Raw genomic sequence first — 57,671 nt, 5'->3', positions numbered from 1 at the left:
ACCGGTCGTACCGGACCTCACACCGGGCGAGCGGTCTGTTTGATGGTCGAGGGCTGTTGCCACCCAATGGTTTACCGCCCACGGGTGGCCGGCACATATGTGCCTGACGAAGGGACTCCATGCGCAAGTTGGCGGCGCGTCGCGCCACGGTCGGACGCGCCTCGGTGGCACGCGCGTCGGTGAAAACTGCTGCTGTCGCCCTCGCTTCGGCTCTCCTTCTCGGCCCGTGGATCGCCACATCGCCCGCGCTCGCCGATCCGGCGCCGGTCCAGTCGGCGGCCGACAAGCTACCCCCCGAACTGGTGCAGGCCATCGGCCGCGATCTGAAGATGTCGCCCTCGGAGTATCTGGACCGCGCCGCCCGTGCTCAGCAGTTGCGCGACTACGCCCGCGAATTCCGCTCCTCACACCCGGAGGCCTTCGCCGGGGCGTGGCTCGGCGCCGACGGCAAGCCGGTGATGGCGGTGACCTCGATCGACGCCGCGCGCATCGCCAACTCCGCCGGCTATCAGACGCGCCTGGCGCCGATTTCGGCGGACAACTTGGAGAGCTCGCTGGACCAGCTGGTCAAGTGGATCGGCGGGCTGCCGCGGGAACTGTCGGCCGGAATCAATTCGGTCGCCATCGATTTCCTGAACAGCCAGCTGGTGCTGAGCGTCGCGAACACCCCGGCCGGTCACCTGCTGAACCTTCCGACGCTGATCGCCAACATCAAGGTCGTGCTCTCACCCGACGGCGGCGGCCCGGTCGAGCACCGCCCGATGGCCGGTGACACCTACATCAGCGCTCCCACCTCCCTCGACGATTCCGCGCTGAAGTCGGTCGACGTCTGCTCCTTCGGCTTCAACAGCATCGACGCCGCCGGCAACGCGCTGAATATCAGTGCCGGACACTGTGATCCGAATGTGGGCAAGGACAACTCCGAGGCCGGGGTCTACCTGCCGAACGTGCGCAACCTGAAGGCCAGCCCGCAGTTCGGCACCTTCGTGAAGGCGCAGCTGGGCGGCAGCACCGGACTGGACTACTCGGTGATCAAGCTCAACGAGCGGGCGATCACCGCCGGCATGGATCAGCCCCTGGTGCGCGGCGCCAACGGCACCACCCTCACGCTGACCGGAATCGCCGAGCCGATCACCGGCGCCCCGATCTGTAAGTCGGGGCAGTCGTCCACCTTCACCTGCGGATTCGTGGTGGCCGACCGGGTCGAGACGGCGCTGTTCACCGCCGCGGGCGAATCCAAGACCGTGCGCGGCTTCGCCAGCTCGGCGTGCACCCTCGGTGGCGACAGCGGCGGGGCGATCGTCTCGGGCACCCTGGCCCTGGGTATCACCAGCGGCTCCAACGCCGCCGACGCACCCGATTGCAAGGCCGCCAACATGGATCTGGCGCAGTACGGCGGCACCGCCACGCTGGGCATCCCGATCCGGCAGATCCTCAGCGATATCGACGCCAATTCGGGTGGCGGCCTGGGCGCTGGCATCACCGTGCGTACCCGCCCGAACGTGGGCTGACGATCCTTCCACTGCGCCGAGGGGCACGTTCGCCGGAGCGAACGTGCCCCTCGGCGCGATACGGACCGGGTGAACAGCGGGTATCGATTTCCGGTATGCCGGGTGTGAGTTCGGCCAAAGTCCGCGACAAGTAGGCATAGTCGCGCAAACCCCATATAGTCGCCTCATGCTCCTGCCACGCATCCGACTTTCGTCCGCCGCGGGACGTGCCCCGCGCACCCGTCTCCGCAGCGCGGCCGTCGCCGCCTCGGCGGCGGTTCTGGTTCTCGGGCCGCTCGCGGCGACCTCGTCCGCGGACCCCGCGCCCGCCCCGGCCCCGAACCTGCCTGCCGATCTGGTCGCGGCCGTGCAGCGCGATCTGAAGATCTCGCCGGAGGAGTACCTGCACCGCGCCGATGTGGCGCAGCACGTGGCGGCCTTCACGGCCACCGCGCAGCGTCAGTTCCCGCAGGCGTTCGCGGGCGCGTGGCTCGACGACGCCGGCAAGGCCGTGGTGGCGCTGGCTCCGGGCCAGGGCCTCGACGAGGCGAAGAAGGCCGCTCAGGACGCCGGATTCGGCGTGAAGGACGTGGCCAAGAGCCAGACCGTCCTGCGCAGCGAGAAGAACGCCTTCCAGCAGTGGCTCTCGGGCCAGCCCGAGGCCGTCGTGCAGGCCGTGCGCGGCGTCGTGATCGATACCGTCAACAACAGCATCGCGGTGCGCGTGGACAAGGCCGGCGTGCCGATGCCGGGCTTCGTCGACCCGGCGCACGTGATCGTGATGGCCGCTCCGCCGGTCGGCCCGCCGGAGTCGGACCCGCAGGTGAAGCCGGTTGCCGCCGAGCAGCCGAACGCGCCCCGCGCGGGCGGCGATTCCTACGCCTCGGTGGCGGGCAAGATGCAGCTGGTCTGCTCCACCGGGTTCAACGGTGAGGACCGCAACGGCAACCCGGTGAACATCACTGCCGGACACTGCGATCCGAACATTCCGGCCGCCGGTACCGCGAACGCGCCGGGCATGTTCGAACTGCTGCCGGGCAACCACATCGGCGCCCAGCTGGGCTCGTTCCAGAAGTCGATTCTGGGCAACCAGGACTACTCGATCGTCTCGATCGATGCCGGCAGCCGGGATCGCTTCGCCAACAACCTGGTCCGGGTCCCCGGTGCCGCGCCGATCGCGATCACCGGTGTGGCCGATCCCGTCGTCGGCGCCCCGGTCTGCAAGTCGGGTTCGCGCACCGGCTTCAGCTGCGGCGTGGTCAACGCGGTGGATCAGACCGTGCAGGTCGGTGACCGCGACCTGACCCAGGCCTTCTCGGCGAACATCTGTGCGCTGCCGGGTGATTCGGGCGGCCCGATCGTCACCGGCACCATGGCCCTGGGCATCTCCAGCGCCTCCTCGGTGGCCGACTATCCGATCTGCGAGATCCCGAACCTGATCGGCGCCCTGACCGGTGACGCGCCCCAGCTGTTCGCGCAGCCGGTGAACCAGGTGCTCTCCGACAACCCGGGGCTGCGGGTTCGCACCAACTGAGCACTTCGAGCATCGTCGAAGGCCCGGCAGCGATGCCGGGCCTTCGTCGTCTCCGCGCCGGGAACCGGTGTGCCCCGAGCGCGCGGGGCAGCGCAATTGGGGGATCCTTCTCCGAACTGCCTGCTGGAAGGATCGCACGCATGTTCACCACGAAGCCCTTCACCGCCGGTTTGCTCTGCGCCAGTTCACTTCTCGTCGCCGTCCCCATCGCATCGGCGACGACCGCCCCGGCAGCCGATACAGTGGCCGCGTCCGATACCGCGGGTCTTTCCTCCGGCAGCAGTCAGATCAACCTGGGCTGCATTCTCCAGTCGCTGTCGGGCGGCCCGAAGACCGCGGATTGCTACCCGCCCAGCATTCCGGCCTGATCCGCGAGCGGCCGCCGCACGCGACGCCGCCTCCGATGTCGCCTGGGGCATGCTGGAGTCATGTGTCTGGTGTTGATCGGGTGGCGCGCGCATCCGGAGTATCGGCTGATCGTCGCGGCCAATCGGGACGAGTTCTACACGCGCCCAACCGAATCGATGCGCTGGTGGCCGGAGCGGCCGAACCTGCTGGCCGGGCGTGATCTCGGAGCGCCGAACGGCGTGCCGGGCACCTGGCTGGGGATCGTCCCCGAGGCCGCTCGATTCGCGACCGTCACCAACGTGCGGGGCCCGGCCGAGAAGCGCACCGACGCCCGCTCCCGTGGCGCCCTGCTGATGGACTATCTGACCGGCTCCGCTGCCCCGGAGAAGTTCGTTCGCACCACCGCGGCCGATCCGGACGACTACAACGGCTACAACCTGATCGTCTCCGACCTGGAGACGCTGTGGTGGCACAGCAATCGCAGCGGCGCCACTCCGCTGGCTCTTGCGCCCGGAGTGCACGGGCTGTCCAATGCCGCCCTGCTCGGCTCGGCCACACCCGGCTCCGAACGACCTACCGGCATCACGGATCGTCGCACGGCCGGCGCCGAGGGCGCCGCAGACGGCGGCGTGCACACCGACACCGGTGCCACAGCGTGGCCGAAGGTGCGCGACGGCGTGCGCGCGCTGGGCGCGGTGGTCGGATCACCGGCGGTGGCCGACTACTTCGACGTTCTGGCCGACCGCACCATCGCGCCCGATGCCGAACTCCCGCACACCGGATTGTCGCCGGATCAGGAACGCTCGGTATCGGCCCGCTTCGTCGCCAACGACTGGCACGGAACCCGCTGCAGCACAGTGCTTCTGGTCCGCGAGGACGGACGTTTCGAGATCGCCGAACGGTCCTTCGCCGAATTCGGAACACCGCTCGGCGAGGTGAGCTACACCGGGCAGCTACGCATGCACACGAACTGACCCCGCAACGACAACGGCCCGCCTTCCGTGAGGAAGGCGGGCCGTACGCGTCTCGGAGCCGGCCGATCACCGGCTCCGCGCCGCGAACTACTTCGGCTGGTTGGCCTGCTGCGCCTGGCCGCTGGCCGCCGCCATGGCCGCATCCGACCACTGGGTGGTGCCGTCGGCAGCCTGCATGGTGTTGACGAGCTCGACGCCCGCAGCGACCAGAGCAGGGCCGCCCACCGCGACGGTGCCCACGATGCCGCCGACGCCGGCGCCGGTGACCAGACCCGGGATGCAGCCGGCGACGATCGTCACGACGCAACCGATCGCGGCGCCGATGGCGGTGCCGACGAAGCCACCGATCGCGGTCGCCAGACCGAACTTGGTGGCGAAGTCGCTCATCGCGCGCTGGTTCTCGATCGGCGAGGCGACATCCTTGGCGACCAGCACCGGCTTATCGGCCTGGATCGGCGCCTGCTGGTCGACCTTGGTGTCGGCGACCGCGGCCACGGGGGCGGCGGCAACCGGCTTGGTCAGGTCGACGTCGGCGGGCTTGTCCGGCGTCAGCTCGAGTACCGTGCCGTTGTCCTTGAGCACCGGCTTGATCGGAATCTGAACGCCCGCGATCCGGTAGTCGATCGGCATCTCCAGGGCGACATTGCCGGCCTGGTCCTTGATGTCGACGACCTGCTGCTTCTGGTCGGGAGTCGCGCCGTGCTTCTCCACGAGCTCGAACGTGCCGTTCTTGAGCTTGGTGACGACCGTCTTGTCGACCAGTTTGGTGGAGTAGTCGATCCCCGGCTTGGCGTCGGCGGCCGGAGCCGGGGCTGGTGCAGGGTCGGCGTTGGCAGTTCCCAACGCCACGGTCATCGCGCCGATGACCATAGCGGCGACCGCAGTACCTCTGCGGAGCTTCATTCGGTTTTCCAATCCGTCATCAGGGTTTGCCGCACGCAACTTCTCCGCGAGAGCCCACGCATCCGTCAGGTCATCAACCCCGACTTCAAACCTGACGGACCTCCCCGAGCAGTGTGAAGGTGCACACAGCAAGCAGGACGAGGTGAGCTTAGTCGAATACCCCGACTGAAAGCGAGAATTGTTATGTCCCCTAACAATTAACGCGGAATTTCACAACGGTTCGCCTTCGGAGCAAGTAAGCCTGTCCTGGCTTAAGCACCGGTTTTGCCGGGATTTACCGTGTCAGACGACCGCGCCTACGCCAAAACCGCAGGACAACGCGTGAGAACGGTCACACCCCCAGTACGGTTGGACCCCACAACCTGGGATAGACCACTCGTGCATCATACGATGGACAGATAAGTTACCGGCGGGTAACTTACTGCCCGTTACGATACGAGCAACCGACGGCGACCCCAGCCCGGTCGCCGGAATGCTCGTGGAACCGAAGGAAGGTCGCGACATGAATGCCCTGACAGTGACGCTGGGCACGATTGGAGCGGTGCTCAGCCTGGTGTGCTGGGCGTCGTTCATCGGCGGCGCGTGGAAGATCTTCAGCGCGATCAGGGTCGGTCAGCCGGCGCCGGATCGATGGCGGCCGTTCTTCCCACGCCTCAAGACGATGCTGGTCGAGTTCATCGCGCATACCCGCATGAACAAATTCCGCACCGTCGGCTGGGCGCACTGGCTGGTGATGATCGGCTTCATCACCGGCGCCATCCTGTGGTTCGAGGCGTACGGGCAGACGTTCGATCCCGAATTCCACTGGCCGATCATCGGCAACTGGGGTGTGTACCACTTCTGGGACGAGCTGATGGGCATCGGAACCGTGGTCGGCATTTTGACGCTGATCACGATTCGCCAGCTCAACCACCCGCGGGTACCGCAGCGCCTGTCGCGCTTCAGCGGTTCGAAGTTCGGGCCTGCCTATGTGATCGAAGCGATCGTGCTGATGGAAGGCCTCGGCATGATCTTCGTCAAGGCCGGCAAGATCGCGCTGAACGGTGAGGGCAATCCGGCGACCGACTTCTTCACCATGCGGGTCGCCGAATTGCTGCCCGCGAACGCGACCATGGTGTCGATCTTCGCCTTCATCAAGCTGATGTCGGGTATGGCGTTCCTCTACTACGTCGGCCGCAACATCACCTGGGGTGTGGCCTGGCACCGGTTCTCCGCCTTCTTCAACATCTACTTCAAGCGTGAGGACGACGGCGGCGTCGCCCTGGGTGCGGCCAAGCCGATGATGTCCAAGGGCCGCGCCCTGGATATGGAGAACGTCGACCCCGATACCGACACGCTGGGCGCCGGGCGGATCGAGGACTTCTCCTGGAAGGGCTGGCTGGACTTCACCACCTGCACCGAATGTGGTCGCTGCCAGAGCCAGTGCCCGGCGTGGAACACCGGTAAGCCGCTCTCGCCGAAGCTGCTGATCATGTCCCTGCGTGACCACGGTGCCGCCAAGGCTCCCTACCTGCTCGCCGGTGGCCGTAAGGATATGGGCGGCGACGAGGTCGGCCTGGTCGACGCCGAGGGCAAGCCGAACGAGGCCGCGCTGGCGAAGATCTCGGAGGCGGCCAAGGCCGAGGCCGAGCGTCCGCTGGTCGGCGGCGAGGATGTCAACGGCATCATCGATCCCGAGGTGCTGTGGTCCTGCACCACCTGTGGCGCCTGTGTCGAACAGTGCCCGGTGGATATCGAGCACGTCGACCACATCATCGACATGCGTCGCTACCAGGTGCTGATCGAATCGGAATTCCCCTCCGAGCTGGCCGGCCTGTTCAAGAACCTGGAGAACAAGGGCAACCCCTGGGGTCAGAACGCCAAGGATCGCCTGAACTGGATGTCGGAGCTGGACTTCGATATTCCGGTATTCGGCCAGGACGCCGAGAGTTTCGACGGATACGAATATCTGTTCTGGGTCGGCTGTGCCGGTGCTTACGAGGACCGTGCCAAGAAGACCACCAAGGCCGTCGCCGAACTGCTCGCCACGGCCGGTGTGAAATTCATGGTGCTGGGTGCCGAGGAAACCTGCACCGGTGACTCGGCTCGCCGCGCGGGTAACGAATTCCTGTTCCAGCAGTTGGCGATGCAGAACATCGAGACGCTGAATTCGGTCTTCGAGGGTGTGGAGCCGTCGAAGAAGAAGATCGTCGTCACCTGTGCGCACTGCTTCAACGCGCTCAACAACGAGTACCCGCAGGTGGGCGGGACCTACGAGGTCGTGCACCACACTCAGCTGCTCAACCGGCTGGTGCGGCAGAAGAAGCTCGTGCAGGTGAAGCCGGTGTCGGAGAAGGTCACCTACCACGACCCCTGCTACCTGGGCCGGCACAACAAGATCTACAACGCGCCGCGTGAGCTGATGGCCGCCTCGGGCGCGAAGGTCAGCGAGATGCCGCGCCACGGCGAGCGTTCGATGTGCTGTGGCGCCGGTGGCGCCCGCATGTGGATGGAGGAACAACTCGGTAAGCGAGTCAACCTCGACCGGACCGACGAGGCACTGGCCACCCTGGACGGCGGTAACTCGCCGTCACTGATCGCCACCGGCTGCCCCTTCTGCCGCGTGATGCTCACCGACGGTGTGACCGCGCGCAAGGATTCGGGCGAGGTCGGTCAGGGCGTCGAGGTCGTCGACGTGGCACAGCTGATGCTGCAGTCGATCGACCGGGTCGAGCCCGCGGCGCTGTCGGAGAACCTGAAGGTGGTCCAGCAGCCCAAGGCTCCGGAACCGGTCGCCGAAGCCGCGGCCGCGCCGGCCGCCGAGACCGCAGTGGCCGAGGCCGCGGTCACCGAGGCGGAGGCGCCTGCCGAGCAGGCCGCCCCGGCCGCCGGTAAGGGTCTGGCCATGAAGGGCGGTGGCAAGGCGCCCGGCGGTGGCGGTCTGGCCATGAAGGGTGGCGGTAAGGCACCCGGCGGCAAGGGTCTCGCCATGAAGGGTGCGGCGAAAGCACCGGGCGCCAAGGCGACTCCGGAGCCGGAGGCAGCCGAGGCGAGCGCGGAAGCTCCCGCGGAGACTCCGGCGGCCAAGCCGGGCGGTCTGGCCATGAAGGGCGCCGCCAAGGCACCCGGCGGCAAGGGCCTGGCCATGAAGGGCGCCGCGAAAGCACCGGGCGCCAAGGCGACTCCGAAGCCCGCCGAAGCCCCCGCGGCCGAGGCGTCCGCTGCCGAAGCTCCGGCAGCAGAGAGCACCGAGGCCCCGGCGGCGCCGACCGCCAAGCCCGGCGGTCTGGCCATGAAGGGCGCCGCCAAGGCACCCGGCGGCAAGGGTCTCGCGATGAAGGGCAAGGCCAAGGCTCCGGGCGCCAAGCCCGCGAGCGAAGCTCCGGCCGAAGCCGAGGCCGACGCTGCCGAGGCATCTGCCGCCGAGGCCACGCCTGCGGAGGCCCCTGCGGAAAGCGCACCGGCTGCCACCGGCCCCACCGAAACCAAACCGACGGTGGCGCCGAAGGGTCTGGCGATGAAGTCCGGCTTCAAGCGCCCCGGCCCCAAGGCTCCGGGTGCGGCGAAGCCCGCCGCTTCCGAATCCGCCCCGGCGGCAACGGAATCCGGTAACGGTGCGGCTCCGGCCGATGCGGCCGGTAGCGAAGCAGCCGAGCCCGAGGTTCCGGCCACCGAGTCGGCTTCCGCATCGGAGGCACCGGAGTCGACCCCCACGGCAGCCACCGAATCCGCCGGCGGCGGCAACGGTGAGGTCCAGCCCCCGACCGCCAAGCCGGGTGGCCTGGGCTTCAAGTCCGGAGCGAAGGCCCCGGGCCGCAAGAAGTAAGTTCGCACCATCACGACGGGGCGCTGCCGAAACCGGCAGCGCCCCGTCGCGTTTCCGGTACCTGGAACGCCGAAGGCCGGCCGCTGCTCGAGCGACCGGCCTTCGATGGCGTAACTCCCTAGTTGCCCGCGGAGTCCTTGGCCCACTTGCTGGTTCCGGGGGCGGCCTGCAGGGTGTTGATCAGGTCCAGACCCGCGATGCCGAGTGCCGGGCCACCGACGACGATGGTGCCGAGGATGCCGCCGACACCGGCGCCGGCGATCGCGGCGGGAATGCAGCCCACACCGAGCAGCGGCAGGCCCAGGATGCAGCCGGTGATTCCGCCGACCACGACGCCGATCGCGGTGCCGACGAATCCGCCCACGGCCGTGGCGAGTCCGAACTGGGTGGAGAAGTCGTTCATCGCGCGCTGGTTCTCGAGCGGCGACGCGATCGGCTGGACGGCGACCGGATGGTCGGTGGTCATCGTCTTCTGCGGCGTCAGTTCGAGGACGGTGCCGTCGTTCTTCACCACGGGCTTCACCGGAACGGCGACGTCGTCGACGCGCACATCGGTGGGCAGCGAGACGACGGTGACACCGTGGGAATCGGTGACGGAGTAGGACTTCTCGTCCTGCGCCAGCCGGAAGGTCCCCCCTTGCAAGGTCGTCACGACCGTTTTGTCCACGAGTTTGACCGAGTACCTGACCCCGGTCTGCTCCGGCGTGGGAGCCGGGTCGGCGTGGGCGGTGGTCAGCCCGGCGGTCAGTGCGCCGATGGTCAGCGCGGAGGCCGCGGTGAGGCTGCGGAGATTCATCGATAGTTCCATTCCGTCATCGGATCTCGGCGCCCGCCCCCTCGACGAGCGCCGTCACGCCTGCGGGTTTGCGGTGAATTCGCTTCGAGCTCACCACTTTCGGCCACACAAGCGGGTCGATGTTACGCGCAGTCCCACCGGCGCAGGAGCCCCCAGTGCTGGGGGCTCCCACAATGCGCTGTGCCGCGAATCGAGTTGCGGCACAGCTCGACCGCGGTCCTCCGGAGCCGGACCTACTTGTCGTCGGCCCACTTGGTCGTGCCCGGCGCGGCCGAGAGCGTGCCGATCATGTCCAATCCGGTGATCGCCAGCGCGGGGCCGCCGATCGCGATCGTGCCCAGGATGCCGCCGATGCCGGCGCCGGCGACCGCGGCCGGAATGCATCCCACACCCAGCAGCGGCAACCCCAGGATGCAGCCGGTGACACCGCCGACGATGGCGCCGACAGCGGTACCCAGGAAGGTGCCGACGGCGGTCGCGACACCGAAATTGGTTTCGAAATCGTTCATCGCGCGATGGTTCTCCAGCGGCGAGGCGATCGGCTGGACGGTGACCGGCTTATCGACGGTGACGGTGCGCTGCGGCGTCAACTCGAGGACGGTCCCGTCGCTGTTGACCACCGGTTTCACCGGCACCTCGGTCCCGGCGACGCGCACCTCGGTCGGCAGTGAGACCACGGTCGCGCCGTGCGGATCGGTGATGGCGTAGGACTTGCCGTCCGCGGCGATCCGGAAGGTGCCCCCCTGCAGGGTGGTCACCACGGTCTTGTCGACGAGCCTCATGGAGTACTTGATCACCGCCGGCTGGGGCGCGGCGGCCGGGTCGGCGTGCGCGGCAGTGGTTCCGGCGGTGACGGCGCCGACGACCAATGCGGATATCGCGGTAAGGCGCTGGAGCTTCATCCGGCAATCTTAAACGTCTTCATGTCACAAATGGGCCAAATCTGAAGAAGGTACGTTCCGGATCTGATTTTCGCATCCGCGTCCCGAATCCGGGTCCGCCCCCGACAGGCAAACGAGGCGGACCCGGATCGGCAGCGGCGAGGACCGGTCTGCGGGTTCAGTCCTCGCCGCCTCTTCCCACCGCCAGCGCCGTCGTGACGACTATCGAAAGGGGTGGAAGTTCCAGGCCGGACCCCGGCGCCACAATCCAGTGACACCCCTCGCGGGTCCATCGGCCCAGGCTGGTGGGCATCATGATCTCGCCGCCGACGGCCGGGATGCCGATATCGAGACGCTGCAGAATCTCCGCGACCTGCGCATCGGGCCGGCCGTCGGGGGATACGAGGAAGCTCCAGCGCACGCGCCGGGCCAGCACCGGCCCGCACCCGCCGTGTTCGGTCAGGGATCGGCACACCGCTTCGGCGCGGTCGGCCGGCATGTGCACGACACCGACGGCGCCGGTCACCGGCAGCGTGACGAATCCTCCACGCTGGATACATGTCAGACCGGCGTGATGCCGATAGAACATCACCCAGTCGTCGGCGGTTCTGAGCTTCTCGACGTTCACAGTTTCCCGACCTTCACGGCGACTCCCTCGATATCTTCAAGGCTCCCGCCACTGCGACGTCTCCGAAACGCCCCCACGCGCGCCCTGCACTGCCCTTTCACTGCCCAAACCGCCGGGACCAGCCAATTCCCCTGTACCAGCTCGATTTCGGATGTGGCCGTGGTCACCGTCCGCTCGTACTCTGGAGACCAGTTCGCGCGGAAGGGATGACATCGTGGTCCGGCAGTGGTCAGGTAAGGAAGCCCGTGCCCTCCGCGATGCCAAACGCATGAGCATCAGGGAGTTCGCGGCCCATCTCGGTGTGCACGAACGCCTGGTGTCGAAATGGGAGGCAGGCGGTGCCCGGGTGCATCCGCGCCCGGTCAACCAGGCCGCGCTGGACACATCACTCGCCAGGTCCGACGAAGTCGTGCGGGCACGGTTCGCGGCCATGATCGATCAGCCCGTCATCGATCGGCCGGAACCGGAATTCGGGGTGCGTCAAGGCCATTCGACGCACAGCAAATATTCGAGCGACGCGGAACTTTTGGCCCTCGTAGACGCAGGTGCGATGAGAGGTGATGCGTTAGCCGAGATTTCGGAGAGGGATCTGATCATGGCGGCTGCCCACGAAGCCAGCGAGCACGCCGGTCGCGCCGAGGCGAGTAATGTCGGCGCCTCCGCCCTGGAACAGCTCGACGCCGATGCCACCCGCATCGCCAGAGAGTATGTCCACGTGCCGCCGGTTCCGATGATGGTGGAGATGCTGCGGGTGCGCCGGCGGGTGTACCGGCTGCTCGAAGGCCACCAGAAGCCCGCGGACACAAGCCATTTGTATCTGCTGGCCGGAACGCTGTCGGGTCTGCTGGCCAACGCCAGTACCGATCTCGGACATCTCGACGCCGCCGGGGAACAGGCCCGCGCGGCCTGGGCCTATGCGGAACTGTGCGGCCACAACGGATTACGCGCGTGGACGCGCGGTATGCAGGCGCTGATCGAATACTGGTCCGAGCGGCCGCGCCGGGCGGTGGCACTGGCCCAGAACGGTCAGCAGTACGCGGATTCCGTGACCGCGAAGGTGCGGCTGCACAACATCGAGGCGCGCATCTGGTCCAAACTCGGCAGCGCCGCGGACGCCGAACGCTGCATCCGCGCCGCCGAGGCCGCACGCGCGGGCACCGGCACCGACGAACTGCACGACGAAACCGGCGGTGTCTTCGGCTTTCCGGAGGCCAAGAGTCATTACTACGCGGGCGCCACCTACATCCATCTCGGCCAGGCCGAGCCGGCACTGGCGGAAACCCAGCGCACCATCGAGTTGTACAGCGGTGGCCCGCGCGAACAGCGGTCGTACGGAGCCGAGGCACTCGCGCGGGTCGACAACGCGGCGGCCCAGCTGATCAACGGCAGTCTCGACGGCGCCGGCGACGCACTGAGCCCGGTACTCGAACTCTCCGAGGATCGCCGCATCGCGCAACTCGAGGAACGACTCACCGGATTACGCCGTCGCATCGCCACCCCTCGCTTCCGCGACGCGGTCGAGGCGCGCCGCCTGGACGAACGGATCGAGGAGTTCTGCGGTACCACGGTCGCCACCGGGATGCTGCCGGTCAATCCGTCCACCTGAACGGCGGGCGCACCGGCCCGGGTGTGACCGGCACAACGCTGTTACGGCGGGGTGGCGATGCCTCGGATATGTGGTTGCGGGGCGGTGGCACCATTGAACAGGTGAGCCCTACCAGTCAGTCACCGCATCAGCCGCCCAGGATTCTGGAACAGTCCCTGAAGCTCCAGAACGTTCTCTACGAAATCCGTGGGCCGGTGCACGCACATGCGGCACGACTGGAGGCCGAGGGCCATCGCATCCTGAAGCTGAACATCGGCAACCCGGCGCCGTTCGGTTTCGACGCGCCCGATGTGATCATGCGCGACATGATCGCCGCGCTGCCGTACGCGCAGGGCTACTCCGAATCCAAGGGCATTCTGCCCGCGCGCCGCGCGATCGTGACCCGGTACGAACTGGTCCCCGGCTTCCCCGAGTTCGATGTGGACGACGTCTATCTGGGCAACGGCGTCTCCGAACTGATCACGATGACGATGCAGGCGCTGCTCGACAGCGGCGACGAGGTGCTCATCCCCGCACCGGACTATCCGCTGTGGACCGCCATGACCAGCCTGGCCGGCGGCACCGCCGTGCATTACCTGTGCGACGAGTCCAACGGCTGGCAGCCCGACGTGGCCGATATCGAATCCAAGATCACCGACAAGACCAAGGCCCTGCTGGTGATCAACCCGAACAATCCCACCGGCGCGGTGTACTCGTCGGAGGTGTTGCAGCAGCTGGTGGACCTCGCTCGCAAACATCAGCTGCTGCTGCTCGCCGACGAGATCTACGACAAGATCCTCTACGACGACACCAAGCACATCTCGCTCGCCAGCCTGGCTCCCGACCTGCTGTGCCTCACCTTCAACGGGCTCTCCAAGGCGTATCGCGTCGCCGGATACCGGTCCGGCTGGCTGGTCATCACCGGTCCCAAGGAACACGCGGCCGGATTCCTCGAGGGCATCGACCTGCTGGCCTCCACCCGGCTGTGCCCGAACGTGCCCGCTCAGCACGCGATTCAGGTGGCGCTCGGCGGCTACCAGAGCATCGAGGATCTGATCCTGCCCGGCGGGCGGCTGCTCGAGCAGCGCGATGTGGCCTGGGAGAAGCTCAATATGATCCCCGGCGTCTCGTGCGTGAAGCCGAAGGGCGCGCTGTACGCGTTCCCGCGGCTGGACCCCGAGGTCCACGAAATCCACGACGACGGGAAATTGGTGCTCGACCTGTTGCTTCAGGAGAAGATCCTGATGGTGCAGGGCACCGGTTTCAACTGGCCGCAGCACGACCACCTGCGCATCGTGACGCTGCCGTGGGCCCGGGATCTGGCCGTGGCGATCGAGCGCTTCGGCAACTTCCTCTCCAGCTATCGCCAGTAGCCGGGGACGGCGCGAGGCAAAACAAACCGGGAGTTTGGAAAAGTAGGTTTTTGAAGACTTTACTGGCGCAAACTTCGAACTTTTGTGTACAGTAGTCCTCGGCACTCACAGTGCCCGGCCGAGCCGCCTACCCCCCCTGGGCCGCTCGGCCCTGGATTCGACCGCCTACCCCCCTGGGCCGTCGGATCCCTTTCGGGCGGCGGAGACATCCCCCTGCTCTCCGCCGCCCGCACTCCCCCGCCTCTCCGGGTATTTTGGCCTGGCTCGAGTGCGGGGTTCTTTGCGTTGGCGGGCGGCGGGGAGTCGATTGGTCCCGTTGGCCCGTGCCCGGTGAGTTACCCATGTTCTTGCGTGATCAGGCGTACGGCCGCACCACTGGTTTCTGGTGAACATGGGTAACTCGTGGGGGACGGGCTAACTCGCCTCGATCCTTGCTGACGGCCGCCGACGCTCCTGTACACGCGCCTGAATCCGGCCAAAATACGCGGAGAGGCGGTACAGGCTGCTGTTGAAAATAAGTTCCTTTAAGCTCGCTGCGGTGAGCGAGCATCATCATCACCACCATGACCATTCCGGGCCTCTTGCCATCGGGGCTACGGCGGCTCGGGTGGTGGTGGGGGTGCTCACCGCGATCGGGGTGATCGTCGTCATCGCCATGATCTGGTTGTGGCCCAGCCGGCAGCATGTGGATATTCCGTTGCCGATGCAGAACGGTGGCGGTGGGGCGGTGCAGACCGAGGCCGGCACGGTGGCGATGCAGGATATGGGGCCGTGCGGGAGTCCGTCGAACGGGCGCGCGTTTCCCGATACCCCGCAACCGCCGCCGACGAATTCCTACACCTGCCAGCGCAGCCTGGTCTCGATCGAGTCGGGACCGAACAAGGGCAGCCGTACGCTGCTCGAAATCGCGCCGGGACCGGGACAACCGGATTTGCACGCCGGAGACCGTATTCGGCTGGTTCGCCAGGACGATCCGAGCGGAACCACCATCTATTCCTTCGACGACTATTCGCGCGGAATGCCGCTGTTGCTGATCACCCTCGCCTTCGTGGCGGTGATCGTGGTGGTGGCGCGGTGGCGCGGATTGCGGGCGGTGCTCGGCCTGGTGTTCGCGTTCGGGGTGCTGGTCGTATTCCTGCTGCCCGCGCTGCTCGACGGGAAACCGGCGCTGCCGGTCGCCCTCGTATCGGGGGCTCTGATCCTCTACGCGGTCCTGTATCTGGCGCACGGCGTCAACCTGCGAACCAGTTCGGCGCTGCTCGGCACGCTCAGCGCGATGGTGCTCGCGGCGGTGCTGTCCTGGGTCGCGCTGGAGGTGACGAATCTGACCGGATTGTCCGAGGAGCAGAACACCAACGTCGCGACCTACATCCAGCACGTCAGCATCACCGGCCTGCTGCTCGCCGGCTTCATCATCGGTTCCCTCGGTGTGCTCAACGACGTCACCATCACCCAGGCCTCGGCCGCCTTCGAACTCGCCGCACTCGACGAAGAGGCGACGCGGCGTGAGGTTTTCGCGGCCGCCATGCGCGTCGGCCGCGACCACATCGCCAGTACGGTGTACACGCTGGTCCTGGCCTACGCCGGCGGGGCGCTCCCGCTGCTGCTGATGTTCTCCGTGGCCGGTCGCTCCATTCGCGACGTGCTGACCGGTGACGCGGTGGCCATCGAGATCACCCGCTCCGCGGTCGGCGGCATCTGCCTCGCCCTGTCGGTTCCCCTGACCACCGCCATCGCGGTCCTGCTGGCCCGCCCCTTCGGCCGGGGCGCCGACTTCGACGACTACGAGCCCGAAGCCGAACCCCGCCGCGTCTCTGCCGGCCGCCGCGCCGAGAGCGCCACCGAAACGACCGGCAGCCACCGCCGCGTCGCCGCGCGGGGCGAGAACGCGGGGAGCCGCCGGCGCGCAGACGGCCGGGAGACCAGGGCCGGTCACGACCACACCGACCACCGCGGCGGACCGAATACGGGCAGTCATCGCCGCGTCGAAGGACGTCCGGGCGAGCCGCCCACCCGTCGCCGCACCGCCCCTTCGCCCGATGCGACCGGGGGCCAACGCCGCGTCGACGACCGCCGGACCGACACCGGCAGCCACCGTCGCATCGACGATCGCCGAACCGACACCGGCAGCCACCGGCGCATCGACGGCCGAACCGGAGAGCCCACCGGCGGCCACCGGCGCGTGCCGTCCGGCCGCCCCCACGACGATCCCCGGCCGAGCTGGCCCACCCGTCCGCCGCGACCGGAAGCGGACCGCCACCCGCGGAACGACCCCCAGCCTCGAAACCGATCTGCCTGGCCCACAACAGGTTACGAGGAATGAGCGAGTGAACGGTGCCGTTTCCCGATCCGACGGAAATGACCGGATAGCCGAATAACGCTGCGCCGCATGAGGTTCCCACTCGGTGCACGGTGGGCCCGTTCGCAGCATCGGCAGTGATCGCCGCCTGCCGGCTCGCCTCTTCCTTCAGGGGCTACCGGTCCGACGAACGTTCGACGGCGCCCGCTGCTTCGCCCCGGCCGTGCCCACGACGCCGAACGGTTTCGCTCGCCGATGATCGCCGGTGGTCATCACGCCCGCGACCACGATCGCGAGGGCCGCGATCACCGCGGTGGCGGCCCAGCCGAACCAGCTCACCGCGGCCGCGCCGAAGGCGGTGCCGGCGCTGCCCCCGACGAAGTACACCACCATGTAGGCGCTGTTGAACCGCGCGGGTGAGCCCGGGTCGATGGCCAGCACCGCGCTCTGATTGGCGACCTGCGCCGCGAACAGGCCCGCGTCGAACAGCCCGAGGCAGACGAGGGCGAGCACCGTATGCGGCAGTGCCACAGCGAGTATCACCGCGGCCGTCCCGGCGAGGACGAGACCCACCAGGATCACGCGACGCGCCCCGACCCGATCCGTCCACGCTCCCGCGATGCGGGTCGCGGCGACACCGGCCAGTCCGACGAACGCGTACAAGCCGATTCGCTCGGACGAGTAGGAGAACGGCGGCTGCGACAACGCCGCCGCGAGACCGGCCCACACCGTGCAGAACGCGAAGAACCACAACGTGCCGCGTGCGGCCGCCGACCGAAGCAACGGATACCGGGTGAACAGTCCCGGCAGCCCCCGCAGCATCGTCAGATACCCGGAGCCGGCCGTGGCGGTCGCGGCGGGCAACACCACACGGGTCGCCGCCGCGAGCACCACGCACGCCGCCGCGAAGACGAGCAGCATGCCCCGCCAGCCGATGAGGTCGGTGAGCCAACCGCCGACGATTCGTCCGGCCAGGATTCCGGCCGAGATCCCGGCCGTGACCGTCCCGAGCACCGTCGCACGACGGCTCGGGTCCGCGAAACGTCCTGCTACGGAACTCATCTGGGCTCCCACCGAGGATGCGGCACCGATCAGGCCGATCACCGGGCCGAGCAACCACACCGCGCCGACCACGGCGCCGATCGCCGATGCCGCGGCGAGCGCGGCGAACTGCAGCGAAACCACCGTCCGAGGTGGGTGCCGGTCCACCAGCGGAACCAGGAGGGCGAGCCCGAGCAGATAGCCGACCGGCCCACACGCCAGCGCGGTTCCCATTTCCGCGACCGACGCGTGCAGCGATCCCGCCACCGCGGCGATCCCCGGCTGCAGGACGTACATGGTCGCGGTGCCGAGCCCGGCCGCCACCGTCATCAATCCGACGACGGCTGGGCGCAGAATCGGATCACGGGTGTGAATCAGCAGGTCGTTGTCCATGAAGACGACGCTAGGAATCGGTTCCGGACGGTGCTGGCGCTAATCGGACGCGACCGTCGGCGCTCACATCGAAGCGCGGACCACGAATTCGCCTACGGTCCGTCAGTCCGGAAGCAGCCCCATGGCGGTGAGAATTCGGTCCGCATAGCCGGCGTCGACGCTCTCCCCGCTGACCAGCAGCCGGTAGTAGAGAGCGCCGTAGATCAGATCGATGGCAGTGTCCGGGTCGAAGCCGGCGGGAAGGCGGCCGGTGGATCGGGCCTCGGCGAAGAGCTCACCCACCTCCGCTCGCCGCCCGGCGATGAACCGATCCCGCAGCGCCGCAGCCAATTCCGGATCGTGCTGCGCGGCGGCGACCAGGGCCACGAACGGACGCCGGGCATCGGGATCGCTCATCAGAGTCGCCACCCGGCGGACCGTGGTGCGCAGACGAGTCAGGGCGTCGCCCTCGGCGGGAACGCTCATCCGGTCGGCGAAGGCGTCGGTGAACGCGTCCATCAGCACGGCCGCCTTGGTGGGCCACCAGCGGTAGATGGTGTTCTTGCTGACCCCCGCGTGGGTGGCGATCTCGTCGACACTCAGGCCCGGCAGACCGCGGTCGGTCAGCAGGTCGCGGGCCGCCGTGAGCACCGCGCGCCTCGATCGCTCACTGCGCGGCCGGCCCGGACCGCGCGACTGTTTCACCTCGACCATGGCGCAAGTCTACCGTTTTGGATACGATACGAGCAGTATCCTAATTAATCGCAGATGAGGGCATACAAATGGCAACAGACAAGGTGTGGCTGATAACAGGGGCCTCCTCCGGATTCGGATTCGCGCTGACTCGCGCCCTCGCGTCCGCCGGGGTCCGGGTCGCAGCGACGGCCCGCGCCCCGGAGCGGGCACACGGCTTGCGCGAATTGGCGGCCGAACATCCCGGGCAGATCGTGATCACTCCGCTGGACGTCACCGACGCCGATCAGTCCCGGCAGGCGATCGCGCAGGCGAAGCAGACCTTCGGGCGGATCGACGTGGTGGTGAACAACGCCGGCTACGGGGTTTTCGGTGCGCTGGAGGAGATTCCGGACAGCGAAGTGCGCGCGGTCTTCGAGACGAACGTCTTCGGGTCGCTCAACGTGGTGCGCGCCGCGTTGCCGGTATTGCGCGAGCAGAAGGGTGGCCACCTCGTGCAGATCTCGTCGGTAGCCGGTGTGGCCGCACCATCGCCGGGGTTGGGGCTTTATGCCGCAACGAAATTCGCGGTCGAAGGCATGAACGAAGGACTGCTCCGGGAGGTCGCCCATCTCGGCATCGATGTGACCATCGTCGAGCCCGGTATGTTCGGGACCGGTTTCGTTGCGTCGCTGGGGTTTACGCCTGTAGACCATCCCGACTACGGCGCCAGCGTCGCAGCGACCTACGACCGTCTGTCCACCCTGGACCCCAGCGTCTACGGCGATCCCGACGATGCCGCGCGACAGATCATCGCGGCGGTCGACTCGCCCACACCGCCGCTGCGGCTGCCGATCGGCCGGGACGCGATCGCCGCGATCCGCGCCAAACTGACCGCGGAACTCGCCGCCCTCGATGCACTCGACAACGCCACGGCGGTCAGCTGCTGAAGGCTCACCGGATCGCGGCGGGTTCGATCACGGGGTAGCAGGCGCGAGTACCAAGCACGGCCATGTTCATGGAGATGAAGATCAACCCGCTCTGGTCGAAGGTGTACTACCGCATGCCGCACACCGGAGCTCCCGAACGCCTCAACGTGCATCGTCGCTGGCGCGAGGAACTCGACGCGCTGGTGTCGCGACTTCCGCAGCTGGCCGATCTGGCTGCCTGAGAGCAGGCGGGTTCATCGCCGCCGCTTCCGCGTATCGGACTGCAGGGAGATGATCTTCGCGTCCTCGCCGGCGGTTGTGGCGGGGTCCGAATCCGTCGCGGTACGTCCGTGGTCCCCGGGTCCCACTCCGCGCGTCCAGAACGGAACGACGTGCGGGTTGTGACTCGGGGCGATGGTCGTGACCACGTACTCCGCTTCACGCAGCGGATAGGGCCCCCACACGCCGCTCGGGCACGCCCCCGCATGGATACTGCAGGACGCACCGGTGGTGACGATCGCCCAGTGCGAGAACAACTCTCGATCGTCGCGCTCCGTCGTCATCGACTCCGCCCGGGCTCGTCGCGGACCACGCGGGCGGTGAGATAGTGATCCCAGAATTCGCGGCGAACCACATCCCACAGGTCCCCCAGATCCGGACGCAGCTCCCGCGCGGCGGCGAGATCGGTGCCCGGCGGGAGAGAATCCTCGGCATCGCTGAATGCGCCGCGTAAGTCGATAATTTCGATGCCGTCGCGTCCGTGCCGCCACGTCGCGCGTAACCCGCGCACATCGGTGATGCGGGTCGTCATCCGGCACCGCACCGATCCTGGCACCACCGCAACCCGAGTTCTTCGAGATCCAGGCGCTCCCTGATGTCGCGAACATCCACCGGCAACGGAACGGTGTCGGATTGCCTGGCCGGCAACGGCATCCGGCGCGGACACGTTTCCGGAAGCCGCACGCCGACCGCAACCCGAACCAGGCATACGATCCCGAAGCACAACCCGACCATCAGCATCAGGTCCATGTCACCGCATCCCCTGTGCGGCAACGCATTCCCGAACGGCCGCGAGTACGTCGCCCGCCAGCGGGCGGTAATCGCCGACGGGAGCGTCGGTCCACAATCGGTACACATCCGACTGCAGAAATCCCGGAGAGGGCAGCGCGATCTCGGCATTCACACCGGCGATGTCGACGTAGTGCCGAAACATCTCGGCGTGCAGCAACGGATCCGTCAGATCGGCATCGGCGGGAAGCGTGAGAAAGGTCCACCGCATCGAACGCGGATGACCGACGATCGGCCCGGCCGACCCGGTCATACCGACCAGCCGCCCCCGCACCTGCTGCCCCAGGGTGCTGGGCATCGTGAAGGCGGACACGGTCTTTCCCGCACGTACGAACAGTCGTCCCGAGCCTGGTTGCACCTGGGCATCCAACCCGAACGCACGCCGGTAGATCATCGCCCAAGCCTCCGGGGCGCCCCCGCCGCCCGCGGGAACGTCTCTGAGCACAGGTTGCATCGCTACCTCATTTCCAAATCTTGTCGCCGTGGGCCTCAGACAGGCTGTGACACAAAGGTCCTGACGTTCAGAGGGCTTGGACGAGCGTCGGAGCGCGTAGATGCCCATCCGGGTGAAGTCGCCCGTCGCCTGTCGAACGCTGAAAACCAGTGCACCACTTCGGCTCCGGTTGTGGAACGTTCCGGATTAGGATTCAGCTAGTTCATCGGGCAAGTTCCAGGATGAGCATCTCGATCGGGTTCCAAAATCGGCCCACAGGTTCCAGAGTGGGCGCCGAGGTTCCAAAACGTCCCCAAGTCGTTACCGACCCTTCGGAGTAGCCAAGATGGCAACTGGCTCCACACTTCCCCGCCGCTTGCTGGCCCGGCAGCTCCGCGAGCTGCGCGCCGCGGCCGGGGTGTCAGCAGAGAACGCCCGCAATGAGATCGGCGTGAGCAAGCAAACGTTCTGGAGGATGGAGAACGGCTTACCGGTCAAACTCAACCCGCTGTTCATCCGCCGACTGTGCGAGATCTACAACGCCACAGCGGATCTCTCCAACGTCTTGCTGACACTTGCGGAAGAATGCAAAGCGAAAGGCTGGTGGCATGCGTTCAGTGACGCGTTGCCGAAGTCCTTCGGCTTGTATGTCGGACTCGAAGATGCCGCACACCGCATCATGAGCTACCAGACCACCTTCATCCCGGGCCTGCTTCACACCGCCGAATACCGACGAGAATTGATCTGGTCCGAGTACCCGAACATGCCGAGGGAGGATGTGGAGCGCGCCGTCGCGATCGCAACGCAGCGCCAGACGCGTTTGACGAGTACCGACAATCCGCTGACAATGGAAATCCTTCTAGACGAGTCGGCCTTGCGTCGCGAAACCGGCAGTCGCAGCTTGATGTCGGACCAGCTATGCCATCTCGCCGATGTCGCACAGTTGCCCAATGTTTCGATGCGAGTCGTCCCGTCCTCGGCCGGCACGTATCGAGGTCTGTTCGTCGGCTCGTTCGTGATGCTGGAGTTTCCACCGCACCCCACGGCGTACCTGACAGAACCGCCCGTGGTGTATGTCGAAGGCTTCGCAGGCGACCTTTATTTGGAGGCTCCGGAAGAGGTCAAGTTGTATCGTGGGGCGAGCGTGGACATCCTGCGTGTAGCGCTGGACGTCACCGAGAGCCGGGCTCTCGTTCTGAAGATTGCAGAGGAGTATGCAGGGTGAAGGTTGACCTATCGGGAGCGCGTTGGTTCAAGAGCACTCGCAGCACGGGAACCAAGGAATGCGTCGAGGTCGCCTTCCTCGACCACGACATGGTCGGCGTCCGCGACAGCAAGAACCCCACCGGCCCCGCATTGATCTTCACCCCCGGCGAATGGAATGCCTTCGTCGGCGGGGCGAGAAGCGGCGCGTTCGACCGAGCCTGAGCGTTTTTGCGCGCAGCATGTGTCAGGACTCTGCGACCTCGACCAGTTGCTTGCCGAGATTGCGGCCCTCGAAGACGGCGCGCAATGCGCTCGGCGCGGATTCCAGTCCCTTGCTGACGGTTTCGGCAATGGTGATCGCTCCCTGAGCCTGCCAGTCGCGCAATGCCGTGAAGGCTTCCGGAAAACGGTCGAGGACTTGAGCATCGCCAACCGGCGTGTTTCTTAATGTCGTTCTTGTACAACTTGTTTCGGCGCTCGGCGTGTTACGCCAATTGGGCGCATGGTCTACAAAGGAACCCCCTCCGGCTGTCGTAGCCTCGAGGTAGCTTCGCGTCCATGCCCGCCGACCCGTCGAATCCGCACGACGCCTACTTCCGGCGCGTACTGAGCCGCCCCGCCGATGCCGCGTGCGAACTCCGCGCAGCGCTTCCGGCGGCCATTGTCGACCGGATCGACTGGGACACACTACGTTTGCAGTCCGGCAGCTTCGTCTCCGCAGACCTGCGCTCCCGCTACAGCGACCTGCTCTACCGCACTCGCCTCGACGGCCGTACCGCCTACATCTACCTGCTGATCGAACATCAAAGCCGCAGTGACCATTTCATGGCTCTCCGCATCTTGGAATACGTCGTCAACATTTGGAACCAGCACCGGAATCATCGGCCCGAGGAGCGCACTTTGCCCGTCGTCATTCCCCTGGTCGTGCACAACAACCACAGCGGCCGCCGCTGGAACGCTCCGACAGAAGTCGCCGAACTCGTCCACCTCGAGCCATCCACCCGGGAAGCGTTGCAACCTTATGTACCGCAGCTGCGATTCTTGTTGGACGACGTCGCTGCCCTCGACCTGCCGGCACTTCTGGCTCGCGACCTCACACCCGCGACCAGAGTGATGCTCACGCTGCACAAGATCGCGCCACGAGAGACAGGCGTCGGTACCGATATAATTTTCCTGATCGACGATCTGCACGCGCTACTGTCCGGCCCGGACGGAAAAGTTGAGTTCCAGGCCGCGATGACGTACGTGATGACAGTCGGCGACACCGCCGAAGCCGATCTGGTGCCCGTGATCGATCAACTCGGACCACCAGCGAAGGAGATAATCGTGACCACAGCAGAACGACTCCGCGCAGAGGGCGAAGCTCGCGGCGAAGCTCGCGGCGAAGCTCGCGGGGAGGCACGCGGCCGCGCCGAAGCACTGATCGAACTGCTCACCCTCAAATTCCGCCCGCTGCCCACTCACATCATCGAGACCGTCCACGCGGGCACCCCAGAGCAAGTACGCACCTGGACAGCTCGCATCCTCACCGCGACCACTCTGGACGAAATCTTCGCCTGAGCCGGTCTCCTCGCGGGGCGCTCCGGGTCCGGATCTACATCGTTCGGCCCCGAGGGGAAGGCGCAGTTCCAGGCCGTCATCGCCTACGTGATGACCGTCAGCGACACCTCGGAAGCTGATCTGCTCCCCTTGGTCGATCAGCTCGGACCGCCAGCCAAGGAGGCAATCGTGACGACCGCCGAACGGCTCCGCGCCGAAGGAGAAGCCCGCGGGGAGGCACGCGGGAAGGCACGCGGACGCGCCGAAGCACTGATCGAACTGCTCACGGTCAAATTCGACTCACTGCCCACCCACATCATCGAGACCGTCCACGCGGGCACCCCAGAGCAAGTACGCACCTGGACAGCTCGCATCCTCACCGCGACCACACTGGACGAAATCTTCGCCTGAGCCGGGCGTCAGACGCCGGGGCGAGCACCGGCCACGGCGAAGGCGACCGCGTCGGCCGCATTCGCCGCCCGGTGACTTCCCTCGACCGCTCGGCCCTCGGCATCGAGGATCTGCCATCCGCCGATCGACACCACCGGCACGCCCCCGCGGCGATTGGCGAGCGCCAGCTCCGACAGCGTTCCCCAGGAGCCGCCCACCACGATCACGGCATCCGCCGACGAGACCAGAATCGCGTTGCGCGCTTCTCCCATATTCGTGAACACGACGGCGGAGAGTGCCTCACATACATCCGCTCGGTCGGTGTCCGGCCGTATGCCGATCACCAGGCCGCCTTCGGCCGACGCGCCCTCGGCGACCGCCGCCATCACCCCGGTTCCGCCGCCGCACAACACGACCGCCCCGGCCCGAGCCAGTAGCCGGCCGACCTCCCGCGCGGTGTCGGCCTCGGCATCCGTGCAGTCGCGCGGCCCGCAGACCGCGACCTGAACTGGGGGCATCTCGCACACTCCTCGGACCTGCCGACAGGTGATGAACAGGCTAATCCCGTCGGCGACACGGCCTACTGCCGCGGCGGGAACGGTGGCAGCAGTGGCGGAATGGTCGGCACGACGATCGGCGGCAGGCCCGGGACGACGATGGTCGGCGGGCCCGGCGGCGGGGCCGTGGTCGTGGTGGTCGGCGCCTGCCAGTTCGGCGCGGGTGCGGCCACCGAGGCATTGGTGGCATCGGTGGTCGGCGCGACCGAGGGGCCCGCGGAGGCGCTGGGCGGCGCGGCGGGCACCGAACTCGAGGCGGAGGTGTTGCTCTGGGAATCACCGCGGAGAACCGATCGGCCCCAGCCGAGCCCGATCCCGAGCGCGGCGACCACGACCAGCGCACCGACCGCCACCCCGGCCACGCTCAACTCCCGGCGCCGACCGGCGCCGACGGCACCGACCTTGCCGCCCAGTGCGTTCTTGCCGCGCGCCTTGTTCCGTTTGCGGGCGCGTCGCAACGCGTCCTCGGACAACCACACCGGCGCCAATTGCACGGTGTCATCGGCGGATCCGGGCCCGGGCGCCTGCGGAACCGGCGCGGGTGCGGCGACCTGGGCCGGGCGAGCGAGCAGTGCCGCGCCGCGCACGATCACGGTCTCCGGATCGGCGGGCACCAGCACCGGCATGCCCATCCACCGCTCCAGAATGCGCGCGATCAGCGGGATCCGGGCACAGCCACCGATCACGAAAACCGCCTGCACGGCCTGCTCGGAGCGCATCATTACATCGCGGGTCATGCGGGCCGAGGATTCGACGGCGAGCATGATCAGCGCTTCGAAGTTCTCCTGCGACAACAACACCAGGCCGTGCTCGGACGGAACCGCGACCGCCGTGGTGCTCGACAGCTGTTCCTTGGCCTGCCGGCACACGCCGTCCAGGGCCGCCAAACCCTGTGCGGTAGGCGGATGTTCGATGCGGCCGGAGGCGATCTGCTGTTCGCGGATCAGCGAATCCAGATAGTCGCCGCTGATGTCGCTGGTGCGCTCGCTGTGGCTCACCTTTCCGGATTCGACGTCGATCACGCTGACCGAGAGCCCGGAACTGCCGAGGTCGTAGAGCGCGACCGTGCGGTAACCCTGCAGTTCACCGGTGGCGCGCAGGAATTCCCGCGCCGCCGCGACCTCGGGCACGAGTTCGTAGTTGGTGAGCTGACGGCGCGCGAGGGCGCCGCGCAGCGTGCGCGCATGCTGTTCGTTGCGATAGGCCAGCGCGGTCGCGGCGATCCCGGGCGCGGAACCGAAGACGGCGCCGACGGTTTCGGCGGCCACTTCGTCCATGGCCTGCTGTTCGGTGACAGGCATCGCCTGCACGTCGAAGGCGGTGGAGACGAAGCGTTCGGCGGAGTTACCGGGATGTGGGATCGCGACGCGAATGGCGCCGGCCCCCACCGAAACTCCCAGTACCGAACTCATCTGCCGCCCATCTCGTTTCACGCTTCACGACCGGTATGCCCCGGCCGCCGCCCCCGACGGCCTGCGCTGGGCCGTACGAGCGTCCCCAGGCCGACGTGAGCGGGCCCGATGCGCATGCCGCAGGGCGCCGCCACTCTACCTGGCTCCCGCCACCCTACGACGTGCCGAGTCCCGCGTACACCCATCCCGCGGCGGTCCACTCGGCGCGCTCGAGACAATTGCGTCCGTCGATGATGGAACGCCCGCGCACCACCGGCTCGAGGTCACGCGGCGAGAGTGCGGTGAACTCGTCCCATTCCGTGAGAACCAGCACCACATCCGCTCGATCACACGCCTCCGCCACCGAGGTCGCGTAGTTCAGGGTGGGGAAGACGCGGCGGGAATTCTCCAGCGCTTTCGGGTCGTAGACCGTGACCACGGCGCCGTGCAGCTGGATCATTCCGGCCACGTTCAGCGCGGGCGAATCGCGCACATCGTCGGATTCCGGTTTGAAGGCCGCACCCAGCACCGCCACGTTGGCGCCCAGCAGCGAACCGCCGCACGCCTTGGCGGCCATATCGACCACCTTGGTGCGCCGGCGCATATTGATGTTGTCGACCTCACGCAGGAACGCGACCGCGTGATCGGCGCCGAGCTCCCCCGCGCGGGCCATGAACGCGCGAATGTCCTTGGGCAGGCAGCCGCCGCCGAAGCCGAGCCCGGCGTTGAGGAAACGCCGGCCGATACGGGCGTCGTGGCCCAGCGCGTCGGCCAGCATCGTGACATCGGCGCCGGTCGCCTCGCAGACCTCGGAGACGGCGTTGATGAACGAGATCTTCGTGGCCAGAAACGCGTTGGCCGACACCTTGACCAGTTCCGCGGTGGCCAGGTCGGTGAGCAGGAACGGCACCTGCGCCGCGATCAGGTCGGCGTAGATCTCGCGCACCTGCGCACGCACCCATTCGGCGCGCTCGCGTTCGGCGTCGACGCCGAGGACCAGCCGGTCGGGCCGCAGGGTGTCGCGCACCGCGAACCCCTCCCGGAGGAATTCCGGATTCCAGGCGACCTCGACGTCGGTGCGGGCCCGGGCGCGCATCCGCCGGCCCAGTTCCGCGGCCGTGCCGACGGGCACCGTCGACTTGCCGATCAGCACCGACGGCCGCTCCAGCAGCGGCGCCAGCGAATCGGCCACGGCATGCACATATTTCAGGTCCGCGCCGTATTCGCCCTTCTTCTGCGGGGTGCCGACACCGAGGAAATGGGCGTCGGCGTGTGCGGCCGCCTCCTCGTAGGAGGTGGTGAAGCGCAGTCGCCCGGCATCGAGGTTGCGGCGCAGCACCGCCTCCAGACCGGGTTCGTAGAACGGCACGACGCCGTCGGACAATTTGGCCACCTTGCCGGGGTCGATATCCACCCCCAGCACCTCGTGACCGAGCTCGGCCATGCAGGCGGCATGGGTGGCTCCCAGATATCCCGTCCCGAATACCGTCAGACGCATAGTCGATTGATACGCGGCGGGTATGGCCGGTCCGCGTCCACGAGGCGAGGGCGCAGGCAACAGTGGGTGTACAGGGAGAAACCGGCGCCGATCAGCGCATTCGCCGACCACCTACCATCGCAGGGTGCGAAAACGATGGTGGGTGCGCGGTGCGGTGGGGGTGGTGCTCGTGCTCGCCGTCGCGGTGGCGGCGCTCTGGCCGGTGTACGTGCGCCCGCGGACCGACGCCCCGCGCGCGGCCGATGCCATCCTGGTCCTCGGCGGCGCCCACGACGGCCGCGAGGAGCTGGCGCTGCGCTTGGCCCACGACGGTTACGCACCGCAGGTCGTGTTCTCCGATCCCTACGACCACTCCCCGCTGATCAATCGAATCTGTCACGGCGGCTACAGCTTCCGCGTGAGCTGCTTCGACCCGGAACCGCGCACCACGCGCGGCGAGGGACGCGAACTGGCCGCCCGCGCCGCCCGGGAGAACTGGCGGCGCGTGATCGTGGTGACCTTCACTCCGCACATCTCCCGCGCGCGGTATGTACTCGGCCGGTGCTGGGGCGGTGAGATTCTCCTCGTCGACGCGCATCCGCACATCGGTGTCGCGCGGTGGGCCTACCAGTACCTGTATCAGTCCTCGGGATATGTCAAAGCCGCATTCGAGGACTGCTGAACCGGTCGATCCCTGCATCGGCTCCACAGCCAGGGCCTCGCCGCCCGGCGAAGATCTCACCGGCCGGTCCGCCATCTCACCGATCGGAGCCCGGAAATCTCTGTGCCGCACCACTTTCCGGAAGCACCGGCCCCGAGTAACCGGCGATGCGCACCCGCTCGTCCATGCGGTCGCGGATGTGGCGAACGCGCTCGTCCACCGCGGTCCGCGGCGCGTAGGCCGACACCGAGAGTGCGTACAGCGCCGCCGCGTCGTCGGATTCCGCCCGCCGTTCCCGCAGTGCCACACCGAGGTCCGTGCCGTAACCCAGGTCGACGGCGGCGCGGTCGGCCCGGTAGTCGATGCGGCGCACGACCGGCACGAGTGCGCATGCCGCCACCTCCGGAGCGATGCGCAGCAGCAGCGCGGCCGGAAGTCCCACGATGACGGTGGTGGCCGCGATCACCGGGCAGGCGACCAGCACCCGGCTGACCGCACTCCAGCCGATACCGAAGATCCTCGCCGCCGGTGGCGCCATCCGCCGCGTCAGCCATGCTCCGAGCGCGGCCGGGCCCGAGAGCAACACCCGCTCCAGCCACACCAGCGGCAGGTTGAAATATCGGAAGACGAACTGGCACACCGCCACTCGGCCCTCGGACCGATAGCCGAGTTCACGCGCCAGCACCGCTTCGAGTTGCCGTGGGGGCGCACCGAGCACGGCGGCGGGGACCGCGATCATCCGCCGGGGCAGCAGCAGTTCACGCTCGCTCTCCCGGATCCACAGCGAATGCGCGGAGGAGGCGATGCCGGACCGCCGGGCCACCCGCTCCCACGCCGTCGTCAGCGCGGGACGCTCGGCGGAGGTCGGCGCGCGCACCCCGAAACGTGCCGACAACCACCGCCGCTCGGCGCCCAGGTAGCACACCACCGCGGCGAGAGCACACACCGCCAGCCACGCGATGGCGAGGATGCCGAGGGTGCCGAAGCCCATCGCCAGACCGAGCCCGTACAGCAGCACCGTGAGGATCGCCGCGGTGGGTGCGGCGGCCAGTACCAGCGCCGTCCAGGAGCGGATCCGGTCGGTCGCGGAGGGCCGGATCGCCGCGCCCGCACCGGGGTCGTTCGCCTTCGCTGTCGAGTCAAAGGTCATGCACCACGGTAAAGGGGGAGCGCAAAACCGCATGTCGCGGGGCGTTACACGGCGGTAACCGAGCGGCAAAACGGCCACCACATCGGCCCTGCACCCTCGAAAGGCCGCGCCGAGCGCGGGAACGATGAGGAGTAGATCGTGGTTGATGTGCAAACCCGTCCGGCGACCGCTGCCGCCGCGACGAAGGAAACCCTCGAGGACTACACGCTGCGCTTCGCGCCCCGCAGCTATCGCAAATGGAGTCCGGCCGTGGTCGGCGTCTCCGCGCTGGGCGGCATCGCCTATCTCGCGGATTTCTCCATCGGCGCGAATATCGGCATCGCGAACGGCACCGGAAACGCGTTGCTGGGCATCGGAATCTTCGCGGTCATCATCATGATCACGGGATTTCCGCTGGCCTACTACGCCGCGCGCTACAACATCGATCTGGACCTGATCACCCGCGGCAGTGGGTTCGGTTACTACGGTTCGGTGATCACCAACCTGGTGTTCGCCTCGTTCACCTTCATCTTCTTCGCCACCGAGGGTTCGATCATGGCGCAGGGCCTGAATCTGGGCCTGCACATCCCGCTGTGGCTGGGTTATCTGCTCTCCACGGTGCTGATCTTCCCGCTGGTCGTCTACGGCATGAATACGCTGGCCAAGCTGCAGGTGTGGACGACGCCGCTGTGGCTGCTGCTGATGGTGTTGCCGTTCGCGTTCCTGCTGATCCGCCACCCCGAATCGATCGATTCGTTCTTCGCCTACGGCGGTAAGGACGGTGCGGGCGTGAGCCTTTCCGGTGCGCTGCTGGCCGCCGGTGTCTGCCTGTCACTGATCGCCCAGATCGCCGAGCAGATCGATTATCTGCGGTTCATGCCGCCGAAAACCCCGGAGAACGCGCGCACATGGTGGGGCTGGATGCTGCTGGCGGGGCCGGGCTGGGTGATCTTCGGCGCCGTCAAACAGGTCGTCGGCCTGTTCCTCGCGGTCTATCTGATCGCGAATCTGCCGGGGGCACAGGACATCGCGAACCAGCCGGTGCATCAGTTCCTGGAAATCTACCGCGATATGGTTCCGTCCTGGCTGGCGATGACGCTCGCGGTGGTGCTGGTGGTCATCTCACAGATCAAAATCAATGTGACCAACGCCTATTCGGGTTCGCTGGCGTGGACCAACTCGTTCACCCGCGTGACGAAGACCTATCCGGGCCGGCTGGTATTCCTCGGGGTGAATCTGGCGATCGCGCTGATCCTGATGGAAGCCAATATGTTCGACTTCCTCAACGACATCCTCGGCTTCTACGCCAACTGCGGTATCGCGTGGATCGTCACCGTCGCAACGGATATCGCGGTCAACAAGTATCTGTTGAAGCTCTCGCCCAAACAGCCCGAATTCCGGCGCGGCATGCTCTACAACTTCAATCCCGTCGGCCTGGCCGGCTTCGGGCTGTCGGCGGTGTTGTCGATCATGACCTTCTTCGGCGTGTTCGGCGCGGCGTTGAAGCCGTATTCGCCGATCGTCGCCGTGGTGATCGCCTTCGTCGCCACCCCGCTCACCGCCGTCCTCACCAAGGGCAAGTACTACCTGCGCCGCGGCGACGACGGAATCGAGCTGGACATGTTCGACGAACACGGCAACCCCTCCGGTGAAACCCTCACCTGCCACGTCACCGGAATGGACTTCGAACGGCCCGACATGATCGCCTCCGCGGTTCCGGGGCCGGAGGGCGAAATCCAATACATCAGCTCACTGGCGCTGTCGACGGACAAGTCGGGCGCGCACGTGCTGCCTCCGAGCTGACCGGATGCCGAGCCGGCGCGGCCTTCTGCGGCCCGCGCCGGCTTCGACGTGCCGATCAGGACTCCGCGGGCTGCGGGATCGAATCCTGCGGCAGCGGAAAATTCATATATGCCCGCGAGGGCGTCGGTCCACGCTGACCCTGATATTTCGAGCCGGCCGCCGCGCTGCCGTACGGGTGTTCCGAGGGGCTGCTCAGGCGGAACAGGCACAACTGGCCGATCTTCATCCCCGGCCACAGCGTGATCGGCAGATTCGCCACATTCGACAACTCCAGCGTGATGTGACCGCTGAAACCCGGGTCGATGAATCCCGCCGTGGAATGGGTGAGCAGGCCGAGCCGACCGAGGCTCGATTTACCCTCCAGGCGTCCGGCCAGATCGTCGGGCAGGGTGCAGACCTCGAGCGTCGAACCGAGGACGAATTCGCCCGGATGCAGCACGAACGGCTCACCCTGGTCGGGTTCGACCAGAGTGGTCAGCTCGTCCTGGCGTTGCGCGGGATCGATATGGGTGTATCGAGTGTTGTTGAACACCCGGAACATTCGATCCAGCCGCACATCGATACTCGACGGCTGAACCAATTTCTCGTCGAACGGTTCCAGCCCGAGCCGCCCGGCGGCCAGCTCGGCACGAATGTCGCGATCGGAAAGCAGCACGGCGGTCAGCCTAGTAACCCGTGTTCGCGCGCTCGCAGCCGCACAGCGAGCCGGGACGATATTCGTCCCATCCGCAGGTCCGGACAACGCGAACTTCTCATCGCCCACGACGAGATATGCGACCGCCGTGTCGTCCGAAAAGAAAGCGATGAACGATGAGAAGTATGAAGCGCGCCGTCGTCACCGCGGCGCTGGTTTCGACCGCGGCGCTGCTGGGGGTGTCGGCCTGTTCTTCGGCCTCGGCTGCAAGGCTTATGCCGAGCAGGTGCCCACGGGCCCGGGGTCGGTCGAGGGGATGGCACAGGATCCGGTGGCGACCGCCGCCGCACACAATCCGATGCTGACCACGCTCACGGCAGCGGTGTCCGGGAAGCTGAACCCGCAGGTCAACCTGGTCGACACCCTGAACGGCGGCCAGTTCACCGTCTTCGCGCCCACCGACGACGCGTTCGCGAAACTGCCGCCGGCCACGGTCGACAGCCTGAAGACCGACAGCGCCACCCTCACCAAGATCCTGACCTACCACGTGGTGCCGGGGCAGATCGCACCCGACGCCATCGCCAGTGAGCACAAGACGGTCGAGGGCGGCACGGTGACGGTGACCCGTTCCGGTGACACCCTCAAGGTCGGCGACGCGTCGGTCGTCTGCGGTGGGGTGAAGACCGCGAATGCGACGGTCTACCTGATCGACACCGTGCTGATGCCGCCCGCCTGAGCGCTCCGGAAAGCACCGCGCAAGTCACACCCATCCGGCACGCTGGGCATGTCGAACCTCTTCCCATGCATGCAGGAACGCGCTGATGCGGCGCCGTCCGCGCGGTCCGGCGTCACGAATTCCTCATCCCACGGGAATCGAGGAGATCATGACCGATACGGGGACGCGCGAGCTCACCGCGCGGTGCGGCACGCTCGGATTCGCCGCCGCCGCGCTCGCCGGGATACTGGCCGGTGCGGCGGTGCTGGGCATCGGCGAACTCGTGGGCGCGATCCTCGACCCACGCCCCTCGCCGTTCTTCGCCGCCGGAGCGACGGTCGTCGACCACACACCGCAGCACCTGCGCGAAGAGGCGATCCGGCGGTTCGGCAGTCACGACAAGGACGTGCTGTTCGCTGCCATGGGCGCGGCGATGGTGGTGCTTGCCGCGCTCTGCGGCGTGCTGGAACGTCGCCGTCGCATCGGCAGTGCGGTATTCGTCGTGCTGGGTATCGCGATCAGCGCCGCGGCACTGCGTCGTCCGGATGCGCAGTGGTGGTGCGCGATTCCGACCGCCGCCGGTGTGCTGGCGGGGCTGATCGTCCTGCGGCTAATGCTCCCCCACGGAGGACGCGATACGCAGGGCCAACGGGAGGCGCCGGAGCGTCACGACGTAGACAGTGCGGAATCACCCAGCAGCGCAAAGGTTCCGGTTGATCCAAATCTCTCGGGTGCTACTCGATTGGCGCGGCGGAGGTTTCTGGCGATCCAGGTCGACGACGGCCCCTGGCACGCCGCCGACCTGACCACCGAATACTCCCCGACACCTGGCGCCAATGGACCTACCGCTGGCAGGCCACCCCGGGCACCCACACCCTCCGCGTCCGCGCCACCGACACCACCGCAACCACCCAGCCCGCTCAACGCCGCCCACCGATGCCGGACGGCGCGACGGGGTGGCATTCCCGCACGGTCAGCGTGCGATGAGCGGCGGCAGCTGCACTGGGACGCCGGCAGCGGCTCGATTCGGCCTACATCCCAAACGTGGGAAGTCCGTGAAGTTCGGACGAACGGGCGCGATGCCGGGAAAGATCGATAAAACGCAGCGCCACAGCACTTTTCACCCACACTGGTCGACGGGACCATCAGCGTCCCGCAACGCGCGACCGACCGAAAACCTCGCTCCGGGTGCACTTCTCGCGCCGAGGAAGCCGCCCCCGGCCGGGCCGGGCAGTATCGTTCTACATGAACAGTGAGTTAACGAACTCGGGACGGCGATGAACACTGAGGCAAACGAACCTGGCGCGCACCGGACTGCTTCGCGCGACCGAGCATGCGTACGCGGTAGTGAGCCGCGAGCCTCGTTCAGCCCTTAGCTCGTAACGGTCACCGGCCGAGCCGGCAATGGCACCACGACGCTATTCAACCGGAAGTTGACGACCCCCAACGATGAGCATCGTTTGTATTTCTGCCGCTGTTCGAAATATCCGAGCCCCCCGACGGTGCACGCCGGCGACAGCCCGTCGATGTGTTCTCGTATTATTCGCTTTCATTGCACTGGTCGTACTGGCGCCCGCGGGCGTCATCGGCATCGCGGGTGCGGCGACCAACACCGATACGGTGGACGACACATCCTCCGTCGACGCCGTCAGCTGGATGCAAATTCGTGATTCCATGGGCGCGCCGTTGGCCAACTATCAATTCGCCTCGAACGATCCCGGAATTCTCCATCCCGGAGCCACGCTGCTGTGGGCGATCCTCGAGCTCGAATTGACAACCTACGTCGTCGTCATGACGGGAGCCATATGGATCATGGGGATGGGGCTGAGTTTCAAATGGCTCGATATTCTCGCCGTCCCACTACGCAATCTGGCGGCAGCGCTCACCGATGAGATCGCGACGCCCATAATGCTCATCACCGCCGCGACGATCGGTGCGTTCTTCGTCGCCTGGTTCATGCTGCGCGGATTCCGATCGAAGGCCGTCTCACAGTCGCTGACAATGATTCTGGTCGGCATTGCCGGACCCCTCTTCCTGGCGAACCCCCTGTCCGACGTCCTCTCGTCCGACGGACTGTTGGCGCAGGGCCGAAATCTGGGGATAGCGGTGGTTGCCGGGCTGCACGACAAAACCTCCCCCGCCCCTGCCGATTTCGTGAAGAGTTTTCAAAGCAATCTCGCCGACAACTTGGTTCGCAAGCCGGTACAGGTCTGGAATTTCGGTCATGTCGTCGACGCCAGACCCGCCTGCCGGGCCGCCTGGACCGCCGCCGTCAATGCGGGAAGCAAGGCCATGCTTCGATCAGGACTGCAGAACTGCCGGGACACCGAGGCGGTCCATCACATCGACCATCCATCCATGGCCCAAGTAGGTACCGGCATGGTGCTCCTACTCTGCGGAATAATGACGATCATTTTCGGCGTCTTCATGGCGGTCAAGGTCATGAAAACAACTTTCGACGCCATCTATCACGCATTCATGGCGATATTCGGGTTCGCTGCCGGCGGCTTCATCTACGGACCGACACAGACACATCTCGTTCGAAGTGTGGTGCACTCTTTCGTATCCGGCTTCAAGATGGTTGCTTTCATCATATTTCTCGGCATATATCTGGCCGTGCTGGGCGACTTGTTCGACGCGGCCCGAGGCCAAATATTCACCGTGCTGGTCATATTCACGTGTGTCGAAGTGATCGCCGTGTCCCAACTTCGCCGGCTCGACGCGAATCTCGACAGAGGAAACGATTGGATCGCCAACCGCTTCGCGTTGGCAGCCCAAGGCGGATCCGGCTCGTCGACTGCTGGGAAGCTCGCTATCGGCATGGCGGGCGCGTCTTCCGGGTCACACTCCAGTCCCAGCCTGCTCACCACACTCGCGGCATTCAACACCATGAACTCGTCTCCGATAGTCGCATGGGCGGCCGGACGCACCATGGGGCCGTTGAATCCGTTCGCCAAGCGGCGCAAGCTCGCCGAGCTGGCAAATATGGACAGCGCTCCCATGAACCGCGAGACAGCGACCTGGAGCCGCATGGCCAGGCAGAACTGGGTGAAGAAAGCATTGGACCGAGCCGGCGACGACGGCATAGCGTCGGAGATCGGGGTGGCGAACGCGTTGGACGGATTGGGCGACAGCCGGGTCCCCGACGCCTTTCTCGCATCGACCCTCCTGGCGGCGGGAGCCACCCACCAAGGCGCGATCGACGGGCAGCGCGCGGTGGCTGTCCAGAAGGCCAGCATGCGGGGTGAATCACCGTACGGGTTCGCGCCGCTGCAAAAGGCGATGGCAGCGACGATGGCGATCGAAAATCACGTCGGCGACCGCGCACACGCCGCCTTTTCCGCGCAGGCCTGGGTGGCGGCCAGCAATTTCAAGAGACACGCCAACGCTCCGGAAGACGGGGCACACCTCGACCACGCATTCATCCGGCGTGTCGAAGCGGCCTGGGACTCACCGAGCCGATTGCGCAGGATCACACCAGATGAATGGAACAACGTCGATCGCAATACCTTGAATCACATCGGCCACAAGTTGGCGGTCGAGCATCTGTCGCTGGCACAGCGATATCACCAGGCGGTGAAGAGCGGCGACAACACTGCCCAACTGCAGCTCCGCGGGGAACTGAGAAAGTACCGCAACCGAATCATGAATCTTCACCACACCAGACCCGAGCAGGGGGCCGATCCGTGGGAGCACTGACAGCGAGCCGTCACACTCGGGTGTTCGTGCGGGCGCCGAAGCCCTCCGCTGCGACGGCGAGCGGATCGGCGTAGAGACGATGCAGCAGCACCGCCGCGGCGGCTGTCTCCAGCGGGCGGTGGGGAAACGAGGTGCCGATGATGCGGTGCCGGGCCGAACGCACCTGCGCTCGCGCGGCGATCGCGTCGAAGTAGGTGGCGCGCACGGCCGGCAGGCCGGTGAATGCCCGGTCGGTGATGATCAGCGTCTCCGGATTCAGCACATCGAGCAGTGCGGCGGCCACCGTGGCGAGTCCGCGCGCCCGATCCTCGAACAGGGCGTGGGCCCGCGGATCGGTTTCGGCGGCGGCGATGAGCGCCGGAATCGTGGGCTCCGCGAGAAGCCCCGATCCGGCCGCGCGCCTTTCGAGCGCGCGGTCGGAATAGGCGTCGAGCGGGCCCGGGCCACCCGGGCCGAGGTCGGACGGAACGAGCGTGGCCAGCGAGCCGGCCGAGGAACCGGGGCCGTAGTGGACGCGCCCGTCGACGGCGAAGGCCGCATCGATCACATTGCCGACGAACAGCACGGCGGCCGAGGCGTCGAAATCCAGAGCGCCGAACAGTTGTTCCGCGTGCACCATCGCACGGGCGTGGCTGTCGAGTTCCACCGGCAGGCCGGTGAGCCGCACCAGCACGTCCCGGACGAGCGTGTCCTCCAGGCGCAGCAGCGGATGGGACAGCACCACGCCGGCTTCCGGGTCGACCCAGCCGCCGGTGGCGACCCCGACCCCGGACAAGCGGGTGTCGTCCGGGAGGTCGCGGCGCAGCGCGGCGAGTGCGGCGGCCGCGTCGGCTACCAGATCCGCCCCCTCGAGGGTGCGGTGCGGAATCAGCGCACTCGAGACGATCGTGCCGGCGATGTCGACCACCGCCACCCTGGTCTGGATGGCCGCGAAATGGATGGCCGCCACCGCGTTCCGGCGATCGAGTTCGAGCGGCGAATGCGGCCGGCCCACCCGCTGCGAGCGGTCCACCGGGGGCGCTTCGCGCAGCAGACCCACTTCGAGCAGCGCCCGGGTCCGACTCGTCACCGTCGCCGGTGACAGCCCCGCGTGGGCGGCGACCACCGAACGCGATGCGCCACCCAATGTCAAGATCGCGCGAAGTACCGCACCCGCGGCCGTCGGCCACCCTCTCGCCGGTCTCATAGGCCTCGGTCCCCGTCTGGTCCCCGGATGTCTCCGGCCGAGACTACGAGACCGGGCGACGTTCGGCACCGTTCCGCATCAGCGTGATCCGAACTCGGGCACATCGGCCGAGCGGCGCGCCGGGATGCCATTGTAGAACCGCCCGGAATTTCTTTGCCGGGAAAAATAAATAACGCGGATATTTGAAATCACGACGACGGCAACAAGTGCGGCGGAAGAGGTTCCGAAATTATCATCGAAACCGCCGTGGGACCGAAAGATATTGTGCCCCACGGTATCTCCGCACCAATGGCGACTCTCGGCCCGGGTGCATTCGAATGCGATGGAGTGTAGTGAAATGACACTGGCTGTCGAAAAGAACGAAACGACCGAAGGTAATGACGGCGCTTTCACCGTGCATCGGGTGGCCGGGCATATCGGCGCGGAAATCGGTGGACTGGATCTGAGCAAGCCACTCGACGACGAGACCGTCGCGCGGCTGCGCCGCAAGCTGCTGAAGTACAAGGTGCTGTTCTTCCGCGACCAGCACCTCGGCCACGCCGAGCAGATCGAGTTCGGCCGCCGCTTCGGCGAACTCACCCACGCGCACCCGCACGAGGACGCGCCGCCCAGCGATGCCCCGCAGATCCTGACCATCGATCCCCAGGTTTACGAGCGGCGCTACGGCTCGGCACGACCGGACTCCCAGGAGCGCCAGTACAGCTACTACAGCGGCTGGCACACCGATGTGACCGCCTCGGTGAACCCGCCCGCCATCTCCATTCTCCGCTCGGAGGTGGTCCCCGAATTCGGCGGCGACACCACATGGACGAATCTCGTTGCGGCATACGAGGGTTTGTCCGAGCCGTTGCGTGCGTTCGCCGACGGGCTCACCGCGGTGCACCGGTTCTCGGCGGGCCGCAGGTTCGACGACAACGAGGCCTACGCCCGCCGGATCAACGACAATCTGCTGATCTCGGAACATCCGGTGGTGCGGGTGCATCCCGAAACCGGTGAGCGGGCACTGTTCGTCAACCCCGGCTTCACCGATCACATCGCCGGGCTGTCTCCCGTCGAGAGCGCCAAGATCCTCGACCTGTTCTTCGGCCACCTCAGCAGCCCCCGGTACACGGTCCGGTTCCGCTGGGACGCCCACAGCGTCGCCGTCTGGGACAACCGCTCGACCGCCCACCTCGGCCCCCAGGACCTCGGCCACCTCGACGTGACCCGGACCCTGCACCGGGTCACCGTGGTCGGCGACCGCCCGGTGGGCCCGGACGGCTTCGTCTCGCAGATCATCGCGGGCGAGGAGTTCACCACCGACGCCCACGTCAAGGTCTCCTGAGGGATCGGCGGCCCACCCCGGCCGGTGGGCCGCCGCAGCCTCGGGGATCCCGGCGGATGTTTCGTGCGCCGTGGGCGGGTAGCCACCCCTCGAGACCGACCGACACCGACCGAGTCGGATTCCGTCGTACGAGGAGTGGTGACCGATGACCTCGACCAATGTCCAGCCGATGAGCGCCTCGGGTCCCGACGCCGAACCGTTCGAGACGGTCGACGCCTATACCGGCGAAACCCTTGCCGAACTGCCCTATCTGGCGACCGAGCAACTCGATGCCCTGCTCGAACGCGCGGACGACGCCTATCGGTCGTGGCGCGCGACACCGATCGAGCAGCGTGCACGAGTGGTGTCCGCCGCGGCCGATCTGATGCGCGAACGCAAGGACGACCTCGCCCGGCTGATCACCCGCGAAATGGGCAAACGCATTTCCGAGAGCGAATTCGAAGTCGACCTCGCGGCGAGTATTCTGCAGTACTACGGCGAGAACGGACCGCGCATCCTGGAGCCCACCGCACTGCCGGTCGAGGAGGGCGAAGCACAGATCGTCAACGCACCGCTGGGGGTGCTGCTGGGCATCGAGCCGTGGAACTTCCCGCTCTATCAGGTGGTGCGGTTCGCGGCGCCGAATCTGGTGCTGGGCAACACGATTCTGCTCAAACACGCGAAGATCTGCGCGCTCACCGCGCTCGAACTGCAGAAGATCTTCACCGACGCCGGCGCGCCCGAAGGTGTCTACACCAACGTCTTCCTGCGGATCTCGGACGTCGAGCACGTCCTCGCCCACCCTGCTGTCCAGGGCGTATCCCTCACCGGCAGCGATGCGGCCGGGGCCTCGGTGGCCGAGATCGCCGGGCGGCACGTGAAGAAGTGCGTGCTCGAACTGGGCGGCAGCGACCCCTTCATCGTGCTCGACGCCGACGATCTGGACGACACGATCGATGCGGCGACCACCGGGCGGCTGGCGAACACCGGTCAAAGTTGTGTTGCCGCAAAGCGCTTCATCGTCCCGGACGAGCTGTGCGACCGCTTCGTGGCCGGTCTGGCCGAGCGGTTCGGCGCACTGCGACCGGGCGACCCGTCGGATCCGGAGACCACACTCGGACCGCTGTCCTCCCCGAAGGCCGCCGAGGACCTGCTGGAACAGGTTCAGGATGCCCGCGAGAAGGGCGCCACGGTGGTCACCGGCGGCGGCCGCCCCGACGTACCGACGCCGGGACGCCGGGACGCGTTCGTCGACGCGACGGTGCTGACCGATGTCACGCCCGATATGCGGGCCTATTCCGAGGAGCTGTTCGGGCCGGTCGCGGTGGTGTACCGCGTCGGTGACGAACGCGAGGCGATCGAGCTGGCGAACACCTCGAAGTTCGGGCTCGGCGCCACCGTGTACAGCAGTGACCCGGACCGCGCGCGAGCGGTGGCCGAGCAGATCGACAGCGGCATGGTGTGGATCAACCATCCGACCTCCTCGCAGGCCGATCTGCCCTTCGGCGGGGTGAAGCAGTCCGGCTTCGGTCGCGAACTGTCCGAACTCGGCATGTTCGGCTTCGCCAATCGCAAACTGATTCGCTCCCTGCCCCGCAAGACCGCATCCGCCGGTGTCGCGGGCTGACCATTCGAAGGAGGAGATGCGCATGCGTGCAGCGGTGCTGCGGGAATTCGGTGGTCCGGAAGCACTCACGGTTCGAGACGTCGACACACCACGGCCGGGACCGGGTGAGGTGCTGGTGCGAGTCCGGGCGTCGAGCGCGAACCCGGTGGACGGGATCATCCGCCGGGGACTGGCGAATCCGAACTTGCCACTGCCCGCCGTGCTCGGCAGCGATGTCGCCGGAGAGGTGGAGCGGGTCGGCGACGGCGTCACCGACGTGGCGGTCGGCGACGCCGTGTACTACACCTCGGAACTGGCCTCGGGTGGCGGCGCCTATGCCCAGTACCACGTGGCGGCCGCGTCGATCGTGGCGCCGAAACCCACCAGCCTGTCGTTCGCGGAGGCCGCCGCGATCCCGCTGGCCGGGGGAACCGCCTGGGAGGCGATCGTGCGCCGGCTCGCCGTGCGTCCGGGGCAGACCGTGCTGGTACACGGTGGATCCGGCGGTGTCGGCACGTTCGCGGTGCAGTTCGCCCGCGTTGCCGGCGCCGCGGTGCTGGCTACCGCGGGGGCCGACCATCACCAGTTGCTGCGGGATCTCGGCGCGACCCCGATCGACTACAAGAGCGAGGACTTCGTCCAGGTGGCCCGGGCGCACACCGACGGCGCCGGCGTCGACGCGGTGCTCGACACGGTGGGCGGCGAGAACGTCGGCCGCAGCTGCGCGGCTACTCGTGACGGCGGACGCATCGCCACCATTCTCGGGCCGGAGGGCCGGCTCGACGATCTCTACCAGCGCAACCAGACGCTCTACGGCATCTTCCTCAGCCGGGAACGCCGCCGGCTCACCGAGATGACTCCGCTGTTCGAGCGCGGCCTCGTCCATCCGCGGATCGCGAAGGCGATGCCGCTCGACGACATCGTCGCGATCCACGAACGGCTGGACGAGGGGCACAACGCGGGCAAGCTCGTCATCGACGTGCCCTGATGCCTTCCGGCCCTGCGCACGGCTTCGCCCGGACCGTCCTCAGTTCTGACGCGGCAGTAGTTCGCTGACGAACCGGTCCACGAATTCCGCCGATATCGTGCCGTCGGCCGGCACCACCACGAATTTGCTCAGTCCGACCGCGAGGTACCCGTCCACGAGCCGGTGCAGGTCCGCCCAGCTTCCGGCGATCACATCGCCCGGATCGGTGCCCGACCGCTGCGCGCCGATCCGTGCCGCCAGGTCGGCCGGGATGCCGTTCTCCGCGAGCAGCAGCGTGATGCCGAAGTGATCGGCTTCGATCTCCCGGCCCGCCGCGGCCGCCGCCGCGTTGATCGCCGTGACCCCTGCGGCGGCCTCGGCCGGGGTCACGAAGCTACCGAGCCAGCCGTCGCCGTATCGGCCGATGCGGCGGAAGGCGCCCGGCGCGCGACCACCGAGCCAGATGTCGAGTGGGCGGACCGGCCGCTTACCCACCGTCGCCCCGCGAACGGTGAAATAGTCGCCGTCGAAATCGACATCGTCGGCACGCAACACCGCTCGCAGCAGGCGCAGCGATTCGTCGAAGACCGCGCCGCGCGGCCCCGGCACCGGGAACAGATCCTGCTCGCCGGGCCCCGCCGGTCGCAGACCGAAGACCGGCAGCACCCGCTTCGGAGCCAAGGCGGCCAAGGACGCCAACTGCTTGGCGACGAGCACGGGATGGCGCCCCGGGAGAATCGCGACCGAGGTGCCGACCTTCAGGCGGCTCGTGCGCGCCAGCGCGAACGCCATCCCCACCGTCGGATCCACGGCCGGCGCGAAGACCAGTTCGGAGAACCACAGCGAATCGACTCGCGCGGCCTCGAGACGATCCACCAGCGCCGCCAGATCGTCCGGATCGGCTGCCGAACCCGTACCCACCCCGAACCGGATCTTCACCTCGCCATTGCTCACAAGCCTGCACAACAGCCGGCCCGGGATCGATATTTCGGCCGACCCCGGTGCCCTCATCTCGGCGCGGATCCCTGTCCTGGGCGCTGAATCGCCGGGTTCAGTTCTTGTCGTCGAGGCTGTCCAGGGTGGTCAGGATCGCCTCGACCGGGATGCGGCCGGCGGCGACGGTTTCGGCGCCGTTGCGCCGCAAGGCCTCCGACAGTGGTGCGGCCCAGGTGTTTTCGTAGATCAGAACGGCCGCCGAACGGCCGGGGTGCAGCGCGGCGCCCGCCTCGCGCAGATCGCCGTCGTCGAGTACACCCGTCGTCTCCTCGGCGAACAAGGCCACGCTCGCTTCGCACTCGAGCCCGATATCGGCGATATCGATGCCCGTCAGCGACCCGTCGCCCTCCTTCCGGAGGAACGCCAGATTCAGCACGCGGATGATGCCCCGGCCGACCAGATCGCGCAGCACCGGCAAGGCCGAGCCGTCCGGTGGGCGGCCCGCGGGAAACTCGATGACGAGATAGTCGATCGGTCCCATCTCATCGATACCGGCAGCACTGGTCATCCGAGCACCTCATCCCTGGCCGGATCACCGGTGTGATTCGGCGAGACAGCAGCTGACGCCACGCGGTCGACGACGAGCACATCGGCCACCGGCGTGACACCTAATGATTCGAAGCCGGGCCGCTCGCGGATAAACCGGAATCGATTCCGGCGCGAATGCCGTCGGACAGGGTGTCTCACGCGGGTACCCGAATCGTGTCATACCCCTGCGCCACAATCGCTTCCAGCAGTGCGGCGCTTCGTACCACGCGTCGTGCGGAGCCGGCTTCACAGAGTCCGAATCACACAGGGTTCGAATCACACACAGGAACCGAATCAGGGGGACCGACGGATGACGACCGAACTGGATCGGGTGCTGGAGACCGTGTCTTCCCTCGCCCACGAACGCGGGTACACCTGCAGACTCGTGCGTCCCGACCGCGTCCTGCTCTCGGGGCCGACCGTATTCACGCTGCCGCTCAACGAGATTCGGCGCCGGGTACGCACGCATCCCGTGGCCGCCTGGCCCGGGGTGGTGGCCGAGTGCATCGACGCCATCGCGGTCACCCTCGAGACGGACCGCGACGATCCGCTCGACTATTCCGATTTCGGTGTCATGCGACACCTGATCCGCACCCGGCTCTACGGCACCGCATCGGTGGGTTCCGACGGCGTGCGGCGGGTGGTCGCGCCCGGCCTGATCCAGCGCGTGCTGATCGACCGTGTGCACATGGTCGTGCCGGTCACCTACGCCATGCTGGCGCGCTGGCCGATCGGCGAATGGGAACTATTCCAGCTCGCCGAGGACAACGTACGGGGTGACGGCGGCGTCCACATCGACTCGGTCCATACCGCGACACTCGACACCGACGGTCTCGACCCGCCGACCGGCCCCGACTACCTCTTGCCGATCGCCCGGCTCAGGGGTCCGGAGTATCTGACCGCCCATGCCCGGTGGCTCGGCGACCACCCGGTGACCGGCCCGGAAGGCGCGGTGCTCACCATGCCCGCCAAGGAGTCGATCTACGCCTGCCCGGTCGCCGGTCCCGGACTCGCCACCTCGGTGGACGCACTCGCCGTACTCGCCACCATGCACGCCGACGACCCCTGGCCCGTCAACTCGAACGTGTACTGGTGGCGCGACGGTTGCCTCGATCTCGCCGCGACGACCTTCCGCCGCGACACCACCATCCACGTCGGCTACACCGACACCTACGTCCGCCACTGCACGCGCCTGGGCCTCGACGTACCACCCCGCACGGACATCCGCCGCGAGCATCCCTGACGCGAACCGAGTGCCCCCGCCCGGCGGCGCGCTCGGGCCCGAATCGCCAGTGTGACTTGGGAATCCGACCGGGCGTACCGACGCTCGGGCACCGACGCGGCGACACCACGGAATTTCGCTCACGGTGAGTCTGGATGGTGGCAAACCGCGTGTGGCGGCGAAGAATTCGCGTGACCGCGGTGTGGAAGGGGTAGTGGTGACGACGTCCGTGCCTGTGCGACTCGAGCACGCGAAAGACATTCATCCGGGCGTCGACGTGCCGCTGCTCCGCGATGCCGTGGTGGCGGAGCGCACGCTGTGGACACCCGCCGAACTGCACGAGCTCACCGCCGTGGTGGCGAGCGAACTGGCGACACCGCTGCTGGATATCGTGCGGTTCGACACCACCCGCCGCTGGTGGACCCGGCTCGCGCTGACGATGGGCGTGGAACTGTGGCTGCTGTCGTGGGCGCCCGGACAAGGCACCGAACCGCACGACCACGGGGGCGCGTCGGGATCGTTCACCGTCTCGATCGGTGAACTCGACGAGGACTACCGCTACCCCACCGGTCCCGTACGCTCGGCCGGCCGCCGGGCCGGCGACACGATCGCGTTCGGCCCCGAACGCGCCCACCAGCTGCACAACCGCAGCGCACGGCCGGCCACCACGGTGCACGCCTACTCGCCACCCCTGCGACCGGTCCGCGAATACCGGTCGCTGCGGGATTTCACCGGTGTGTGACCATGCCGGTAGCCCCCATCGCCCGATCGCCGAGGAGTGACGGTATGAGCGCCGAGGATCTGCTCGCCCAGGCACGCGCCGGATTGACCCGCGTCGAGCCCGTCACCGCCGCGCACCGGTTGGCCGGGGGCGCGCTCGTGGTCGACATCCGCCCGCACGCCGACCGCCTCGCCGAGGGCGAGATCCCCGGCGCGGTCGTCGTCGAGCGCATCGTGCTGGAATGGCGGCTCGACCCCGGCGGTTCGCATCGGCTCCCGGACCTGACGTCCGACACCGAAGTGATCATCGTCTGCAACGAGGGGTACGCCTCCAGTCTGGCCGCCGCCGACGCACAGCGTCTCGGACTGGCTCGGGCCACCGATCTGATCGGCGGGTTCCGGGCTTGGAAGGCGGCCGGCCTGCCGGTGGTCCCCGGTGGCACTCCCGCCGTCCCGTAGCAGCACCCGAAACCTCCTCCGCCGCATCACGTCTACCTCCCGATTCCCGGAATTCTTTCACCTGCAAACGATCTGGCTGAGAATGTAGAGGGGGAAACGGAATGACGAGGAGTGCGATGACCAGGTGTGCGCATTATGTCGGAAGTGTTCCAGCCGAGTTGATGACCGGGGATGCTGCGGTGCTGCAGTGGTTCGCCGATCGCAGTGCGGGCCATCCCGTGACCGGATTGCCTTGTGATCTGGATCCGGACTGGATCCTCGACTACCTTCGCCGGCGCAGAGAACACGAGGACGTCTTCGATGTCGTCCGCACCGGCGATTACTCCGACTACAGCGATTTCCCTAGCTACGGCCTGCGTCCGGGGGTGAAGCTGGAACCGCGGCACGTGGCGATGGACCGGCTCGATCGCATCGGCGCCGTGGTCGCCGCGTTCGACGAAGTACGTGCCGGGCGGCCCGAACTGGACGGGACGAGATTACAACTGAGCCAACCCAATCCGCTGGATCTGGCGATGTTCGTCTTCGCCGGTGCGGCGGTGTCGAACGGATTCCCGCTCGGTCCGGCCCTGCGCCGCTCCAATCTCATCGCGGCCGCGTTGCGGCATCTGCCGGTGTTCACCGAGGCCGCACTGCAAGAGATCGCGGAGGTGAACGCGCGCTACGGCGATCGCGTGGTCTGGCAGGTCGAATCACCGTTCGCGCTGCTGGGCATGGTCAAGGCCGACCAGTTGGGCGCCAAATGGGCGGCGGCGCCGCTGCTGGCTCGCCAGCTGGCCGGGGTACTCACCGGCATCCACGAGATCGGGGCACAGGCCGTGGTACACCTGTGCTACGGCGACTACCAGCACAAGGCGCTGCTCAGCCCGCGTTCGCTGGCGCCTGCGGTCACCCTGCTGAAACACACCGCACGTAAGCTGCGCGCAGACGGAACTCCCTTTCCGCCGGTGCACATTCCGTGCGCGTTCGGTGCCGAACCCGCGCCGCAGGACGCCGCGTTCTACGCACCCCTGCGCGGGCTGGACCCGGACTGGAACGTCATCGCGGGGGTGGTGTCACCGGATTCCGCCGACGACAGCGCGCAGGCCCTGCGACTGTTCGAACAGGCGGCCGGGCGCACCGCGTACGGCGTCGCGACCGCGTGCGGTCTCGGCCGCTGCAGTGTTGCGGACGCACAGCGCGCTGCCGAGACGACCGCGGCACTGACCGCCGAGACGACCACCGGATAGCACGACGGCGCGGTCCGCGGTGCCATGCGTCAGCGCCCTGACGCCGGCCCCGCGGCCCGGCCCGGGCATTTCCGTACCTCGTGCGCGTACCGCAAACTCGTTCGGCCGCAAGGATTCTGCGTCGCGCACCTTGCGACCAGGGCATACCCCGGAGGAGCCGCTGGAATCCGGCGGATGCCACGCGAGAACCGGACAAAGGCCTTACTCTGGATCAGTCGGTGGAAGTGGGGTGATGCCGGATGTGACCAACCGGGACCGCAACCCCGCCTTGGGCCGTCGTCACCGTCTCTTCCGCTCTGCTCGCCGAAAACCGGCACTCACCTCACGCAACGTCGCGTCGCCTGTCGTGACCCTAGCCGCGCATCACAGACAGCGGCATTCTCACACCTTCAACAGCTATCTTTTAGCTATCCACTCTCTGCATGAACTTGCATCCAAACTTGCTGTTTCCCTTGATGATTCAAGTACGACTGTTAAACTGATTTCCCGTGCGCCGAGTTCGAGTTAACAAGCGGCTACGGAGGTTTCGGAGTTTGTCGTAGGACATGCCATCCGGACTCGGTCCGGCAGCCGATCAGGCGCACCGTCCGTTCGTACGCAGTTCCAGGGAGTTGCTATGGGGAACAACGAAATTCCGCGCGTTCTGGTGGTAGGTGGAGGCCCGGCGGGGTCGACCGCCGCCGCACTGCTCGCACGGTCCGGAGTACAGGTGACCCTCCTGGAGCGGGATACGTTCCCGCGCTACCACATCGGAGAATCACTGCTCGCCTCGTGCCTGTCCACCCTGCGGATATCCGGCGCCTACGACAAGGTCGCCGCGCACGGCTTCCAGATCAAACGCGGCGGCTACTTCCAATGGCAGAACGACACCTGGTTGCTGGACTGGTCCAAGCTCGTCGATGCCGAGGCATGGTCCTGGCAGGTCGACCGGGCAGCTTTCGACGATTTGCTGCTGCGCAACGCCGCCGACCAGGGCGCCGAGGTCATCGAACAGGCGACCGTCAAGAACATCCTGTTCGACGGTGAGCGTCCGACCGCGGCGGAATGGGTCAAGGCCGGTGACGACACCGTCCACACCGCCGAATTCGACTTCCTCGTCGACGCCACCGGCCGAGACGGGTTGCTGGCCAAACACTTCGGCATGCGCCGCCAGCATCCGGCCTTCCGCAACGTCGCGATCTGGTCGTATTGGAAGGGCGCACACCTGCACCCGGACAGCCCGGAGGGCGCGATCAACGTGGTGTCGACCCAGGAGGGCGGCTGGTTCTGGAACATTCCGCTCGCCGACGGTCGTACCAGCGTCGGCTATGTGGTCTCGGCGCGGCTGGCCGCGGAAAAGCTGCGCGCGCACGATTCACGCCAGTCGTACTACCTGGAGACCATCCGGGAGAGCAAGCCGATGTGCGAGATGCTCGAGGGTGCGGAGCAGATCGCCGACGTGCGGGCCGAACAGGACTACTCCTATGTCGCCGACCGGTTCTGTGGCCCCGGCTACGTCCTCGTCGGCGATGCGGCGTGCTTCCTGGATCCATTGCTGTCCACCGGTGTTCACCTGGCGACCTATTCCGGGCTCGTGTCCGCGGCGGCGATCGCGACCACGTTGCGCGGTGAGATGTCCGAATCCGATGCGCTGGCGTACTACGAATACACCTATCGCCGCGGCTACACCCGGTTCCTCTCGCTGGTCTCGCGTATGTACGAGCACTACATCGGTTCCGAGGAGTACTTCGCGCACGCGCACAAGCTCACCGACGTCCACGACGGCGATTCGCCCGAGCAGTCGTTCACCCGGATCATGGCCGGCCTCACCGATGTCAGCGAGACCACGGGCGATCAGGACCGCACCGGCACCGAGGTCATCGTCGCCGAGGCGGAGCGCCTGCACACCGCCCCGGACACCGACGGGGTCAACATCAAGTACATGGGCGGCCTGGATATGTCGCCGGTCTGGGACCACTGGCGCGATCCGCTGTCCGACACCACGATGGGCGAGATCCGCATCACCACGGAACCGGTGTTCGGCCTGACCACCCGCCCGCGCTCGGACGCCGAGCGCGAGGCCGTGACGCTCCCGGTCCAACCGCCCCGCAAGGGCGCCGGCGCCGCCCTGTAGCGGTGACGTCACCAGGACTCCCGGTGCGAACCGAGACGTGGAGTCGACAGTGACCGTCACAGGATCCGTGCCCGGCCCGCTGAGCGAACCGACGCCCAGCGGGCCGGGCCCCCGGACGAATCCGGCCACGCAGATCGAGCGATTCCACCACCCCACAACCCGAAACCTGCTGTCGGGCACCGGCTTCACGACCACGGCGCTCGAGCACATCCTCGAGACGACGTTGAGCGTGCACGTCCTGCGCCAGCACCAGGTTCCGCCCCGAACACTGCCCACATTCATCGTCGAGGAACTCCGGCTGCGGGATGCCGACGGCGCGCTGGTCCGGCGCTCCCGTCTGGTCACCCCCGCGCTGGCGACCGTCTCGATCAATTACGTCGTGGCCGTGCCACAACCGGCGGCCGCCAGCGGCATCGACGATGTCCGGATGCCGATCGGCCACGGCTTGCTCACCCGCGGCCTGCCGCAGCGCCGCCGCCTGCTCTGGGCGGGCATCAGGCCGTGGCCGGACGGCCGGCCCAGCGCGGCCAGGGCGTACATCATGACGCTCGGCCGCCGTCCCGTGTGTTATATCCGCGAAGTTTTCCATCCCGCGGTCGTCCCACCCGCACACACGACCGGTCCAGTGCCGGAACCGGCTCTGCGAGACGATGTCTTCGAGGAGAATTGAGTGCCCGTTCCCACCATCACGGTCCTACTCGACGTGGTTCTCATCATGGCGGCCGCCCACCTGCTCGGCCGGCTCGCCGAAAAGATCGGGCAGCCACCGGTCATCGGCGAGATCGCGGCCGGAATCCTCGCCGGTCCCACCGTCATCGGACATCACCTGTCCGCCACCCTGTTTCCCGAAGCGGGACGCTCGTATCTGACGCTGCTCGCCAATATCGGGGTGGCCGTGTTCATGTTCGTCGCCGGTCTGGAACTCGATCGGGAGATCTTCCGCGGTGCCCGGCGTTCGATACCCGCGGTGTCGGCGGCGGCCTATGCGATTCCCTTCGCGCTGGGCAGCGTCGTCGCGATCACCGTGCTGGCACGCCACACCACCGGTAACCGGCTTCACTTCGCCCTGTTCGTCGGCTGTGCGATGGCGGTGACAGCTTTCCCGGTTCTGGCGCGAATCCTGCACGACCGCAAACTGGTTCGCACCGAGATCGGACAGCTCAGCCTGGCCTGCGCGGCGTTGGTCGACGTCGTGGCGTGGTCGGTCCTCGCCGTCGTGCTCGCACTCGCGCACCCGGGTGGCGTCCAGTGGCGGCTCGTCCTGCTCCTCCCGCTGGTCGGCCTGCTGTGGTGGTGCGTGCGACCGTTGCTGGCCCGGCTCTCGGAATCGGGCACCCAGCAGACGATGATCGTGCTCGGTGTGGGTGGTGCGCTCGGGCTCGCCGCGATCACCGAATGGATCGGATTGCACCTGATCTTCGGCGCTTTCGCCTTCGGTGTCGTGTTCCCGCGCGAACGCCGCCGGACGGTCGAGTCCGGTGTGCGAATTCTGTGCCTGCTGCTGATGCCCGGCTTCTTCGTGATCGCCGGGCTGGCCGTCGATCTCGGCTCGGTCGACGCGACGTCGATCGGTGAACTGATCGCGGTCATCGGTGTCGCGGTGGTGGGAAAGATCGGCAGCGTCTATGTCGCAGGCCGGCTGACCGGGATGCGGTCGCGAGCGGCCGCGGCCGTGGCAGCGTTGCTCAACACCCGAGGTCTGACCGAACTGGTGATTCTGAACGTGGGCTTGACGACGGGTCTCATCGGCACCCAGTTGTATTCGCTGCTGGTGATCATGGCCCTGGTGACGACCGCGTCGACGGCGCCGATGCTCCGTCTGCTCGGCATATCACGCGGCGACGACCTGTCGGCCCGTCCGCCGCACGCACCGGCTTCGGAGCACGACCCGAACCCGGGCCCCGTGACCGCCGCGGCACCGTCGCCCGATATGAGCGGAAAGCTCTGACCCCCAAGCACATCCGATCGACTCCCGACGCGGGTGGCCGCACCCCTACTCCCACGTTCGCAGACACCGTCGCCGCGTCGCTGCTATGTTGCTTGCGTGGGCGAACTGCCAGGCACCGCACGACAGGTCATCGAAGTCCGCAGATCTGTGGGCGTCGAGACGGTCCGGCACACAGTCTTCCTCGTACCGCCCATGTGAGTGCGACACGTGCCGCACCCGCCGAGCTCTCGTCGAATTCCTGTTCCACCCGTCTGGAGTCCCGTCTTTGACCACACCACCGTCCCCCCTCCCCGAGCCCTACACCACGGCAACCGGAATGTGCCCGGTCCAGCACGGCTCGCCCTTCGATGCCGACGACGACCGATTCCCGATGTACACAGCCGAATTCGTCGCCGATCCACACGCCGCCTATCGCGAGATGCGACGGCAGTACCCCTCTCTCGTTCCCGTCGAGCTCGCCCCCGGTGTGCCGGCCACCCTGGTCATCGACTATGCCGTCGCGGTTCGCATCCTCAACGACCCCGACCACTTCCCCTCCGATCCGCGCACCTGGCAGAAGACCATTCCGCAGGATTCACCCGTGCGCCCCATGATGGAGTGGTATCCGGCGGCCCGGTACAACACCGGTGCGCCCCACGCCCGCTACCGCGCTCCGTCGGTCGCCGCTATCGACCACATCGACCTCCACAGCGTGCCCGCGATCGTCGAAAGGGTTGCCGTTCCACTGGTCAACTCGTTCTGTGAGCAGGGATCCGCCGACCTCGTCATGCAGTACTCGTTCCCGCTCGTCCTCGAGGTCCTCAACCGGATGGTCGGCTGTCCCGCCGACATCGGGACCCGAGTCGCCAACGGCATGGCCGCCCGCTTCGACACCGTCCGGGGTCAGCAGGGAATGGACATGCTCAAGGAAGCGCTGATGGAACTCATCGCGTTCCGGCGCGAGCAGCCCGGCGACGACGTCACCTCACACCTGGCCCATCACCCGAACGGCCTCAACGATGTCGAGGTGTTCGCCCAGCTCATGTCCTTCTACGGCGCGGGCTTCGAGGCCCAGCGCAACCTCATCAACAATGCGCTGATGCTCATCCTCACCGATGAGCGATTCCGGTTCGGCGACATCCTCGGCCGCAATCTGTCCACCACCGACGCCCTCGACGAAATCCTGTTCAACGACCCGCCGATGGCCAACTTCTGCACGACCTATCCCCGGCAGCCGATCATGATCGACGGCGTGTGGCTGCCCGCCAACCAGCCGGTCCTGATCAGCCTCGCGGCATGCAACAACGATCCGAAGATCCGCGGCGAAGCGGCGAGCAGTATCGGCAACCGTTCGCATCTGGCCTGGAGCACCGGACCGCACGCCTGCCCCGCCAAATCGGTGGCCTACCTGACGGTCCAGAACGCCATCGACCAACTCTTCGACGCGCTCCCGGAGATTCAGTTGGCCGTCCCGGCCGCACAACTGGAATGGCGGCCCGGTCCGTTCCACCGCGCACTGGCCTCGTTGCCGGTCGTCTTCCCGAAGTCGCCGCCGCTGCCCGTGATGTAGCAACCACATCGCCCGGCCCGGGCGACCGCCGCGACGGTCGCCCGGCCGGGTGGCGACCGGCCCCATCCGGGTCGGGCCGTTCTGGGTGGGAAGTTGTGACCTCGGGGACGGCCTCTGCTATCTTCTCTGCAGTGCCTCACGCACCGGCCGGTGTAGTTTAGTGGTACAAAACCGTTCACATGCTCTGCGCCCCAACATCTTTCACTGTTTCCCCAGGTCAGCTGCCACGTTTGTGCCTGTGCCGCAACGAATGTTCCCCGTGAAATAGGCTTGGGGAACATCGGGGAACGTTCGGGGAACTCGCTCGCACCCCAGCTCACCCCATTCCGTGCCAGGTTTCGTTCGTGTGCGCGTCCCGATCTCGCGGGACAGCACCCGACACCGAGATTGCCGGAAGTTCACGAGATATTTTTTCGTCACCCTCGTTCTTCCGGCGTGTCGCAGAGTGCCAACGGTTGCCATATTCGGAGTCGAACCGGCCCGAACGACGCCTGCAACGAGTGGCGAGGCCGGCGGCCTGAGCGGCCGAACGCGCTTCGCTCCACTGAATAGCCTGGCAGCAACAGGTTTCAGCAATTCTGGACGATGGCTCGTGACGGTTGATGCGGGCGCCCAGCAGTGGCGGGCGGGCGTTTGTTGCGTGGCGGTGGGAGTCGTGGTTAAGCTGCGTTCGAGCCTGCGAGTGGTCCACCGCAGGGGCGTCGGAGGACGGGTACATCGGCGTGAATCGGCAGTAGCCGTGGAGTTTTCGCGCGTCGCGAAACCCGGCATTGCCTGTCCCCCATCACTCATGCGCGAACAGCGCTCGCGACGCCAGGAGGGCCACAGCCTCATGGGCCACGCCAATCCACGCAACGGATACTTCGAAGCCCGCTACCGCACCGCCCCGCGGCAGTTCCAGACACTGAAGGACCCCGTATCGGGTCGCGCGGTCAAGTTCAAGACCGCGGAGGAAGCCAAGCGCGCCGCTGATCGCGCGGAAATCGAATACGAACTACGCGAACGGCATTCGATCCCCGACACGCCATCGACGGCGATGGCGCCGGTGTCGCGAGTGCGGGTGCGGAACAGCGGTGGTGATCCGGGTGGCGAGTTGTTCTTCGACTACGCCGATCGCTGGTATCAGCGCCAGGACTTGGCCGAATCGACAATGCAGAACTACCGCTCGTACCTGGAATGCCACCTGCTGCCACACTTCGGCACCACCGCGCTGAATCGCATCGATGCCGACGCCATCGCGCGCTGGCAGCGTGATGAGCTTGAAGCCGGTCACGAACGCTCCTCCATCAACCAATGGCGCGGATTGCTGCACACGATCCTCGAAGACGCACGCACCGTCGACAAGTTGATCAACACCAACCACGCCAGTAAGAAGAGCGGTCGGGGACGACGCACGGCCCGCGCGGTCAGCCGACGCCCCGCAGGCGCCCTCATCACCGGACTGCAAGCCTTGCTTATCGCCGAGCGGATGGCACTGCTGTCCGGCCGCGACGACGAATTCGTCTGGCTGATCACCAAGCGCTACACCGGTATGCGCTCCGGAGAAATCCATGGCCTCGAAACCCGTTACCTCATCGACACTGGCCACCCCACCCGCCGCCAGCTTCGGGTGGAATGGCAACTCGCCGAAGTCCGATCCACCCTGATCCGCTGCCCACCCAAAGACGAATCACGCCGCGACATCGACCTGCCCCTTTTTCTGTGGGAGCTGCTCACCAACCACCTCACCCGCACCCAACCGCAACGCTGCGAGTGCCACGACAAGGTCTACGTCTTCCGTGGGAACACACGCCGGCGAGCCGTCGGAAACGCCAAAGGCGTCAATCTGGTCACTGTCGCCGGTATCGCCGGAGTCTCGGTGCGCAAAGCCCAACAGGCTTTCCAAGGCGCCGAAACCGTCGACGACGAAACGCGTGACCGTGTGTGGGCAGTCGCGGCCGACCTCGGTTACACCCCACGCCTGCCAGGCCAGGTCGCACCGCATTGGTCACGCAGCAGCTTCCGCGAATGGATCTACGCTCCGGCCGTCAGCGGCAAATACCCCCGTAACACCGGCCATCCGGAACGGCCCGTCCCGATCGCCGGAGTCCCATTCCCCGGCCTGCCGGTCAAAGGCCCCCACGCGGCCGAACGCGCCGACGCCTGCTGGACGCCGCTGATCAACGACATCCGCCCGCACCGCAACCGACACTCCATCCGTACCGACCTCGAAGAAGCCGGTGTTCCCAAAGTGCTGATCGATGAACGCATCGGTCACACCGACTCCAGCGTCCAAGCCAACTACACCCACGCCACCGACACCATGCGCGACCGCCTCTGTGACCACCTCACCACCATGTGGACCACCTCTCTCGACGCACGCCTCGCGTTGAGCCCGGCATCCCCGGTCACCGTCCTCAACGACCTCCTTCACACCCGCGCCCGCGCCCTCGGAGTACGAGCAGCGTGACCACTCATAGCCGAGGAAGGAGGTAATCGAGCAGACACGACACACAACCGAACCCGCGGTGCTGCTGCATGAACAGAGGGCTGCGGGTGAATGGGCAACGAAACAGAAAGGCCCCCAGCGGTAACTGAGGGCCCACACAACCCGAAGGCTGCTAGTGCATAGCGAGTCCCAGGGTAGCTCACCCATGCCCGCAACAACAACTGCGAACTCTCAGATTCGCAGAAGCAATGGTGCGCGCACGGAGACGGCGCTATCCACCCAAACCTCCTTTCCCGCTCCAGGTTTGCCTACCGGCGAGGTAGCTGTGCCGACGCATGCGCAGGCGCAGGCAGTGTTCGCGAGTCTGGCCCCGCTGCTGGCAGCGAAGCGGTCGATGCGCCTGTGGGATCCCCAACGGCGCCGGTTCAGCGATCACGCCCGTGCGCTCACCCTGCGCCTGCCCGCCCAGCCCGCAGCAGTGCCGCTATACCAGCGGCGGCGGACGCGGCTGCTGGGCTTAGACTTCGACACCAAACATCACCACAGCGCTGCCGTCGACGCCGACGTGGAGCTGTGTCTGAGCTGGATCAGCGAATGTGGCGGGCGTGCGATCACCGACCGCTCCACCAGCGGTGGCCGCCACATCCTGATTCCTCTGCCTCACGGCGTCGCACTCACCAAAAACAATGTCGAACCGATCGTGAGGTTGTTGGCCCAGCGGCTGCCCACCCTCGACATCACCCCCATGCTCAACGACGTCACCGGAGCGCTGACTCCGCCAGGATCTCGCTGCAAAGAAGGCGGCTACCGCCAACTCGACGGAGACCTCGACGAGGCCGTGACGGCCCTGTACACCCGCGCCGACCACGGCTTCCTCGGCCACCTCACACAGCTACTCGGCGCCACACCCCTGGCCCACTCCACGCCACCCCATCCCCGACCGCCGGCAGTCGTGGCCCGCGGTGCGGAGCTCTGGGAAGGCCAGGCAGACAACGCACGGCTACGCGCTGAATACCGCCGCCGTACACCCATGCCCACAGCGGTTGCTGCATTCGCAGAATATGGACAAGCTTCTGGCGATTCTCGGTGGCGAACCCCTGACGGTCGACTCGATCGCTCCGCCGCCCGCCAATCCGTACTCACTGCCGCAGTACTGCAAGGTATGTCACTCACCGACGTTCATGCCCAACTACCCGCTCAGGGTGGGACATGGGCTGGATTCGCGCGCGCTTACAGCCGGTACGGCCGCGCCGCCGCGGCGGCGCTACGCCGGGACTGGGACAGCGCTTGCCGGTGGGCGGCGGCAAACGCGCCAGAATTCCTGCCACCCACGCACAAGTATTCAGAGCACACAGGGGGGTCCAGGGGGGATCACCGACTTCACGCGAAAATCCACACCCGCTGGCTTGCGGCCGCGATCGCCTGGGCCGACCACGAACTGGCCCACTCGCCCCGGCGAGCCAACGCGGTGGCTGTCATGCAGGGCCTCGCCTACGCCTCAGCGGTGGGCGACGAAATCGTCCACGAGGTTCCCGTGGTTGAAGTGGGCGGGCGATCGCTGTCATTGATGGCGGGATCCATACCCGAGTCCACCGTATGGCAAATCCTGCGCGACATCCGCGAGGTACCCGGCGCCCCACTGCTACGGGTGAGACGGGGCGCTGGACTGCTCGCTGATCGCTACGCGCTGATAACCCCCCGAACTGGCGGCCGTCCCCTCCTTCCCAGCAACGCGCAGATCGCGCGAGCCAGAGTTGAGCCTGTCCACCCGGCGTGGACTGTCATTGGGATGCATCACCGTCGTCTTTACGAGGAAATCGTCCATCATGAGGTGACCGTCCCAGCCGACGCACTCATCGCCGCCCGCATGAGCCGTAGTGCTGGTTACAACGCTCTAGCCACCCTGGCCACCACCGGACTGATTGCCCGTTCCCGCAACTTCATCCGGCGTGGGTCCACCAGCCTCGACGACATCGCCCACGCCCACGCGATGCCCACCGCGCGCAGCGAACGTATCGCACGCCATCGGCGAGAGCGCGAGATCTGGTCTCGCTGGCTCGCTGCTCGATTCGGTACCGCCCCAGCGGAGCGCCACACACACCGCGCGTCGCGGGGCGATCGCGACATCGACGGCCACGACGTGCCCTCCTTCGTTGCCGCGGGCCCACCACCGCAAAATGGCGCTATCGCCACTATCCCGTGCCAACGGCGCCGAATATCGTGCGTCCACCGGGCTCGGGTCTCGCACACACTGGCTTCGGTGAACTGTTCGCACCAGTGCCTGATGCGGTTACAGCGTCGAACTCAGGCCGGCAACGCAGAACTTCCTCCTTGAACGATCCCAATCGTCGCCGCCTTCCTGCATCGCGAGGGCAGCTGGCAGCGCGCAATACCCTTGTTGCGCAGAGACGCTCGCCGTTAGCCCAAAGACGGCTACCGGCTACAGCACCGTCGCGGCGGCGACAATCACAACAACCATCAGCGGCGCCGTGCCGACGCGGTCCTTCCGGAATTCGACCTTGCAAACGCCATGGCCAACCTACTCAACTGAATGCACCCCCGTGGCTCGAAATCGGCGGCAAGAATGTAGTGTCTCGGCCTGATCTCACCGGGGCGCGAGTGTGGAACCGACCTCCTAACCGCCGCCCCTGCACGTGCCGAGGGGCATGGTGTCAACTTTCCGATTAGCAGCTGCCACCACCCTGCCCGATCCCCTCCGGCTGGGACGTCGGCGATGCATGCGCAGCGACTTCTTCGGATGCGGGCGCCGACTTAACAGCACGCGTGTTCACGGTGACCTCGGCCGGATCTTCCACGAGTGAGGCCGCCGATTTCATCGGGGCGACAACCGTTGACCGCCACCATGTGAGAATCCGGGTGGCCTGAAGGAGGCTGCGATTGTAGGTAAACAGTCGATGTGCCTTGGCGGTCCATGTTTTGTTGCACCAGTCGTCGAGAGCCATTCGTATCTGGTCGACTTGGTCGGTGGTGACGGTTTCGATGGACACCAGGTCGTCCCCCAAGACACGTGCCATCAGCCGCTTGAGGTGACGCGGACTGGGAATACGCGGCTGACCAGGCTTCTGTC

The 57,671-nt window shown here is 67.0% G+C and carries 51 protein-coding genes and 1 pseudogene; 32 read left to right on the top strand and 20 right to left on the bottom strand.

Going from position 1 to position 57,671, the window contains the following annotated elements; translation table 11 throughout:
- Positions 1-119 precede the first annotated feature (119 nt).
- From NA3_RS31095 to NA3_RS31080, 4 genes are all read left to right on the top strand, one after another.
- Positions 120-1,511, top strand: coding sequence for a S1 family peptidase (locus NA3_RS31095; protein ID WP_062967753.1), 1,392 nt, complete (start codon positions 120-122; stop codon positions 1,509-1,511).
- Positions 1,512-1,677: 166 nt separating this feature from the next.
- Positions 1,678-3,024 carry a S1 family peptidase gene (locus tag NA3_RS31090; protein ID WP_062967752.1) on the top strand — a complete coding sequence of 449 codons (1,347 nt, stop codon included), beginning with the start codon at positions 1,678-1,680 and terminating at the stop codon, positions 3,022-3,024.
- Between the two features lie 140 nt (positions 3,025-3,164).
- The gene (locus NA3_RS31085; protein WP_062967751.1) at positions 3,165-3,392 is read left to right on the top strand and encodes a hypothetical protein; all 228 of its coding nucleotides are present in this window, start codon (positions 3,165-3,167) and stop codon (positions 3,390-3,392) included.
- A gap of 60 nt (positions 3,393-3,452) precedes the next feature.
- Positions 3,453-4,346 carry an NRDE family protein gene (locus tag NA3_RS31080; protein ID WP_062967749.1) on the top strand — a complete coding sequence of 298 codons (894 nt, stop codon included), beginning with the start codon at positions 3,453-3,455 and terminating at the stop codon, positions 4,344-4,346.
- Positions 4,347-4,433: 87 nt separating this feature from the next.
- On the opposite strand, the gene NA3_RS31075 is transcribed toward NA3_RS31080, so the two are convergent.
- Positions 4,434-5,249, bottom strand: a complete 816-nt coding sequence (locus NA3_RS31075; RefSeq protein WP_062967747.1) for a DUF8020 domain-containing protein — start codon at positions 5,247-5,249, stop codon at positions 4,434-4,436.
- A 502-nt stretch (positions 5,250-5,751) separates the two neighbouring features.
- Here NA3_RS31075 and NA3_RS31070 point away from each other — a divergent pair.
- Positions 5,752-9,054, top strand: a complete 3,303-nt coding sequence (locus NA3_RS31070; RefSeq protein WP_062967856.1) for a (Fe-S)-binding protein — start codon at positions 5,752-5,754, stop codon at positions 9,052-9,054.
- Positions 9,055-9,172: 118 nt separating this feature from the next.
- On the opposite strand, the gene NA3_RS31065 is transcribed toward NA3_RS31070, so the two are convergent.
- The 3 genes from NA3_RS31065 to NA3_RS31055 all read right to left on the bottom strand — a co-directional run bounded on the left by NA3_RS31065 (position 9,173) and on the right by NA3_RS31055 (position 11,359).
- A complete protein-coding gene (locus NA3_RS31065; RefSeq protein WP_062967854.1) occupies positions 9,173-9,850 on the bottom strand; it encodes a DUF8020 domain-containing protein in 678 nt (225 codons plus the stop codon).
- A gap of 233 nt (positions 9,851-10,083) precedes the next feature.
- Complete coding sequence (locus NA3_RS31060) at positions 10,084-10,752, bottom strand: DUF8020 domain-containing protein (RefSeq protein WP_062967745.1); 669 nt, start codon at positions 10,750-10,752, stop codon at positions 10,084-10,086.
- Between the two features lie 157 nt (positions 10,753-10,909).
- Positions 10,910-11,359, bottom strand: a complete 450-nt coding sequence (locus NA3_RS31055) for a hypothetical protein (protein ID WP_062967743.1) — start codon at positions 11,357-11,359, stop codon at positions 10,910-10,912.
- Positions 11,360-11,627: 268 nt separating this feature from the next.
- Here NA3_RS31055 and NA3_RS31050 point away from each other — a divergent pair, with 268 nt between their 5' ends.
- The 3 genes and pseudogenes from NA3_RS31050 to NA3_RS31040 all read left to right on the top strand — a co-directional run.
- Entirely contained in the window at positions 11,628-12,965 is a 1,338-nt protein-coding gene (locus tag NA3_RS31050) for an NsdA family TPR-like regulatory protein (protein WP_084492024.1), read from the top strand.
- A gap of 68 nt (positions 12,966-13,033) precedes the next feature.
- On the top strand, positions 13,034-14,317 hold the full coding sequence (locus tag NA3_RS31045) for a pyridoxal phosphate-dependent aminotransferase (RefSeq protein ID WP_062967741.1): 1,284 nt from the start codon (positions 13,034-13,036) through the stop codon (positions 14,315-14,317).
- Positions 14,318-14,855: 538 nt separating this feature from the next.
- A pseudogene (locus tag NA3_RS31040) lies at positions 14,856-16,079 on the top strand (YibE/F family protein); the annotation flags it as partial.
- Positions 16,080-16,784: 705 nt separating this feature from the next.
- Here the strand turns inward: NA3_RS31040 and NA3_RS31035 are convergent.
- Both NA3_RS31035 and NA3_RS31030 read right to left on the bottom strand, forming a co-directional pair.
- Positions 16,785-18,050, bottom strand: a complete 1,266-nt coding sequence (locus tag NA3_RS31035; RefSeq protein ID WP_084492023.1) for an MFS transporter — start codon at positions 18,048-18,050, stop codon at positions 16,785-16,787.
- A 102-nt stretch (positions 18,051-18,152) separates the two neighbouring features.
- Positions 18,153-18,743: a TetR/AcrR family transcriptional regulator gene (locus tag NA3_RS31030; protein WP_062967738.1), complete on the bottom strand. Its 591-nt coding sequence runs from the start codon at positions 18,741-18,743 to the stop codon at positions 18,153-18,155.
- A gap of 68 nt (positions 18,744-18,811) precedes the next feature.
- On the opposite strand from NA3_RS31030, the gene NA3_RS31025 reads away from it, so the two are divergent.
- Together NA3_RS31025 and NA3_RS37255 are read left to right on the top strand one after the other, a co-directional pair.
- A complete protein-coding gene (locus NA3_RS31025; protein WP_062967736.1) occupies positions 18,812-19,651 on the top strand; it encodes an SDR family NAD(P)-dependent oxidoreductase in 840 nt (279 codons plus the stop codon).
- A gap of 62 nt (positions 19,652-19,713) precedes the next feature.
- A complete protein-coding gene (locus NA3_RS37255) occupies positions 19,714-19,872 on the top strand; it encodes a hypothetical protein (protein ID WP_157126613.1) in 159 nt (52 codons plus the stop codon).
- 12 nt (positions 19,873-19,884) lie between these two features.
- Here the strand turns inward: NA3_RS37255 and NA3_RS31020 are convergent, their stop codons facing one another.
- From NA3_RS31020 to NA3_RS31005, 3 genes are all read right to left on the bottom strand, one after another.
- Positions 19,885-20,193: a hypothetical protein gene (locus NA3_RS31020; protein WP_062967734.1), complete on the bottom strand. Its 309-nt coding sequence runs from the start codon at positions 20,191-20,193 to the stop codon at positions 19,885-19,887.
- Complete coding sequence (locus NA3_RS31015; protein WP_062967732.1) at positions 20,190-20,441, bottom strand: hypothetical protein; 252 nt, start codon at positions 20,439-20,441, stop codon at positions 20,190-20,192. Before NA3_RS31015 ends, NA3_RS31020 begins: the two co-directional genes overlap by 4 nt.
- Positions 20,442-20,660: 219 nt before the next feature.
- A complete protein-coding gene (locus NA3_RS31005; protein ID WP_227995591.1) occupies positions 20,661-21,152 on the bottom strand; it encodes a hypothetical protein in 492 nt (163 codons plus the stop codon).
- A gap of 325 nt (positions 21,153-21,477) precedes the next feature.
- On the opposite strand from NA3_RS31005, the gene NA3_RS31000 reads away from it, so the two are divergent.
- Positions 21,478-22,356, top strand: coding sequence for a helix-turn-helix domain-containing protein (locus NA3_RS31000; protein ID WP_062967726.1), 879 nt, complete (start codon positions 21,478-21,480; stop codon positions 22,354-22,356).
- Positions 22,353-22,559, top strand: coding sequence for a DUF397 domain-containing protein (locus NA3_RS30995; protein WP_062967724.1), 207 nt, complete (start codon positions 22,353-22,355; stop codon positions 22,557-22,559). Before NA3_RS31000 ends, NA3_RS30995 begins: the two co-directional genes overlap by 4 nt.
- A gap of 22 nt (positions 22,560-22,581) precedes the next feature.
- Here NA3_RS30995 and NA3_RS37250 read toward each other — a convergent pair whose 3' ends face one another.
- On the bottom strand, positions 22,582-22,722 hold the full coding sequence (locus tag NA3_RS37250; protein ID WP_157126612.1) for a hypothetical protein: 141 nt from the start codon (positions 22,720-22,722) through the stop codon (positions 22,582-22,584).
- 173 nt (positions 22,723-22,895) lie between these two features.
- On the opposite strand from NA3_RS37250, the gene NA3_RS30990 reads away from it, so the two are divergent.
- On the top strand, positions 22,896-23,897 hold the full coding sequence (locus tag NA3_RS30990; RefSeq protein WP_062967722.1) for an Rpn family recombination-promoting nuclease/putative transposase: 1,002 nt from the start codon (positions 22,896-22,898) through the stop codon (positions 23,895-23,897).
- A 168-nt stretch (positions 23,898-24,065) separates the two neighbouring features.
- Positions 24,066-24,287 (top strand): hypothetical protein, encoded by a 222-nt coding sequence (locus NA3_RS30985; RefSeq protein ID WP_128145618.1) that lies wholly within the window; start codon positions 24,066-24,068, stop codon positions 24,285-24,287.
- Between the two features lie 8 nt (positions 24,288-24,295).
- Here the strand turns inward: NA3_RS30985 and NA3_RS30980 are convergent, their stop codons facing one another.
- The 3 genes from NA3_RS30980 to NA3_RS30970 all read right to left on the bottom strand — a co-directional run bounded on the left by NA3_RS30980 (position 24,296) and on the right by NA3_RS30970 (position 27,712).
- A complete protein-coding gene (locus NA3_RS30980) occupies positions 24,296-24,784 on the bottom strand; it encodes a TIGR00725 family protein (RefSeq protein ID WP_062967718.1) in 489 nt (162 codons plus the stop codon).
- 62 nt (positions 24,785-24,846) lie between these two features.
- Positions 24,847-26,235 (bottom strand): DUF7159 family protein, encoded by a 1,389-nt coding sequence (locus NA3_RS30975; protein ID WP_063917833.1) that lies wholly within the window; start codon positions 26,233-26,235, stop codon positions 24,847-24,849.
- A 154-nt stretch (positions 26,236-26,389) separates the two neighbouring features.
- Positions 26,390-27,712 carry a UDP-glucose dehydrogenase family protein gene (locus NA3_RS30970; protein WP_030514296.1) on the bottom strand — a complete coding sequence of 441 codons (1,323 nt, stop codon included), beginning with the start codon at positions 27,710-27,712 and terminating at the stop codon, positions 26,390-26,392.
- 124 nt (positions 27,713-27,836) lie between these two features.
- On the opposite strand from NA3_RS30970, the gene NA3_RS30965 reads away from it, so the two are divergent.
- Positions 27,837-28,373, top strand: coding sequence for a YdcF family protein (locus NA3_RS30965; protein WP_062967716.1), 537 nt, complete (start codon positions 27,837-27,839; stop codon positions 28,371-28,373).
- 76 nt (positions 28,374-28,449) lie between these two features.
- Here the strand turns inward: NA3_RS30965 and NA3_RS30960 are convergent, their stop codons facing one another.
- A complete protein-coding gene (locus NA3_RS30960; RefSeq protein ID WP_062967715.1) occupies positions 28,450-29,502 on the bottom strand; it encodes a M48 family metalloprotease in 1,053 nt (350 codons plus the stop codon).
- A gap of 138 nt (positions 29,503-29,640) precedes the next feature.
- On the opposite strand from NA3_RS30960, the gene NA3_RS30955 reads away from it, so the two are divergent.
- On the top strand, positions 29,641-31,284 hold the full coding sequence (locus tag NA3_RS30955) for a purine-cytosine permease family protein (RefSeq protein ID WP_227995592.1): 1,644 nt from the start codon (positions 29,641-29,643) through the stop codon (positions 31,282-31,284).
- Between the two features lie 55 nt (positions 31,285-31,339).
- Here NA3_RS30955 and dcd read toward each other — a convergent pair whose 3' ends face one another.
- On the bottom strand, positions 31,340-31,939 hold the full coding sequence (gene dcd / locus NA3_RS30950; RefSeq protein WP_030514292.1) for a dCTP deaminase: 600 nt from the start codon (positions 31,937-31,939) through the stop codon (positions 31,340-31,342).
- 148 nt (positions 31,940-32,087) lie between these two features.
- On the opposite strand from dcd, the gene NA3_RS30945 reads away from it, so the two are divergent.
- The 3 genes from NA3_RS30945 (at position 32,088) to NA3_RS30935 (ending at position 36,332) form a co-directional block, all read left to right on the top strand.
- Positions 32,088-32,654 carry a fasciclin domain-containing protein gene (locus NA3_RS30945; RefSeq protein WP_084492021.1) on the top strand — a complete coding sequence of 189 codons (567 nt, stop codon included), beginning with the start codon at positions 32,088-32,090 and terminating at the stop codon, positions 32,652-32,654.
- A gap of 148 nt (positions 32,655-32,802) precedes the next feature.
- Entirely contained in the window at positions 32,803-33,732 is a 930-nt protein-coding gene (locus NA3_RS39370; RefSeq protein WP_308189597.1) for a hypothetical protein, read from the top strand.
- A 521-nt stretch (positions 33,733-34,253) separates the two neighbouring features.
- Positions 34,254-36,332, top strand: a complete 2,079-nt coding sequence (locus tag NA3_RS30935; RefSeq protein ID WP_062967706.1) for a hypothetical protein — start codon at positions 34,254-34,256, stop codon at positions 36,330-36,332.
- A gap of 10 nt (positions 36,333-36,342) precedes the next feature.
- Here the strand turns inward: NA3_RS30935 and NA3_RS30930 are convergent, their stop codons facing one another.
- A complete protein-coding gene (locus NA3_RS30930) occupies positions 36,343-37,518 on the bottom strand; it encodes an ROK family protein (protein WP_063917832.1) in 1,176 nt (391 codons plus the stop codon).
- A 78-nt stretch (positions 37,519-37,596) separates the two neighbouring features.
- The gene (locus tag NA3_RS37245; RefSeq protein WP_128145619.1) at positions 37,597-37,791 is read right to left on the bottom strand and encodes a hypothetical protein; all 195 of its coding nucleotides are present in this window, start codon (positions 37,789-37,791) and stop codon (positions 37,597-37,599) included.
- Between the two features lie 64 nt (positions 37,792-37,855).
- Between NA3_RS37245 and NA3_RS30925 the strand changes: the two genes are divergently transcribed.
- The 3 genes from NA3_RS30925 (at position 37,856) to NA3_RS30915 (ending at position 41,415) form a co-directional block, all read left to right on the top strand.
- Entirely contained in the window at positions 37,856-38,842 is a 987-nt protein-coding gene (locus NA3_RS30925) for a TauD/TfdA dioxygenase family protein (RefSeq protein ID WP_062967702.1), read from the top strand.
- A 145-nt stretch (positions 38,843-38,987) separates the two neighbouring features.
- The gene (locus tag NA3_RS30920; protein WP_128145620.1) at positions 38,988-40,448 is read left to right on the top strand and encodes an NAD-dependent succinate-semialdehyde dehydrogenase; all 1,461 of its coding nucleotides are present in this window, start codon (positions 38,988-38,990) and stop codon (positions 40,446-40,448) included.
- Positions 40,449-40,470: 22 nt separating this feature from the next.
- Positions 40,471-41,415, top strand: coding sequence for a zinc-binding dehydrogenase (locus NA3_RS30915; protein ID WP_062967842.1), 945 nt, complete (start codon positions 40,471-40,473; stop codon positions 41,413-41,415).
- A gap of 39 nt (positions 41,416-41,454) precedes the next feature.
- Here the strand turns inward: NA3_RS30915 and NA3_RS30910 are convergent, their stop codons facing one another.
- Together NA3_RS30910 and NA3_RS30905 are read right to left on the bottom strand one after the other, a co-directional pair.
- Positions 41,455-42,333: a TIGR03854 family LLM class F420-dependent oxidoreductase gene (locus NA3_RS30910; protein WP_062967840.1), complete on the bottom strand. Its 879-nt coding sequence runs from the start codon at positions 42,331-42,333 to the stop codon at positions 41,455-41,457.
- A gap of 112 nt (positions 42,334-42,445) precedes the next feature.
- Positions 42,446-42,898 carry a DUF6325 family protein gene (locus NA3_RS30905; protein WP_062967700.1) on the bottom strand — a complete coding sequence of 151 codons (453 nt, stop codon included), beginning with the start codon at positions 42,896-42,898 and terminating at the stop codon, positions 42,446-42,448.
- A gap of 330 nt (positions 42,899-43,228) precedes the next feature.
- Between NA3_RS30905 and NA3_RS30900 the strand changes: the two genes are divergently transcribed.
- The 10 genes from NA3_RS30900 (at position 43,229) to NA3_RS37240 (ending at position 56,918) form a co-directional block, all read left to right on the top strand.
- Positions 43,229-44,161, top strand: a complete 933-nt coding sequence (locus tag NA3_RS30900; protein ID WP_062967699.1) for a hypothetical protein — start codon at positions 43,229-43,231, stop codon at positions 44,159-44,161.
- Positions 44,162-44,357: 196 nt separating this feature from the next.
- On the top strand, positions 44,358-44,882 hold the full coding sequence (locus NA3_RS30895) for a cysteine dioxygenase (RefSeq protein ID WP_062967838.1): 525 nt from the start codon (positions 44,358-44,360) through the stop codon (positions 44,880-44,882).
- A gap of 44 nt (positions 44,883-44,926) precedes the next feature.
- On the top strand, positions 44,927-45,319 hold the full coding sequence (locus tag NA3_RS30890) for a rhodanese-like domain-containing protein (protein ID WP_062967697.1): 393 nt from the start codon (positions 44,927-44,929) through the stop codon (positions 45,317-45,319).
- Between the two features lie 161 nt (positions 45,320-45,480).
- Complete coding sequence (locus NA3_RS30885) at positions 45,481-46,545, top strand: hypothetical protein (protein WP_062967695.1); 1,065 nt, start codon at positions 45,481-45,483, stop codon at positions 46,543-46,545.
- Between the two features lie 616 nt (positions 46,546-47,161).
- On the top strand, positions 47,162-48,658 hold the full coding sequence (qhpG, locus tag NA3_RS30880; RefSeq protein WP_062967693.1) for a flavin-dependent monooxygenase QhpG: 1,497 nt from the start codon (positions 47,162-47,164) through the stop codon (positions 48,656-48,658).
- Positions 48,659-48,707: 49 nt separating this feature from the next.
- A complete protein-coding gene (locus NA3_RS30875) occupies positions 48,708-49,328 on the top strand; it encodes a hypothetical protein (RefSeq protein ID WP_062967691.1) in 621 nt (206 codons plus the stop codon).
- The gene (locus NA3_RS30870) at positions 49,329-50,606 is read left to right on the top strand and encodes a cation:proton antiporter (protein WP_062967689.1); all 1,278 of its coding nucleotides are present in this window, start codon (positions 49,329-49,331) and stop codon (positions 50,604-50,606) included.
- A gap of 265 nt (positions 50,607-50,871) precedes the next feature.
- Positions 50,872-52,155 carry a cytochrome P450 family protein gene (locus NA3_RS30865; protein WP_372464293.1) on the top strand — a complete coding sequence of 428 codons (1,284 nt, stop codon included), beginning with the start codon at positions 50,872-50,874 and terminating at the stop codon, positions 52,153-52,155.
- 346 nt (positions 52,156-52,501) lie between these two features.
- Positions 52,502-54,604 (top strand): tyrosine-type recombinase/integrase, encoded by a 2,103-nt coding sequence (locus NA3_RS30860; protein WP_128145621.1) that lies wholly within the window; start codon positions 52,502-52,504, stop codon positions 54,602-54,604.
- 304 nt (positions 54,605-54,908) lie between these two features.
- Positions 54,909-56,918, top strand: coding sequence for a hypothetical protein (locus NA3_RS37240; protein WP_128145622.1), 2,010 nt, complete (start codon positions 54,909-54,911; stop codon positions 56,916-56,918).
- 349 nt (positions 56,919-57,267) lie between these two features.
- Here the strand turns inward: NA3_RS37240 and NA3_RS30850 are convergent.
- Positions 57,268-57,671 (bottom strand): hypothetical protein (locus NA3_RS30850; protein ID WP_218021925.1); only part of this gene is annotated, 404 nt, incomplete at its 5' end.

This window comes from Nocardia africana NBRC 100379 (assembly GCF_001612635.1).
Taxonomy (GTDB): domain Bacteria; phylum Actinomycetota; class Actinomycetes; order Mycobacteriales; family Mycobacteriaceae; genus Nocardia; species Nocardia africana.
The sequence above is the reverse complement of the archived record's forward strand: the minus strand, read 5'-3'. Positions and strand labels throughout refer to the sequence as shown.

What these genes read in the sequence shown, in the direction of transcription:
- NA3_RS31095 (WP_062967753.1), top strand. Translation starts at nt 120, where the DNA reads ATGCGCAAGTTGGCGGCGCGTCGCGCCACGGTCGGACGCGCCTCGGTG.
- NA3_RS31090 (WP_062967752.1), top strand. Translation starts at nt 1,678, where the DNA reads ATGCTCCTGCCACGCATCCGACTTTCGTCCGCCGCGGGACGTGCCCCG.
- NA3_RS31085 (WP_062967751.1), top strand. Translation starts at nt 3,165, where the DNA reads ATGTTCACCACGAAGCCCTTCACCGCCGGTTTGCTCTGCGCCAGTTCA.
- NA3_RS31080 (WP_062967749.1), top strand. Translation starts at nt 3,453, where the DNA reads ATGTGTCTGGTGTTGATCGGGTGGCGCGCGCATCCGGAGTATCGGCTG.
- NA3_RS31075 (WP_062967747.1), bottom strand. Translation starts at nt 5,249, where the DNA reads ATGAAGCTCCGCAGAGGTACTGCGGTCGCCGCTATGGTCATCGGCGCG.
- NA3_RS31070 (WP_062967856.1), top strand. Translation starts at nt 5,752, where the DNA reads ATGAATGCCCTGACAGTGACGCTGGGCACGATTGGAGCGGTGCTCAGC.
- NA3_RS31065 (WP_062967854.1), bottom strand. Translation starts at nt 9,850, where the DNA reads ATGAATCTCCGCAGCCTCACCGCGGCCTCCGCGCTGACCATCGGCGCA.
- NA3_RS31060 (WP_062967745.1), bottom strand. Translation starts at nt 10,752, where the DNA reads ATGAAGCTCCAGCGCCTTACCGCGATATCCGCATTGGTCGTCGGCGCC.
- NA3_RS31050 (WP_084492024.1), top strand. Translation starts at nt 11,628, where the DNA reads ATGAGCATCAGGGAGTTCGCGGCCCATCTCGGTGTGCACGAACGCCTG.
- NA3_RS31045 (WP_062967741.1), top strand. Translation starts at nt 13,034, where the DNA reads ATGTGGTTGCGGGGCGGTGGCACCATTGAACAGGTGAGCCCTACCAGT.
- NA3_RS31035 (WP_084492023.1), bottom strand. Translation starts at nt 18,050, where the DNA reads ATGGACAACGACCTGCTGATTCACACCCGTGATCCGATTCTGCGCCCA.
- NA3_RS31030 (WP_062967738.1), bottom strand. Translation starts at nt 18,743, where the DNA reads ATGGTCGAGGTGAAACAGTCGCGCGGTCCGGGCCGGCCGCGCAGTGAG.
- NA3_RS31025 (WP_062967736.1), top strand. Translation starts at nt 18,812, where the DNA reads ATGGCAACAGACAAGGTGTGGCTGATAACAGGGGCCTCCTCCGGATTC.
- NA3_RS37255 (WP_157126613.1), top strand. Translation starts at nt 19,714, where the DNA reads ATGTTCATGGAGATGAAGATCAACCCGCTCTGGTCGAAGGTGTACTAC.
- NA3_RS31020 (WP_062967734.1), bottom strand. Translation starts at nt 20,193, where the DNA reads ATGACGACGGAGCGCGACGATCGAGAGTTGTTCTCGCACTGGGCGATC.
- NA3_RS31015 (WP_062967732.1), bottom strand. Translation starts at nt 20,441, where the DNA reads ATGACGACCCGCATCACCGATGTGCGCGGGTTACGCGCGACGTGGCGG.
- NA3_RS31005 (WP_227995591.1), bottom strand. Translation starts at nt 21,152, where the DNA reads ATGCAACCTGTGCTCAGAGACGTTCCCGCGGGCGGCGGGGGCGCCCCG.
- NA3_RS31000 (WP_062967726.1), top strand. Translation starts at nt 21,478, where the DNA reads ATGGCAACTGGCTCCACACTTCCCCGCCGCTTGCTGGCCCGGCAGCTC.
- NA3_RS30990 (WP_062967722.1), top strand. Translation starts at nt 22,896, where the DNA reads ATGCCCGCCGACCCGTCGAATCCGCACGACGCCTACTTCCGGCGCGTA.
- NA3_RS30980 (WP_062967718.1), bottom strand. Translation starts at nt 24,784, where the DNA reads ATGCCCCCAGTTCAGGTCGCGGTCTGCGGGCCGCGCGACTGCACGGAT.
- NA3_RS30975 (WP_063917833.1), bottom strand. Translation starts at nt 26,235, where the DNA reads ATGAGTTCGGTACTGGGAGTTTCGGTGGGGGCCGGCGCCATTCGCGTC.
- NA3_RS30970 (WP_030514296.1), bottom strand. Translation starts at nt 27,712, where the DNA reads ATGCGTCTGACGGTATTCGGGACGGGATATCTGGGAGCCACCCATGCC.
- NA3_RS30960 (WP_062967715.1), bottom strand. Translation starts at nt 29,502, where the DNA reads ATGACCTTTGACTCGACAGCGAAGGCGAACGACCCCGGTGCGGGCGCG.
- NA3_RS30945 (WP_084492021.1), top strand. Translation starts at nt 32,088, where the DNA reads ATGAACGATGAGAAGTATGAAGCGCGCCGTCGTCACCGCGGCGCTGGT.
- NA3_RS39370 (WP_308189597.1), top strand. Translation starts at nt 32,803, where the DNA reads ATGACCGATACGGGGACGCGCGAGCTCACCGCGCGGTGCGGCACGCTC.
- NA3_RS30930 (WP_063917832.1), bottom strand. Translation starts at nt 37,518, where the DNA reads ATGAGACCGGCGAGAGGGTGGCCGACGGCCGCGGGTGCGGTACTTCGC.
- NA3_RS30925 (WP_062967702.1), top strand. Translation starts at nt 37,856, where the DNA reads ATGACACTGGCTGTCGAAAAGAACGAAACGACCGAAGGTAATGACGGC.
- NA3_RS30920 (WP_128145620.1), top strand. Translation starts at nt 38,988, where the DNA reads ATGACCTCGACCAATGTCCAGCCGATGAGCGCCTCGGGTCCCGACGCC.
- NA3_RS30915 (WP_062967842.1), top strand. Translation starts at nt 40,471, where the DNA reads ATGCGTGCAGCGGTGCTGCGGGAATTCGGTGGTCCGGAAGCACTCACG.
- NA3_RS30905 (WP_062967700.1), bottom strand. Translation starts at nt 42,898, where the DNA reads ATGACCAGTGCTGCCGGTATCGATGAGATGGGACCGATCGACTATCTC.
- NA3_RS30900 (WP_062967699.1), top strand. Translation starts at nt 43,229, where the DNA reads ATGACGACCGAACTGGATCGGGTGCTGGAGACCGTGTCTTCCCTCGCC.
- NA3_RS30890 (WP_062967697.1), top strand. Translation starts at nt 44,927, where the DNA reads ATGAGCGCCGAGGATCTGCTCGCCCAGGCACGCGCCGGATTGACCCGC.
- NA3_RS30885 (WP_062967695.1), top strand. Translation starts at nt 45,481, where the DNA reads ATGACCGGGGATGCTGCGGTGCTGCAGTGGTTCGCCGATCGCAGTGCG.
- qhpG (WP_062967693.1), top strand. Translation starts at nt 47,162, where the DNA reads ATGGGGAACAACGAAATTCCGCGCGTTCTGGTGGTAGGTGGAGGCCCG.